The sequence below is a fragment of the Daejeonella lutea genome (genome assembly GCF_900168015.1).
In the GTDB taxonomy this organism is placed as follows: domain Bacteria; phylum Bacteroidota; class Bacteroidia; order Sphingobacteriales; family Sphingobacteriaceae; genus Daejeonella; species Daejeonella lutea.
In genome coordinates this window covers 230,687-288,357 of sequence record NZ_FUYR01000002.1, presented here as the reverse complement: position 1 = coordinate 288,357, position 57,671 = coordinate 230,687, and the positions used below count along the sequence as shown (strand labels likewise).

Annotated in this window: 51 protein-coding genes (1 of these 51 cut by a window edge); 25 read left to right on the top strand and 26 right to left on the bottom strand. The window is 42.1% G+C overall.

The window, feature by feature from the left end; translation table 11 throughout:
* Nucleotides 1-183: the end of a response regulator transcription factor gene (locus B5X60_RS10305; protein WP_079702612.1), read on the top strand. It extends 507 nt beyond the left edge of the window; 183 of the gene's 690 nt are visible here — the last part of the coding sequence; its start codon lies beyond the left edge, outside the window; its stop codon occupies nucleotides 181-183.
* 72 nt (nucleotides 184-255) lie between these two features.
* Here B5X60_RS10305 and B5X60_RS10300 read toward each other — a convergent pair whose 3' ends face one another.
* The 6 genes from B5X60_RS10300 to B5X60_RS10275 all read right to left on the bottom strand — a co-directional run bounded on the left by B5X60_RS10300 (nucleotide 256) and on the right by B5X60_RS10275 (nucleotide 6,585).
* Complete coding sequence (locus tag B5X60_RS10300) at nucleotides 256-816, bottom strand: hypothetical protein (RefSeq protein WP_079702611.1); 561 nt, start codon at nucleotides 814-816, stop codon at nucleotides 256-258.
* Between the two features lie 157 nt (nucleotides 817-973).
* Nucleotides 974-1,633, bottom strand: coding sequence for an MOSC domain-containing protein (locus B5X60_RS10295; RefSeq protein ID WP_079702610.1), 660 nt, complete (start codon nucleotides 1,631-1,633; stop codon nucleotides 974-976).
* On the bottom strand, nucleotides 1,630-2,508 hold the full coding sequence (locus tag B5X60_RS10290; RefSeq protein WP_079702609.1) for a UbiA prenyltransferase family protein: 879 nt from the start codon (nucleotides 2,506-2,508) through the stop codon (nucleotides 1,630-1,632). The genes B5X60_RS10295 and B5X60_RS10290 overlap by 4 nt, the downstream gene beginning before the upstream one ends.
* 20 nt (nucleotides 2,509-2,528) lie before the next feature.
* Complete coding sequence (locus B5X60_RS10285) at nucleotides 2,529-3,791, bottom strand: metallophosphoesterase (protein WP_079702608.1); 1,263 nt, start codon at nucleotides 3,789-3,791, stop codon at nucleotides 2,529-2,531.
* A 177-nt stretch (nucleotides 3,792-3,968) separates the two neighbouring features.
* Entirely contained in the window at nucleotides 3,969-5,480 is a 1,512-nt protein-coding gene (locus tag B5X60_RS10280; RefSeq protein ID WP_079702607.1) for a sigma 54-interacting transcriptional regulator, read from the bottom strand.
* 4 nt (nucleotides 5,481-5,484) lie between these two features.
* A complete protein-coding gene (locus B5X60_RS10275; RefSeq protein WP_079702606.1) occupies nucleotides 5,485-6,585 on the bottom strand; it encodes a vWA domain-containing protein in 1,101 nt (366 codons plus the stop codon).
* Between the two features lie 180 nt (nucleotides 6,586-6,765).
* On the opposite strand from B5X60_RS10275, the gene B5X60_RS10270 reads away from it, so the two are divergent.
* On the top strand, nucleotides 6,766-7,194 hold the full coding sequence (locus B5X60_RS10270; protein WP_079702605.1) for a YybH family protein: 429 nt from the start codon (nucleotides 6,766-6,768) through the stop codon (nucleotides 7,192-7,194).
* Between the two features lie 25 nt (nucleotides 7,195-7,219).
* Here B5X60_RS10270 and B5X60_RS10265 read toward each other — a convergent pair whose 3' ends face one another.
* From B5X60_RS10265 to B5X60_RS10245, 5 genes are all read right to left on the bottom strand, one after another.
* On the bottom strand, nucleotides 7,220-8,101 hold the full coding sequence (locus B5X60_RS10265; protein ID WP_079702604.1) for a cupin-like domain-containing protein: 882 nt from the start codon (nucleotides 8,099-8,101) through the stop codon (nucleotides 7,220-7,222).
* A 93-nt stretch (nucleotides 8,102-8,194) separates the two neighbouring features.
* Nucleotides 8,195-8,986, bottom strand: a complete 792-nt coding sequence (locus tag B5X60_RS10260) for an SDR family oxidoreductase (RefSeq protein ID WP_079702603.1) — start codon at nucleotides 8,984-8,986, stop codon at nucleotides 8,195-8,197.
* An 11-nt stretch (nucleotides 8,987-8,997) separates the two neighbouring features.
* A complete protein-coding gene (hemW, locus tag B5X60_RS10255; protein WP_079702602.1) occupies nucleotides 8,998-10,131 on the bottom strand; it encodes a radical SAM family heme chaperone HemW in 1,134 nt (377 codons plus the stop codon).
* A gap of 196 nt (nucleotides 10,132-10,327) precedes the next feature.
* Complete coding sequence (locus B5X60_RS10250; RefSeq protein ID WP_079702601.1) at nucleotides 10,328-11,281, bottom strand: EamA family transporter; 954 nt, start codon at nucleotides 11,279-11,281, stop codon at nucleotides 10,328-10,330.
* Entirely contained in the window at nucleotides 11,281-11,757 is a 477-nt protein-coding gene (locus tag B5X60_RS10245) for an Lrp/AsnC family transcriptional regulator (RefSeq protein WP_079702600.1), read from the bottom strand. Before B5X60_RS10245 ends, B5X60_RS10250 begins: the two co-directional genes overlap by 1 nt.
* Before the next feature lie 262 nt (nucleotides 11,758-12,019).
* On the opposite strand from B5X60_RS10245, the gene B5X60_RS10240 reads away from it, so the two are divergent.
* The 6 genes from B5X60_RS10240 to porN all read left to right on the top strand — a co-directional run bounded on the left by B5X60_RS10240 (nucleotide 12,020) and on the right by porN (nucleotide 18,779).
* Nucleotides 12,020-13,009, top strand: a complete 990-nt coding sequence (locus tag B5X60_RS10240; RefSeq protein WP_079702599.1) for a DUF4271 domain-containing protein — start codon at nucleotides 12,020-12,022, stop codon at nucleotides 13,007-13,009.
* A 12-nt stretch (nucleotides 13,010-13,021) separates the two neighbouring features.
* Complete coding sequence (locus tag B5X60_RS10235) at nucleotides 13,022-13,792, top strand: uroporphyrinogen-III synthase (RefSeq protein WP_079702598.1); 771 nt, start codon at nucleotides 13,022-13,024, stop codon at nucleotides 13,790-13,792.
* A 383-nt stretch (nucleotides 13,793-14,175) separates the two neighbouring features.
* Complete coding sequence (porK, locus tag B5X60_RS10230; RefSeq protein ID WP_079702597.1) at nucleotides 14,176-15,495, top strand: T9SS ring complex lipoprotein PorK/GldK; 1,320 nt, start codon at nucleotides 14,176-14,178, stop codon at nucleotides 15,493-15,495.
* A gap of 35 nt (nucleotides 15,496-15,530) precedes the next feature.
* A complete protein-coding gene (gene porL, locus B5X60_RS10225) occupies nucleotides 15,531-16,331 on the top strand; it encodes a type IX secretion system motor protein PorL/GldL (RefSeq protein ID WP_079702596.1) in 801 nt (266 codons plus the stop codon).
* 45 nt (nucleotides 16,332-16,376) lie between these two features.
* The gene (gene porM / locus B5X60_RS10220) at nucleotides 16,377-17,906 is read left to right on the top strand and encodes a type IX secretion system motor protein PorM/GldM (protein WP_079702595.1); all 1,530 of its coding nucleotides are present in this window, start codon (nucleotides 16,377-16,379) and stop codon (nucleotides 17,904-17,906) included.
* Nucleotides 17,907-17,912: 6 nt separating this feature from the next.
* On the top strand, nucleotides 17,913-18,779 hold the full coding sequence (porN, locus tag B5X60_RS10215) for a type IX secretion system ring subunit PorN/GldN (RefSeq protein WP_079702594.1): 867 nt from the start codon (nucleotides 17,913-17,915) through the stop codon (nucleotides 18,777-18,779).
* Between the two features lie 51 nt (nucleotides 18,780-18,830).
* On the opposite strand, the gene uvrC is transcribed toward porN, so the two are convergent.
* The 3 genes from uvrC to porW all read right to left on the bottom strand — a co-directional run bounded on the left by uvrC (nucleotide 18,831) and on the right by porW (nucleotide 25,783).
* Entirely contained in the window at nucleotides 18,831-20,645 is a 1,815-nt protein-coding gene (gene uvrC / locus B5X60_RS10210) for an excinuclease ABC subunit UvrC (protein ID WP_079702593.1), read from the bottom strand.
* 171 nt (nucleotides 20,646-20,816) lie between these two features.
* Nucleotides 20,817-23,051, bottom strand: coding sequence for a transglycosylase domain-containing protein (locus B5X60_RS10205; protein ID WP_079703237.1), 2,235 nt, complete (start codon nucleotides 23,049-23,051; stop codon nucleotides 20,817-20,819).
* 11 nt (nucleotides 23,052-23,062) lie between these two features.
* Nucleotides 23,063-25,783, bottom strand: coding sequence for a tetratricopeptide repeat protein (gene porW, locus B5X60_RS10200; protein ID WP_456073011.1), 2,721 nt, complete (start codon nucleotides 25,781-25,783; stop codon nucleotides 23,063-23,065).
* A 251-nt stretch (nucleotides 25,784-26,034) separates the two neighbouring features.
* Between porW and B5X60_RS10195 the strand changes: the two genes are divergently transcribed.
* The 8 genes from B5X60_RS10195 (at nucleotide 26,035) to B5X60_RS10155 (ending at nucleotide 32,311) form a co-directional block, all read left to right on the top strand.
* Nucleotides 26,035-26,286, top strand: coding sequence for an AtpZ/AtpI family protein (locus B5X60_RS10195; protein ID WP_079702591.1), 252 nt, complete (start codon nucleotides 26,035-26,037; stop codon nucleotides 26,284-26,286).
* A gap of 400 nt (nucleotides 26,287-26,686) precedes the next feature.
* A complete protein-coding gene (gene atpB / locus B5X60_RS10185; protein WP_079702589.1) occupies nucleotides 26,687-27,829 on the top strand; it encodes a F0F1 ATP synthase subunit A in 1,143 nt (380 codons plus the stop codon).
* 46 nt (nucleotides 27,830-27,875) lie between these two features.
* Nucleotides 27,876-28,094, top strand: coding sequence for an ATP synthase F0 subunit C (gene atpE, locus B5X60_RS10180; protein ID WP_079703236.1), 219 nt, complete (start codon nucleotides 27,876-27,878; stop codon nucleotides 28,092-28,094).
* Between the two features lie 74 nt (nucleotides 28,095-28,168).
* Entirely contained in the window at nucleotides 28,169-28,681 is a 513-nt protein-coding gene (locus B5X60_RS10175) for a F0F1 ATP synthase subunit B (protein WP_079702588.1), read from the top strand.
* Nucleotides 28,682-28,774: 93 nt separating this feature from the next.
* Nucleotides 28,775-29,314, top strand: a complete 540-nt coding sequence (gene atpH, locus B5X60_RS10170) for an ATP synthase F1 subunit delta (protein ID WP_079702587.1) — start codon at nucleotides 28,775-28,777, stop codon at nucleotides 29,312-29,314.
* A gap of 87 nt (nucleotides 29,315-29,401) precedes the next feature.
* Nucleotides 29,402-30,976 (top strand): F0F1 ATP synthase subunit alpha, encoded by a 1,575-nt coding sequence (gene atpA / locus B5X60_RS10165; protein WP_079702586.1) that lies wholly within the window; start codon nucleotides 29,402-29,404, stop codon nucleotides 30,974-30,976.
* Nucleotides 30,977-31,159: 183 nt separating this feature from the next.
* Nucleotides 31,160-32,041 carry an ATP synthase F1 subunit gamma gene (atpG, locus tag B5X60_RS10160; protein WP_079702585.1) on the top strand — a complete coding sequence of 294 codons (882 nt, stop codon included), beginning with the start codon at nucleotides 31,160-31,162 and terminating at the stop codon, nucleotides 32,039-32,041.
* A gap of 63 nt (nucleotides 32,042-32,104) precedes the next feature.
* Complete coding sequence (locus B5X60_RS10155) at nucleotides 32,105-32,311, top strand: hypothetical protein (RefSeq protein WP_079702584.1); 207 nt, start codon at nucleotides 32,105-32,107, stop codon at nucleotides 32,309-32,311.
* Nucleotides 32,312-32,377: 66 nt separating this feature from the next.
* Here B5X60_RS10155 and B5X60_RS10150 read toward each other — a convergent pair whose 3' ends face one another.
* Both B5X60_RS10150 and gldB read right to left on the bottom strand, forming a co-directional pair.
* Complete coding sequence (locus B5X60_RS10150) at nucleotides 32,378-33,160, bottom strand: patatin-like phospholipase family protein (RefSeq protein ID WP_079702583.1); 783 nt, start codon at nucleotides 33,158-33,160, stop codon at nucleotides 32,378-32,380.
* A gap of 64 nt (nucleotides 33,161-33,224) precedes the next feature.
* A complete protein-coding gene (gene gldB / locus B5X60_RS10145; protein ID WP_079702582.1) occupies nucleotides 33,225-34,262 on the bottom strand; it encodes a gliding motility lipoprotein GldB in 1,038 nt (345 codons plus the stop codon).
* 38 nt (nucleotides 34,263-34,300) lie between these two features.
* Here gldB and B5X60_RS10140 point away from each other — a divergent pair, with 38 nt between their 5' ends.
* Nucleotides 34,301-35,941 carry an NAD+ synthase gene (locus B5X60_RS10140; protein WP_079702581.1) on the top strand — a complete coding sequence of 547 codons (1,641 nt, stop codon included), beginning with the start codon at nucleotides 34,301-34,303 and terminating at the stop codon, nucleotides 35,939-35,941.
* 221 nt (nucleotides 35,942-36,162) lie between these two features.
* Here B5X60_RS10140 and lnt read toward each other — a convergent pair whose 3' ends face one another.
* The 3 genes from lnt to rsmI all read right to left on the bottom strand — a co-directional run bounded on the left by lnt (nucleotide 36,163) and on the right by rsmI (nucleotide 39,314).
* Nucleotides 36,163-37,845, bottom strand: a complete 1,683-nt coding sequence (lnt, locus tag B5X60_RS10135; protein ID WP_079702580.1) for an apolipoprotein N-acyltransferase — start codon at nucleotides 37,843-37,845, stop codon at nucleotides 36,163-36,165.
* A 1-nt stretch (nucleotide 37,846) separates the two neighbouring features.
* Nucleotides 37,847-38,485: a PH domain-containing protein gene (locus B5X60_RS10130; RefSeq protein WP_079702579.1), complete on the bottom strand. Its 639-nt coding sequence runs from the start codon at nucleotides 38,483-38,485 to the stop codon at nucleotides 37,847-37,849.
* Nucleotides 38,486-38,642: 157 nt separating this feature from the next.
* The gene (rsmI, locus tag B5X60_RS10125) at nucleotides 38,643-39,314 is read right to left on the bottom strand and encodes a 16S rRNA (cytidine(1402)-2'-O)-methyltransferase (RefSeq protein ID WP_079702578.1); all 672 of its coding nucleotides are present in this window, start codon (nucleotides 39,312-39,314) and stop codon (nucleotides 38,643-38,645) included.
* Between the two features lie 92 nt (nucleotides 39,315-39,406).
* Between rsmI and serS the strand changes: the two genes are divergently transcribed.
* Entirely contained in the window at nucleotides 39,407-40,678 is a 1,272-nt protein-coding gene (gene serS / locus B5X60_RS10120) for a serine--tRNA ligase (RefSeq protein WP_079702577.1), read from the top strand.
* 174 nt (nucleotides 40,679-40,852) lie between these two features.
* The gene (locus B5X60_RS10115; RefSeq protein ID WP_079702576.1) at nucleotides 40,853-41,251 is read left to right on the top strand and encodes a response regulator transcription factor; all 399 of its coding nucleotides are present in this window, start codon (nucleotides 40,853-40,855) and stop codon (nucleotides 41,249-41,251) included.
* On the opposite strand, the gene B5X60_RS10110 is transcribed toward B5X60_RS10115, so the two are convergent.
* The 6 genes from B5X60_RS10110 to ileS form a co-directional block, all read right to left on the bottom strand.
* A complete protein-coding gene (locus tag B5X60_RS10110; RefSeq protein WP_079702575.1) occupies nucleotides 41,226-41,687 on the bottom strand; it encodes a DUF4112 domain-containing protein in 462 nt (153 codons plus the stop codon). The two genes, B5X60_RS10115 and B5X60_RS10110, sit on opposite strands and share 26 nt — an antisense overlap.
* An 80-nt stretch (nucleotides 41,688-41,767) precedes the next feature.
* Nucleotides 41,768-42,823 carry a hypothetical protein gene (locus B5X60_RS10105; protein WP_079702574.1) on the bottom strand — a complete coding sequence of 352 codons (1,056 nt, stop codon included), beginning with the start codon at nucleotides 42,821-42,823 and terminating at the stop codon, nucleotides 41,768-41,770.
* A gap of 226 nt (nucleotides 42,824-43,049) precedes the next feature.
* Nucleotides 43,050-43,751, bottom strand: coding sequence for an SIMPL domain-containing protein (locus B5X60_RS10100; RefSeq protein ID WP_079703235.1), 702 nt, complete (start codon nucleotides 43,749-43,751; stop codon nucleotides 43,050-43,052).
* Between the two features lie 434 nt (nucleotides 43,752-44,185).
* A complete protein-coding gene (locus tag B5X60_RS10095) occupies nucleotides 44,186-44,836 on the bottom strand; it encodes a lipoprotein signal peptidase (protein ID WP_079702573.1) in 651 nt (216 codons plus the stop codon).
* Nucleotides 44,837-45,220 carry a TraR/DksA family transcriptional regulator gene (locus B5X60_RS10090; RefSeq protein WP_079702572.1) on the bottom strand — a complete coding sequence of 128 codons (384 nt, stop codon included), beginning with the start codon at nucleotides 45,218-45,220 and terminating at the stop codon, nucleotides 44,837-44,839.
* Nucleotides 45,221-45,222: 2 nt separating this feature from the next.
* Nucleotides 45,223-48,630: an isoleucine--tRNA ligase gene (gene ileS / locus B5X60_RS10085; RefSeq protein ID WP_079702571.1), complete on the bottom strand. Its 3,408-nt coding sequence runs from the start codon at nucleotides 48,628-48,630 to the stop codon at nucleotides 45,223-45,225.
* A gap of 146 nt (nucleotides 48,631-48,776) precedes the next feature.
* Between ileS and B5X60_RS10080 the strand changes: the two genes are divergently transcribed.
* Nucleotides 48,777-49,022, top strand: a complete 246-nt coding sequence (locus B5X60_RS10080) for a hypothetical protein (RefSeq protein ID WP_079702570.1) — start codon at nucleotides 48,777-48,779, stop codon at nucleotides 49,020-49,022.
* Nucleotides 49,023-49,356: 334 nt separating this feature from the next.
* Here the strand turns inward: B5X60_RS10080 and B5X60_RS10075 are convergent, their stop codons facing one another.
* Complete coding sequence (locus B5X60_RS10075; RefSeq protein ID WP_245803504.1) at nucleotides 49,357-51,693, bottom strand: efflux RND transporter permease subunit; 2,337 nt, start codon at nucleotides 51,691-51,693, stop codon at nucleotides 49,357-49,359.
* Nucleotides 51,694-51,921: 228 nt separating this feature from the next.
* Here B5X60_RS10075 and B5X60_RS10070 point away from each other — a divergent pair, with 228 nt between their 5' ends.
* The 5 genes from B5X60_RS10070 to B5X60_RS10050 all read left to right on the top strand — a co-directional run bounded on the left by B5X60_RS10070 (nucleotide 51,922) and on the right by B5X60_RS10050 (nucleotide 57,344).
* Nucleotides 51,922-52,278, top strand: coding sequence for a diacylglycerol kinase family protein (locus B5X60_RS10070; RefSeq protein WP_079702569.1), 357 nt, complete (start codon nucleotides 51,922-51,924; stop codon nucleotides 52,276-52,278).
* On the top strand, nucleotides 52,268-52,993 hold the full coding sequence (recO, locus tag B5X60_RS10065) for a DNA repair protein RecO (protein WP_079702568.1): 726 nt from the start codon (nucleotides 52,268-52,270) through the stop codon (nucleotides 52,991-52,993). Before B5X60_RS10070 ends, recO begins: the two co-directional genes overlap by 11 nt.
* Nucleotides 52,994-53,305: 312 nt before the next feature.
* Complete coding sequence (locus B5X60_RS10060) at nucleotides 53,306-54,076, top strand: M15 family metallopeptidase (protein ID WP_079702567.1); 771 nt, start codon at nucleotides 53,306-53,308, stop codon at nucleotides 54,074-54,076.
* Nucleotides 54,077-54,476: 400 nt separating this feature from the next.
* Nucleotides 54,477-56,183, top strand: a complete 1,707-nt coding sequence (locus B5X60_RS10055; RefSeq protein ID WP_170878431.1) for a PAS domain-containing protein — start codon at nucleotides 54,477-54,479, stop codon at nucleotides 56,181-56,183.
* A gap of 165 nt (nucleotides 56,184-56,348) precedes the next feature.
* The gene (locus tag B5X60_RS10050) at nucleotides 56,349-57,344 is read left to right on the top strand and encodes a carbohydrate-binding family 9-like protein (protein WP_221406235.1); all 996 of its coding nucleotides are present in this window, start codon (nucleotides 56,349-56,351) and stop codon (nucleotides 57,342-57,344) included.
* Nucleotides 57,345-57,671: the final 327 nt, after the last annotated feature.

The window sequence follows — 57,671 nt, the reverse complement described above, 5'->3', positions numbered from 1 at the left end:
GCTAATACTGTAATTAACCGTGATGAGTTGATGATGGTAGTTTGGGGCTACAACTCAGATGTTAATACCCGTACCTTAGATATGCATATCGTACGTCTGCGCAAGAAAATTGAGAATAATCCAGACCGGCCACACTTTATGCAAACGGTAAGGGGAGTTGGTTATAAGTTTGTAGCAGAGTAAGTTATACCTTGTACATTATACGTTTTACGCCTGGGCGGTTATCACAGCGTTTAGTTACTGATAACTTACCACTCAAAAATAAATATCCACGTAATCCGTAGTCGTACCATCACAACTCAGCATATTCTGCAACCTCCAATATTTTCTTGTGCCTGTAGCTTTGAATATTTGTGTTCCTTTTTTAACACAAGGCTCTCCTAAATTTGAATGTACATTGTGTTCGATTATACCGTCAAATTCCAGCTCACGATCATTTAGGGGCTTGATCTTTCCTTCTAACCGAAGATAGACTCCTTCTTTTCCGTTTTGCCTTCCCTTGATAGTATACCAGCCATTTTCTGCTGCAGTAATCATTGCTGATCCCGGAGCGTCCCAACTTATCCAATGAAGTGTCAAAAGGTGTTTTCCGGCTATACCTGGAGCAGGACTTACCGGGACAACTTCAGGTGTTTTTTGAATGGTATCACCTTCGAAGGTTCGTTCAGATTTATCAATTATAGCCTTCAGACTATCGTTCTCTTTTTTTAACTCAAAATTTTCTTGCCTTAAACGCTGATCAGCTGTGTCGCCTGTTTTGGGTTTGCATGAACCAGCAAATAATAGTGCTATAAATATAATTGCGTATGACCTCATAAAATATCTCGTACAAAGACAATACCAAAGGAGTTGCCCATTATGTGTTTTACACCGAGGCGAACAGTATGTCCAAGAGATAAGTTGGTCAGACGTTTGTGCAGCGTGTAGTAACTTAAAACGTAAGACCCCTGCCTGCCGTAAAGGCTGGTAAGACCTACAACTTCGCGAGTTTCTTCTCAAACATCTCGTGCCAATCCGTGCTAAGTTCTTTTAGATTAACAAGCCTTTCGATCCAGGCTTTGTTTTTAGGATCATGGTAACGAACATAGTTTACATCCATCACTGAGATTTTTTCCGGATGGGAGCTAAGGTGTATCAGTTTATCAGTTTTTCTAACGACCCCGGGTTTAATCGTCCTGAGATAATAACCGGTAAAACCGGTTTTTTGGAGAAGCACCGGAAATTGCTTGTAGTTGTATCGGATCCCGATAACGAAACACGGCCCACGTGGCTCCGATACTTCAACAATAGCATCACCCAGCTGATAACGATCTCCAATAAATACATTTTCCTCAAGACCATACTCACCCGTTAAGGTCAGGTTTTCACCAAATGCAGCCGGCCCAAGTTTAAATCCCAGCTCATTCTGCCACTTTGAGAAATGGTCTGAATTATAACAGCAAATAGCTTTATCATTTCCGCCGTGATGTTTCTTATCCTGAACCATATCTCCGGCAAAAGACGTCATTCCCAGCTCAATACTTTCAGATTCTATTGGAATCTTGCAATAAGCCGTTTTAACCGATTGATGATCGGCAACTATAGTGTCAGCTTTACCGAGAACGTTTAATGAAATAATTGAAATATCCTTCATAGAGGCAAATAATTGCAAAGTAATAACATCACGAACTGAACAATCATTGTTCCATCAAGGTAAAAGAAATAATAGTATTCATTTCTCTGCCAGGTAGATTTGAAGATCAGCCAGCCAGACAAAATTATAGTGAGCATCAGCCCAAGAAAATTGCCATCGATATTTTGGGTGAAGAGAAAGAGTAAAATCAGATAAATTACCAGAAGGCCTTGGCAGATGAGTAAAGCTTTCCTCTCACCAAGGATGACGGGTATAGTTTTAAGCTCATTGGTTTTATCCTGGAATAGATCACGGATGTCAAAAGGCACGGTGATAGCAGCTATAAATAAAAATCTTTTTGCGATCAGAATAATACTGTCGTTCATGCTTACTGAGGCTTCAATGGTGCTTTCCAGCTCCAGGATAGGAAGAAGGACACAACTCAATGACCAAACAGCCGCAATAAGAAACAATTTGACCCCTGGAATATTGCGGAGCCCAAAATGCTTGTCGTTAATACTGAATATTGGTAAACTATAAGCTACTGAAATCAGTGCAAGGGACACCAGTAGAATTCTTGATGATGCATTAAGGAAAAAGACCAGCGGCAGTATCGAAAAAACTGCGATCATCGTAATCGTGATCATCAAACGATAGTGTGAGAAGATCCATCGAACCCTTCTGAACGGCGATTTTTCTGGTTTTTCTGGCTTTGATAATAGAATGCTGAAGTTGTAAAGAGCTAATGTGGAACAAAAAAGCAATCCTAAAACGTGACTTTCCGGCTTGGTTCCAAGGAGCTGGTAGGTCACCAGGCCTTGTGCTACAGCACATAATGCAATAAATATATTGCTGAATAACAAACAATCAAGCGCCTGCCTAAGGTATTTGTTCATAATTGGAACCGCCGGTCTGCTTATGCAGGGGTCCGGCGTAATTCAAATATCGTAATTTCAGGTAATATTCCAACGCGGCCCGGATATCCCAAAAAGCCGTATCCCACATTAACATAAAGTTGTTGGTTTTGCTCCTGGTAATGGCCAGCCCATTCTTTATAAACATACTGTGCAGGGCTCCATTGGAAGTTTTCGGTTATTAGTCCAAATTGCATTCCATGAGTATGGCCACTGAACATCGCATCGATTTGAGGATATTCGGGCAAAACCTGAGCACGCCAATGGGAGGGGTCATGAGAAAGGAGAAGTTTTACAGGCAAATCGTCAGTGTCTTTGATGGCAAGATCCAACCTCCCATATTTAGCGAAGCGGCCGGCTCCCCAGTTTTCTATACCGAGAATGCCGATCTCTTCAGTGCCAATCTTAAGTCGCTTATTTTCGTTCAGCAGCAGGTTCCACCCCATGTTTTTGTGGCTAAGTTTCACATCTGCAAGACTTTTCGCCTTTGCCTGAGATGGCCCAGGACCAAAATGGTAATCTCCGTAATCATGATTCCCCAGGACCGAAAAAACACCAAGGGGCGCTTTTACTTTGGAAAAGATGTCCTGATAATCCCTCATCTCTGACGCTACATTATTCACCAGGTCCCCAGTGAAAAATATCATGTCTGGTTTTTCTTTTAATAACATTTCCACTCCACCTAAAACGGCTTTACGGTCATAGAAACTACCGGAATGTATATCTGAGATCTGACCTAAAGTGATACCTTCAAAAGCGGATGGTAGATTGGGGAAATATAGAACCTTTCGCTTCACGCGATAATCGTAGGCACTGGACACCATCCCATAGGTGAAAGAAGCCAACGGAAGGGCAGCCACTAAGGTGCCGGCTTTGATCAAAAATTCGGAACGTGGAATGCTGTCAGTTCCGGAGGAAGTTTTCTTTGAAGACTTTGGTTTACCATTCACCTTCCTCTTTATCCAAACGATACCTCTTCGGATATCATCAGCAAGAACAAAAGGGAGAATGAAAATCTTGGAGATAAATGTCATAAAGAACAACACCAGGATTACGGTCCGCACCATAAACTTGATATTGAAGAAAATCCCAATGAATACTCCAATAATTAACAACAATGAATAGCCCCACCAGATGTATCGAAATGTCAGTAGATTATTATCTTTCCATTTCCAGCTTACTGAGCGAACGGCCCTGTAAATGTAAATGTCAATTATAATCAGCAGGATTGTGATGATGATCAATCCTAGAATACGGTTACCCATTTTTTACTGTCTGTGTTATTAAAGGAGAAGCTCCTTAGGCTGCGCCTGGGAAATCAGTAATCAGTGGCTGGGCCAGGTAATCAGTGATTAGTTTAAGCGGTCTTATCCTGTTGGTACGTTGGCACTGATAACCTGCCTGCCGGCAGGCAGGCTGATTACCAATATTGATAAACTTCCTCAATACCTTCCATTATCTTCATTATAATCCTCATCTTCATCCTCATCAAATTCTGTACTGAACAGACTGTTGAACATGTCCGCAAATGCATACCCTTTGTCCAGGAAGGATTTATTCACAAGCGAAAATTCAGCTAAGCCATGCAACAAAAATTCCATTAGGAGAAGTTGTTGATTTTCATTCAGACTCGGATGGAACTGTTTTATTACAGTCTTTAGTCCAGGTACTGAAATAAGTGCCGCCTTGTACTGGGCGAGTGACAGATCATCTACAAGGTTGATGGTATTACCAGAGCTAAACCAATTGGTTATGTCTGAATATGGATTGACTGCTTTTGACTTCTTTAATTTTTCAGGATCCGGGAAGTACGTGATCATTAAGGTTCTTATTGCCTTTCCTAATAAGATGTTGGCAACCTTGGTCGGGCCTTCTAGTTCACCCTCGTAAACAAGCTCTATTTTCCCAGTGATTGCCGGAATAACTCCGAGAAAGTCGGAAATCCGTACAAAAGTCTGCTCTTCCTCATTGAGCAGCATTCTGCGTTCTGCATTGCTAATTAAGTTCTCATAAGCGGAGATAGTCAGACGAGCCGAAACACCCGATTTCTTATCAATATATTCGGAATCACGGGCCTCAAATGCAATCTGCTCAACAAGTGTTTTTACCAATCCATCAGCCTCTATTTTCGCGCGTTGAGAATCAGTCAGGCGTGCTTCCTGCTGGGTGATTTTCCTGGAAATATCTACAGATTTGGGATAGTGCGTAAGTATCTGACTTTCTATCCGGTCTTTAAGCGGGGTGACAATGGCACCACGGTTTGTATAGTCTTCCGGGTTGGCTGTAAACACAAACTGAAGATCTAAGGGAAGGCGAAGCTTAAAGCCACGAATTTGAATATCCTTTTCTTGCAGAATATTAAACAAGGCCACCTGGATTCTTGCCTGCAGATCGGGAAGCTCATTGATTACGAAAATACCACGATGCGCCCGCGGGATCAATCCGAAATGTATTACACGTTCATCCGAATAGGTAAGTTTTAGAGTAGCTGCTTTTATAGGGTCAACATCACCGATCAGATCGGCAACGGTTACATCGGGTGTTGCCAGTTTTTCTGTATATCTGTCCGACCGATGAAGCCATGAGACAGGTGTATGGTCACCTTTTGTATTTATGATGTCATGCCCGAACCAGGAAATTGGATTCAGAGGATCCTCGAATAGTTCTGAACCCTCAATATATGGAACGTACTCATCGAGCAAATTAATCATCAGCCGCGCGATACGTGTCTTCGCCTGCCCGCGAAGGCCCAGCAAAAGGATGTTATGCTGCGATAGAATAGCTGTATGCAGATCCGGGATAACGGTATCCTCATAACCGATGATGCCCTCCATCACAGCATTCTTGTTTTTCAACTGTTTAATCAGGTTCTCGCGCAGCTCTTGTTTAACTGAGCGCGATACATATCCTGATGCTTTCAGGTCTTTTAATGTCTTTATTTGCAGTTTATCCATCGTCTTATCTAACCGTTCGTCTTCTGTTTTTAATGTAATCTTCAAAAATATATTCACCCAAACCTTTCAGGGAGCTATAAAAAGCTTTTCCTCCGTTGATCTCAGTAAATTGCCGTACAAACTGCTGTAAATACGGATCTTTCGCTATCATGAAGGTTGTGATAGGAATACCAAGCCTCTTACACTGGGCCGCCATATTCAATGTCTTGTTTACAACTTTTCGGTCGAGGCCGATACTGTTCTTATAATATTTTGTGCCTTCTTTTAAACAAGTTGGTTTACCGTCGGTGATCATAAAGATCTGCTTGTTGTGCGTCTTCCGACGGCGAAGCAAATCTACTGCCAGCTCCAGCCCGGCGTATGTGTTAGTATGGTATGGACCAACTTGTAAGTACGGTAGTTCCTTAATTGTAATCGGCCATGCATCATTCCCAAAAACTACTATATCCAGAGTGTCCTTAGGATATTTTGTCCGGATCAGTTCTGCCAGGGCCATGGCTACTTTCTTTGCCGGTGTTATTCTGTCCTCCCCATACAATATCATAGAGTGGGAAATATCTATCATGAGGACCGTCGAGGTGATCGTTTTGTAATCTTTCTCCTCTACTTCCAGGTCGCGCTCGGTCATTGAAAAATCGCCAATACCATGATTGATCTGGGCATTATGGATTGATGCGGTCATATCTATCTGGTCGAGGCTGTCGCCAAATTGATATTCCCTGCGGTCAGCATTCTTTTCCTCCCCTAAGCCTGAGATGTTTGTGTTGTGGCTACCCTTACCCGACTTCTTTAGCTTACCGAATATCTCTTCCAGAGCTGACTGCCTGATGGTCTGTTCGGTTTTTGAAGTTATAACAAAGCCCCCCGGGTTCTGGTTATCATCGCCGAGATATCCTTTTTTCTTGAGATCGTCGATGAAATCACCCATGCCATATTCATCGGTCGTTAGTTTGTATTGTTTATCGAGCTCGTTCATCCAGGCAATTGCTTCGTTGGCATCACCTGAAGTGTAATTAAGAAGCTCCAGAAATAATTTCAATAGCTCTTCAAAACCACCCTTCGGTAGCTCATTTGGTATAAACTTTGAAAATGAATGTCCCCGCATAGTACTGCCCTTCCTGATAATTACGAAGAATCGAAGATAAAGGTTTGAACAAGCAAAAATGTTACTCTGGTGTCAAATAAATGGAAGTAAGCGATCAGCCTTAAGTATTGAAGCAAGCTATCACACATTATTCCAAATGCTAGGCTGCTGCCTTTTGTTTTATAATGCTATTTTTAATTTATGAAGAAACTGTTTTGCTTTTTATTAGTGATTATCGCTCTCTCGTCATGTGCAGTTAAGAATAAATCCGCCCATACTAATATTCTTAAACTTCTCGAAGATCAGCGCCAAGCCTGGAATAAAGGTGATATAGAAGGTTACATGCAGGGCTATGTTCAATCGGACTCCCTTGTTTTTGTTGGCAAAAGCGGCCCGAAGTATGGCTGGCAAACTACTTTGGATAATTATAAAAAAGGATATCCAGACAAAGCCGCTATGGGGTTCTTGACCTTTGATATTAAAAAGGTTAAGCTTATAGGCTCAAATCATGCCTTTGTATTAGGAGGCTGGCATTTGAAGCGGGAAAAGGATGCACCGCAAGGCTACTTTACTCTGTTAATGGAAAAGGTCGATGGTAAGTGGAAGGTTGTAGCCGATCACTCTAGCTAAAATACAGCTCCAATAACTGGCAACCTTACTTTGGTTCTCCCTTAGCGAGTGCTTTTTCTGCCCACTTTACTGCCAGTTTCTCCCTGTATTTTGCATAGGGCGCTTTCAATGCCATTTTGAGAAGACTGTCTACTCCACCGGCTGTTACCACACTGAATAAGCTCTCAGCTTTTTGTACCCATGATTCGTCCCATGCACGTAAGCTCAGAGAGAAAGACCCGTCCAGATACTTCATCCAATGCCACATCGCTCTTGGCATAAATAGGGTGTCGCCATGTTCCAGGAAAAGTTCGTAGCCTTCCACCCCTTTTAATGCTGGAAACTTTTCAAAATCAGGGTTCAATACATCATAATCTTCAAGTGCATAGGTCGCATTTGGAATGCAATACAGACGCCGTTTCCATTTATAATCAAACAGGATGATCTGCTTGCGCCCGCCAAAATGCGTGTGGAACAAATGGGGCATATCTATATCATAATGAAGGAAAGTCACAGAGTTTGATCCTCCAAAAAACATAGCAGGCATGCTTTCGATAAAACCACCCATCAATTCTTTGGGCAACTCAATATCTTTCAGAAGTTCTGGCCTGTGCTTGAATATATTAAATAGAAAAATACGCAGTTCGGTTGGCTCTGTTTTAATCAGGTCGAGGTAGTCGCCCATCTTCATTCTCGCTGCAGCGGAGTTCACTGGCTTGGAAGGATCGGCTTTAGAGTTATCATATAATGGAACTTCGAGATCGCCGGCAATACTTTTAAAATAGTCTATATTCCATTTTTCATAGGCAGGCCAGCTTTTCGTGAGGCCTTTAATAACTAGTGGCTTGCGGGGTAACAGATAATTCTGCCTGAAATCTTCCGGAGAAATGTTTTCAACAGTATCAACTGGTTTTAATATAAAGCTCATAATCGCTTCGATGAGGGTAATACTTGGCGAAAATATAACAAAGGCTATTTATGCGCAAGAAATCCAGACACAGGAATGTAAAAATTGGAAGCATTAGGTGACCTTCGCATTACGGATAATTTTAGAAAACAGTGCGGGAAAGAATCTCTTTAACAGAACTCCGTACTTCTCCTTCCCACCGATGTAAACCTCTTGTTGCCCGGTATTAATCGCCTTAACAATCTCTTCAGCACATTCAGAGGCAGACATGCCATTGGCCTGGGCATCATCCATGGTATTCTGTTTTGACCCATCTGCAGTCAAGGCATTATAGGTGACATTTGTTTTGATAAACCCCGGACAGACTATTGTGATCTTTATTTCAGGGTCGATTTCTGTCCTCAACGAATCGAAGTATCCATGTAAGGCATGCTTAGAGGCAGAGTAAGCCGAACGGAACTTCGTTCCGAATTTGCCTACCAGGCTGCTGATAATAACTATTTGACCTGAGTTTCGTGAGATCATCCCCGGCAGAAGTGCTTGTGTAAGAACAATAGCTCCCCAGAAATTAATATCCATAATGCTTTGTGCAACCTTGATATTTGTTTCAATCGCCAGTGAACGCTGACTTACTCCGCCGGAATGGATAATCATATCAATACGACCGTATATAGCCTCCGCCAAAACCGCTTTATCCGCGAGATCATGGGTTCGTTCGAGATCAAGCGGTAGGACGTGAATATCCATCGGATTGCCTTTGCACTTGGTCTTCACTCTGTAAAGAGCCTCACTGTTGCGTGAAGATATTATCAGCTTCGCGCCAAGCTGATTCATTTTATAAGCAAGTGCTTCACCAATACCACTGGAAGCACCAGTGATCCAAATAACTTTATTATTGAAATTCATATCGCCTAGTGCTATAAAAGTTCTACAAAAAGTTCGGAAGCGATGTGATCAGCAAACAACTTACCTTGCTTGCTTAAAGTTACGGTTTGATTAGTGAGTATAGCCCATTCTTTATCGAGAAATGGTTCAAGGCTGTTGCGGATTTGCAGACTATAATCACTGTGGTATCGTTGGCTAACAAAGGAGAGATCAATTCCTTTGCTCGTTCTCAGCGCAGTCATAATATATTCATTGATCCGGTTTTCAGTTGTAAGATGCTCAATCTCGAACGGCACTTTATTCTGCTCCATTGACTGGATGTATTTCATATTGTCGGCCACATTCCATTGCCTGCTATCGCCGTTGAACGAGTGTGCGGAAGGGCCAATACCCATATAGTTCACTCCTTCCCAATAATTTGAATTATGTTTTGAACGACTGCCAGGCTTAGCGAAGTTGGAAATCTCATAATGTTCGAAATCCGCCCCCTGGAGCTCGTCCATAAGAATCTCAAACTGCCTGGCGCTTTGCCCTTCGTCCATAGCTTTTTGTTTTCCTTTCTGGATGAAGGAGGCCAGTGCAGTTGCTGGCTCAACTGTCATCGAATAGGAAGAAATATGCGGTATCTGCAGGTCAATCAGCTCACGGATGTTGAACATCCATTTCTCGTCTGACAAGAGCGGGTAACCGTAGATCAGATCGGCAGTGATATTCTCAAAACCGGCGTCCTGCACCCGTTTTATCGAACTTAGTCCTTCTGAAGCATTATGCGCGCGGTTCATCCATTTCAGATCCTCCTCAAAGAAAGACTGAATTCCAATGCTGAAACGATTAACTGGGGTTTGGCGAAATTCCTTCACTTTTTGAGGGATTAGGTCGTCCGGGTTGGCTTCAAGGGTAATTTCTGCAGACGCTGATACTTCGTAATTTTCAGTAATAGTATGTATAAGCATACTCAGGTCGTCCACGCTTAGAACCGAGGGTGTGCCGCCGCCAAAGTATATTGTCTCGATTAGCTCATTCCCCAAATAAGGCTTTCTTAGGATCAACTCGCTTCGTAAAGCCTTAACCATCTGATCCTTGTATGCAGGCGATGTGCTAAAGTGAAAATCGCAATAATGGCAAGCTTTTTTACAGAAAGGGATGTGAAGGTAAATTCCAGCCATGTTCCAAAATTACGGTATCTGAATTAATAAATAAGCAGCCGTCTTGTCCCTGATCCTCGATGCTGCATTTGCCGTTCATTTGCCGTTCATTTGCCGTTGATCTGCTTGTTAAATATAGGCCGATAATTAGGGAAAGATTTCCTTCGCACATCTCGTGAATCTGTTTGAAAAATTACTTCAGCAGGTCAACAGAAATCTAAGCCGCCTTACTCATTGCCGCCAGCTTTTCGCGCCTGTATTTAGCCATGTTGATAAGCAATACGCTGCCGAGAATGGTAACGAGTCCCAGAATTTGAATAAGGGTTATTTTTTCATTTGCGAAAATTAGAGCCAGGAGCACAGCAACAACCGGATTGACGTATGCATAAGTACTTACCTGCATAGCCGGACGCACTTTCAATAGCCATACATAGGCACTAAAGCCGGCGATTGAGCCCAGGAAAACCAGGTAAAAAACAGAGAGCCATGCTCCGGTAGAAACGGCACTAAAGTCAAAACCGTTGATTTCACCGCGGACTAGCATACCGGGTAGAAAAGCAATCCCCGCAGCCATCATTTGCCAGGAGGTGTTTACCATCGTCGAACCTTGAGATGATTTATATTTAGAATACAGTGACCCCCCGGCCCAGGCGATGGAGGCCAGGATCAATAAAGCCATTGTGCCAATGCCAACCCCTCCGCTTCCTTTGATGGATGCCGATACCTGTTCACTGAAAAGCATCAGCACACCGGCTAGTCCGATAATCATGCCCAGGATAATTGACCGGCTTCGGAAATTTTCTGCCCATTTTGGCTGGTCTAGCAGCACGAACCACAATGGCGCTGATGATACTGTTATTGATGCAAGTCCGCTGGGGACACTTTGCTCTACCCAAATGATAATACCGTTTCCGAAAAATAAAAGTAAAACTCCGCTGATGATCGCATGCTTAATATTTGGGATTCCAAACAGCTTTTCGCCCTTGATGATACACCATGCCGTAAGACAAATGCCTGCCATAAGGAACCGCATTGCTCCAAGCATGAACGGTGGAAATTCTGCTACCGCCTTTTCGATGAAGAAGTAGGTTGATCCCCAAACAATATAGACGATAGCAAAGGCAATGATCACCATGATTGGCGACGCAGATTTGGTGGTAGAAGCGGTCATTATTTTGTGATTACAAGTTGTTGCTGTTCCTTTACCGTTTCCAGGACAATGGTTGTACGGGTGGATAAAATATTCGGAATCTTACTCAAAGAGTTACGCATCAGATACATCAGTGAGGCAGAATCACTTGTTCGAATTTTAACCAGATAGCAATCTTCACCTGCAACATGATGCACTTCCTGCACTTCAGGAACCTCGGCGAGCAGTTTTGCTGTATCATTGCAACCCATACCATCTGCAGACTTGATGAAAACAAACGCCAGCAAACTCTGATGTAATGCCAAAGGGTTCAGCCGGGTAGTGTACTGGAGAATCACCTCTTTTTGTTCCAGTTTTTTTACTCTTTCAAGAACGCCCGACGGAGCCATTTCAAGTTCACGCGCAATGTCTGCATTGGAAATACGTGCATTATCCTGCATTAGGCGCAGTATGCTCAAATCGGTCTGGTCAAGATGTAATTCCTTTGGGTTTGTCATTCTCCAAAGGTAATAAAATAATGAATAATATTCAACGCAAGATAATTAAATTAGATTATTATTCTAAAATAAAAGACATGTAGCGAATTAATGGCATTAATCCTTGCTTGATTCTTCATCATTACTACTCATTACATGGTTTTGTGAAATTTTATTTCAGGAAGCTTGCTGTCCTGATTTTAGTTTGTTGTTTGAACTATGCTAGGATACCAGCTAAAAAATGCAGAAATTTGCACCACAATAATCCTCTGAAATAAAGCTTTTGGGAAAGTTAAAACGGCTACACGGAGTTCTGCTCGTGTTATTTCTGCTTAATTCGACGGCTTGGGCACAAAACGATACCACAAGTACATTTATAAGGACGCCGCGGGTATACCGGCCGGTCTACAGGGATTCTGCCTTTCTTGCAAGAAGACAATTCATCCGTGATTCGATAAAGAATGTGCAAGACTCATTGGCGATTGTATGGATCAAAAAGCCTGATGTTAATCGTCCAAACCGCTTTATCGACAGTCTTATTAAATTATACAAGGTCGAAAATCTCGATTTTTCAGGCTGGGCCGCAAAATTCCCCAGAAAGGTTAATCGGTATGATGAGGGTACCCCGAGACCGACCGGTGAAAGGTGGATCATGGGTGTGGTGTTGTTCCTTGTCCTATTTTTTGCGGTTATAAAATTCTTTTTTTCGAAAGAGCTAGGCTCGATCGTGCAATCCTTCTACAGTAATCAAATACTCGGGCAAATTAATAAAGAAGATAATCTCTTTAGTTCCTGGCCCTTCATATTCCTTTATTTGTTGTTCGGCCTGATCGTTGGTTTATACTTATATCTAGCTAGTAAATATTTGCAGTTGTCTTACCCGGTAGAGGGTTTCGAGTTGTTTATCCTACTCTCTGCATTGGTTATAGGTTTGTTTACCGTGAAAATCATAGTATTAAGATTGCTGGGTTTTCTATTTGACATCAGCCGTTTGGTGAGAGAGTATGTGTCCATATTATATTTAAGCTATTTCAACAGTGCTTTAATTTTTCTGCCTCTGGTAATCGCGTTCAGTCTCACGCCGAGCCGGTATGCAGGAATCTTTGGATATGCCGGAATAGTTATGTTGGTGCTAATTTTCATTCTCCAATTCCTCCGGGCTGGAACCAATATTTTATCTAACTATAGGTTTCCAAAAGTTTATTTAATTATTTACCTTTGTGCCCTCGAATTTTGCCCATTGATTATTCTTTTTAAAGCACTTAGGTTTTAAGTTTCAATAAATATGCAAGTACCATCAAATGCGAAACACAGAAAAGTCAAAAGTATTCTGGTTACGCTGCCTAAACCTGAATCAGAAAAATCCCCCTATTTCGATCTTGCAAAAAAGTATAATCTAAAAATTGATTTCCGATCATTTATTCATGTTGAAGGTGTTGCTGCGAAAGATTTTCGTAAGGAGAAAATCAACCTCGCCGATTTCACTGCGGTAATATTCACCAGTAAAAATGCTGTTGATCATTTCTTCAGGATAAGTGAAGAAATGAGGTTTGATGTTCCAGCTGACATGAAATATTTCTGTATATCTGAAACCATAGCGTTGTATCTTCAAAAATACATTCAATACCGCAAGCGTAAGATATTCTTCGGCAAGCAAACCGCCGCTGATCTTGCTGACGTGCTAAAGAAACATGCCACCGAGAAATTTCTCTATCCATGTTCTGATGTTGCCGCCGAGGAAACTCAGAAATTTCTTCATGACAACGGATACGACTTTAAGCCTGCAATCTTGTTTCATACCGTTTGCAGCGATCTCTCAGATCTTGCAGAAGTCTTTTATGATGTAATTGCGTTTTTTAGTCCCAGCAGTATTCACTCCTTATATATCAATTTCCCTGACTTTCAGCAAAATAATACCCGTATTGCTGCCTTTGGAGCGAGTACTCACAAAGCTGCGCTGGAGCATGAGCTTGTGCTTGATATACCAGCGCCAACCCCGCAGGCTCCCAGCATGACCATGGCAATAGAACAATACATTAAGCAAGCCAACAAATAGCAAAGCCCTTTTTTTTCGTACATAGTAAGAACGTGAATAAAGTTATTGGGTGATTAATATTTTCAGCAACCTTTATATCTCAAAAACCGTATCAAAGAAATATTTTAGGTAGAACAAAATACGTGATGTATTTTAGCGTTCTATATCGTCTAAAACTGCCGAAGTTCGTACTTTTATGCGTGAGAATGAGGCGGTTAAGGGCTGAGGAATTAGTTTGTGTATCTTTATTGTGTACTTTTTTATTATATTCGGGTTAATTTTTCCCTGTGAAAATTGTGAACCTGGTTGGATGTAAAACTGGTGCACACGGTCTCACGCTTACGGGATTGTTGTGATATATGAGCGTGCGGGCACAATTACCAATAAAAACAATTAGATAAAAAATGAGAAAATTATACTTTATCGCTCTTGCAGCACTGGCGGTTTTAGGCACGGGCTGTGGTAAAGGTGGGGGTGGCGGTGAGCTGGTTGGGGTTTCAAGCAAAAAGTTTAAAAACAACGAAGTTCCTTACGGGATGGTGTATATTCCTGCCGGGACTTTCATTATGGGCCAAACTGACCAGGACGTAACCTACGCTCAAATTTCACAAAATAAGCAAGTAACAGTTCAGGCCTTTTACATGGATGAAACCGAAATCACCAATAGTGAATATCGTCAATTCGTGAATTGGGTTCGGGACTCAATTGCTATCACAACGTACTTATCAGACGATCCTCAATATTTCATACAACCTAAGAAGCAGGACCCAAATGATGCCGGCAAGAAATTCATCAACTGGAAGAAGGTTGGTAATGGCAGTGCACTTTGGGGAGGAAAAGGAAAAGCAAGTGCAAATGCCGCTAAGTTACAGGCGATGTACTATCAGGGTGAAGACCGGGTTTTTGACCGTAATGAGCTTGACGTTCGGCTTTTGAAGTACAATTTTGCAATCATGAGATTGCGTGAAGCTTCGAACAGCAGATTTAATAAGGATGCCAAGAGGTCTGACTTTATTCTTAGAGATACTGTAGGGATTTATCCCGATACACTTGTTTGGTTATCTGACTTTGCTTACGCGCAGAATGAGCCAATGGTTAAGGGATATTTTTCACACCCGGCATTTGCAAATTATCCAGTCGTTGGTGTTAACTGGAGACAAGCCCGGGCATTTACAGTTTGGCGCACACGTTTTAACGAATCATACAAAGAAAGTCGCCGTTTGCCTAAGAGAGCAGACTACGAATTGCCTACTGAAGCCGAATTTGAATACGCAGCACGAGGCGGTCGTGTGGGTACCAGTTACCCATGGGGCGGACCATACATCCGGAACGCTAAAGGTTGTCTGATGGCGAACTTTAAGCCAGGCCGTGGTAACTATATTGATGATGGGGGACCTTTCACTGTAAATGTCAAATCTTATTATCCGAACGACTACGGTTTGTATAACATGGCTGGTAATGTTTCAGAATGGACGTCCTCAGCTTTTGATGAATCAGCTTCTACTTTCACTCATGATATGAACCCAACTTTTAGCTACGAAGCACGCCCGGAAGATCCCGAAGTGTTAAAACGTAAAGTGGTTCGTGGTGGATCGTGGAAAGATATCGGTTACTTCCTGCAAAATTCTGCCCGCCAATTTGAATTCCAGGACACCTCAAAATCTTATGTCGGTTTCCGTTGCATTACAAAATATCAGGGACGCGACATTAAAGACAAAATCTAAAAAAATAACTTCTATTTATAATTCGTATATCCGTTATGGCTCAAAAGAAAAAATTCAAATTTGGTATTAACACTCTGATATCATGGGGTGCTTCAGTTGTAATCGTCGGTCTGATGTTCAAAATCCTTCACTGGAAGGGTGGTGAGATGATGATTGCTGCCGGCTTGATTACAGAAGCATTGCTGTTTTTCGCATTAGGTTTCCAGGCAGAGACTACAGAAACTGACTGGACCAGGGTGTATCCAGAGCTTGATCCGGATTACAAGGGAGAGCTTCCAACATCGTCCTCATTTCAGACGTCTTCATCACCGAATTCTACTGCCGCGTTGGACAAGATGTTGTCGGATGCAAAGATCGGACCTGATCTGATTGAAAGCCTTGGTACAGGACTTCGTACATTTGGGGATAAAGTTTCCGCTATATCCAACGTCGCAGATTCTGCAAGTGCAACCAGCGAATTTACTGCTAAAGTAAAGACTGCTTCAGGTAGTTTTGATAATCTAAATTCTGCTTTCGATAAGGCAACTTCAAGCTTGAGAGAAATGGCAGATACTGGAATTGACTCTAAAGCGTACCACGATCAGGTTAATGCATTGGCTAAAAATATTTCGGCATTAAATGCTGTATATGAGTTGGAGCTTCAGGATTCCAGTGCTCATTTAAAATCAATGAATAAGTTCTATTCAAATCTTTCTCTAACCATGCAAAACTTCAATGAATCAATGGAAGATTCCAAGCAATTCAAGGAAGAAGTTGGGAAATTAGCCAAGAATTTGGCGTCACTGAATTCTATATATGGCAATATGTTGTCAGCTATGAATCAGCCACGCGGCTAATGCTTAATAAATAATTTTATTCGTACAATTTTTAACTAGAAATGCATGGCTGGAGGTAAAGAAACCCCAAGGCAGAAAATGATCGGAATACTGTACCTGGTGCTGCTCGGTTTGGTAGCATTGAATGTCAGTGATTCGATCTTAGAGGCTTTTAAAAACTTAACAGATAGTCTTAACACGTCGACTCAGAATGTTCAGAGTGGTGTTGAAGCGACATATGCCTCTTTTGAGGCAACCAAGTTAAAGGAAGAGCCTGCTAGAGCTAAGCCAATTTACGACAAGGCGAAACAAGCTAGCGGATACCTTAACGAACTCAATACTTATGTTGATGACCTTCAGAAACTTTTTCTTAAAGAAGGAGGTGGTATTAATGAAGCAACTGGTGACATCAGCGCTCGCGATAACCTGGATATTTCTCCTCGTTTGATGATAAATCAAGGGCGGGCTGCGGTGCTTAAGAAAAAAATAAACGATACCCGTACTAAATTGCTTGGGTTACTTGATGAAAAAGAACGTCAAGGTATTAACTTTTCCCTTCAGGCTGTTGATCCCCCGGATCGGGCTGGAGTTAACAGATCATGGGAGCAATCTAACTTTGGTGATGGTATTCCCTTAACTGCGGCCATTACTGCGCTAGCGAAGATCAAGGCCGATACTAAGAATGCAGAATCTGAGATTGTTAAAAGGATTCTTGGAAAGATGGATCAGGCTGTTGTGAACCTTGACCAATTTTCTGCAGTTGCAGTAGCACCTACTTCTTATCTGATTCAGGGACAGCCTTACACAGCAGAAGTATTTTTAACGGCATCTGATTCTAAATCAAGCCCTGATATTACTGTTGGTGGTTCACGACTTGCAATCAAAGATGGAAAAGGGACTTATACTGTTAATACAAGTAAGGAGGGAATTTTCAGCTGGTCTGGTGTAGTTCGTGTTAAGCAAACAGACGGCTCAATAAAAACCTATACTACCCCAATTCAAAAATATCAGGTAGCTCGTCCATCGGCGGTTGTTTCGCCCGATAAGATGAATGTGTTTTACATTGGCGTACCAAATCCTGTTTCTGTTTCAGCACCGGGAATTCCTAAGGAAAGTTTGGCGGTTTCCATGACAGGAGGAAGTATTTCCGGTTCTGCAGGCAAATATACCGTAACTGTAAATAGCCCGGGTTCTGCTACAGTGAACGTATCAGCCAATATTGGAGGTAAAACTCAAAATGTCGGAAGTACACAATTCCGTGTCAAAAGAATTCCTGACCCGATCGCAAAGTTCGCCGGGAAAACTGGCGGAGCATTAAGTTCAGTGGTCATCAAATCACAGAACTCTATATTTGCCATTCTTGAAAACTTTGATTTCGATGCAAAATTCCGTGTAACTCGCTTTAGCATGGTTATAGCTAAACCTCGTGCAGATGCGGTTGTTTTACAGGCTAATGGTGGTTCATTCAGTAGTCAGATGCAGGCAGCTGTTGCTGCGGTAACGCCGGGTACAAGGGTGATATTTGATGATATAGTTGCGGTAGGACCTGATGGAACTCAGCGAGCCATTCCTGGAATGGTATTTAAAGCAAATTAATTGGTTATGAAGAAGATAATTTTAGCTCTTATTCTTTTTGCCGGCAGTGTTCAGGCTTTTGCCCAGTTGCCGAATTTGAATAATGACACAGTGCCGCAGAGAGCTCAAAAACCACTTGATGGGTATTATGAGAAAAAGAACATTTTAAGTGCAAAGGTATCGCCATATGCTAGTCTTCGTGAGTCGGATGTAATGTTCAGCAAGCGTGTTTGGCGTGAAATTGACCTAAGGGAAAAGGTTAATATGATTTTTGCTTCGCCGAAGGCCAGGTTGATAACCATCTTAACAGATGCAATTGCGGAAGGTGAGCTTACTGCATACAGTGCAACTGCGACCAAGGATGATGTAAACGGAGATGAATTTTCATCAGTACTCACTCCTGAACAAGCAATGGGAACATTCGCTGATAGCGTGCTGGTACCGGTATTCGACACAGATGGTAATCAAACAGGAACAACTGTAAAGCCTGGCGAATTTAATCCTGACAGTATCATCAAGTTCAGAATAAAAGAGGATTGGATCTTTGATAAACAACGTTCAGTTTTTGAACCGAGGATTATCGGTATAGCACCGATGATTAAAATTCAGGCAGCAGGGCAATCATTCGATGAGCAGCCGGCATTCTGGATCTATTTCCCGGAAGCCCGTCACTTACTGGTAACGAAAGCTGTAATGAACAGAGACAACGATGCCACCGGGTTAAGTTATGACGATGTATTTATGAAGCGAATTTTCTCCAGTTACATTGTAAAAGAATCAAATCCTGAAGATCTGCGAATTAAAGATTATGCAATCGGTATCGATAAGCTACATGAATCGGATAGGGTAAAAAAGGAATTAATGAACTTCGAACACGACCTTTGGTCGTATTAGCGGTCTGACAACAGATTCTGAGTTCGAAACGATATAATATTAAGCCCCGGATTAGATCCGGGGCTTTTCGTTTTTGAAGTAATTCTTTAAGGCTGACAGTTGGCTTTTATTCACCACCTCGCTCAACTCTTCCTGGCTCGCTTCTTTAATCTTCTTTACAGACTTAAAATGCCGCAACAATTTGTCAGCAGTAGTCCGCCCGACACCCGGGATATTTTCCAATTCTGTAGCCAGTGTAGCTTTATTTCTTTTGCTTCTGTGGAACGTAATTCCAAAACGATGGGCTTCATCCCTGAGCTGCTGTATGATCTTCAGCGTCTCTGATTTTTTATCCAGATACATGGGATATTGATCACCGGGATAATAAATTTCTTCCAGCTTTTTGGCGATACCTATAATCGTTACCTGCGTTTCAATTCCAAGTGTTTTTAGACTTTTCATCGCTGAGGATAGCTGGCCCTTTCCTCCATCTATTACAATAAGCTGTGGAAGGGGCTGTTCTTCTTCCAGCATTCTTCGATATCTCCTAAAGACCGCTTCTTCCATCGTTGCAAAGTCATCAGGGCCTTCTACGGTTTTTACGTTGAAATGCCGGTAATCTTTTTTGGATGGCTTAGCATCTTTAAACACCACGATAGCGGAAACCGGAAACTTCCCCTGAAAGTTGGAATTATCGAAGCATTCGATATGCCGTGGTAGTTGGTTTAATCGTAGGTCTTTCATCATCTGGGTGAGAAGCCTGTCCGTTCGTAACTCCGGATTAAGCTTTTCATACTGTTCGAGTTTTTCACGTTTAAAGAACATCACATTCTTTTGCGAAAGATCCAGCAACTTCCTTTTCTCTCCAAGTTTTGGAACGTTAACACGCATCCCAGATTCGCTTAGGTCGAGGTCGAATGGAACTATGATTTCCCTGGATGTACTGTTGAATCGGGTTCTGAACTCAAAAATTGCGATTGTTAAGAGCTCTTCATCCGTCTCGTCCAATCGCTTTTTCATTTCCAGAGTTTGAGTCTGGATGACCGTTCCATTCATAACTTTCAGGTAGTTCACGAATGCATGTTTTTCATCTGTCGCGATGCTGAAAACATCAACATCTGTAATGGACGAGTTTACAATCGTGGATTTACTTTGATAGCGATCCAGAAGATCATACTTTCGCTTTAGACGGTGCGAAAGCTCGAAATTAAGTTCAGCAACAGAGGTGTCCAGCTGACCTTTTAGTCTTTTAATTACAGCACTTGTTTTCCCATTGAGAATATCTTTGATCTCAGATATGTTCTGGTCGTAATCGTCATCTGTCTGAAACGCCTGGCAGGGTCCTTTGCAATTTCCTATCTGATATTCCAGGCATACGCGGAATTTTCCTGCGAGTATGTTAGACTGGGTAAGGGGAAGATTACAGGTCCGCAAGGGATAGATTTCCTTAATCATTCCCAATATCGTATGCATCATGCTGATAGACGCATATGGGCCGAAGTAGGTAGAGCCATCCTTGATGATTTTCCGCGTCCAGAAGATTCTTGGAAATGGCTCATTTTTAATGATAATCCATGGGTAGGTCTTATCATCTTTAAGAAGAATGTTGTATTTAGGCTGATGCTTTTTTATCAGGCTATTCTCAAGCAGCCAGGCATCAATCTCGGTATCAACTATAGTGAACGTTACACGCCGGATTTTGCTTACAAGTACACGCGTTTTAGCGTTGATACGATAATTGTCTTTATTGAAATAGGAAGTAACCCGATTTTTTAAATTCTTCGCCTTACCGATATAAATCAATTCATCGCTTTCTGACCAGAATTGGTAGATCCCTGGTTTATGGGGGATATTTTTTATAGCCGCACGGTGATCAAACTTTTCCATTTATAGTAATAATCAGATTGCCTGCCTGCCGCAGGCAGGCTTCGTCGTACCTTCCTTACCGTCCGGTAGGGCGTTCACGCAAGGACAAGTTAAATGAAAATTTACGATTTCTGTTCTTTGCGAGCCGCCTGTCAATGCGAGCGAAGCGCGGCAATCCCTTCAGCTACACTTTTAAAATCCAAGCTTCTTGTCTAGTTCAGTCTCTACAGATTGTTGTTTAGAATATGCTCCACAATCCAAAGTTGTAGTTACACCTCCTTTTGGAAGAGGGAAATCACCTTTGGTATACCTGAGGGTTTGGTCGGCATAAACTTTCTGCATATATATACCGAAAATCGGAAGCGCTGTATTTGCACCCTCCCCAAAGTCGGTTGAAGAAAAATGTATTGCTCTATCTTCAGCACCTGTCCAGACACCCGTTACCAGCTGTGGGGTGATACCCATAAACCATCCATCAGAGTTATTATTAGTAGTACCAGTTTTTCCTCCTATCGGGTTAGTTAATTTGTATTTCCACCCCAATCTTACACCAGTTCCTTCCCTTACAACAGCTTTTAACATATCGGTCATTACATAAGCTGTTTGCTCATCCAAGACCACTTTAATTCTCGGTTTACGCTCATAAATCACGTTACCATTTTTATCCTCGATGCGAAGCAGATAAATAGGTTCAGTCCATATTCCATGATTCACAAACACAGAGTACGCCCCAACCATATCATATACCGAGGCCTCGAAAGAACCAAGTGCAATGGACGGGACAGCGGGCACGTTTGGAACGCCCATATTTTTAGCAAGAGTTGAAACTGCCGTGGCACCGACTTGTTTCATCAGGAACATTGTTGAATTATTCTGAGAATGTGCGAGTGCCTTTTTCAAAGTTAGTGGCCCGGGCAGTGATCTGTATGCTCTTGGCGTATAAGAAGTGCCATCACCTGCATCAATACTCACCGGAAGATTATCAACCATAAAGCAAGGAGAGAACCCTCCGTTTCCAATTGCCACAGCGTATGTAAACGGTTTAGCTGTCGATCCAACCTGTCGTGTTCCGACTTTGACCTGATCATATTTAAAATGGTTGAAATCAATGCCTCCAACCCAAGCTCTCACGTAACCCGTTTGAGGTTCCATTGACATCACTGCATTGCGCAGTAATAATTTATAATACTTGATGGAGTCGATGGGCTTCATCATGGTATCGATTTCTCCCCGCCAGCTGAAAATAGTCATCTTGGCTGGTGTCCTGAAATCTTCAAGAATCTCTTCTTCAGTTTTTCCTTCATCCTTCAGAGCTTTATACCGGTCAGATCGTTTCATTCCCTGGTCGATCAGTCCTTTAGCCTCTTTAAAATTAAAAGGATCGCGTCCTTTCCAAGAGTTCTTAAAGCTCACCTGCAGGGTTTTCATGTATTCTTTCTGTGCTTCCTCAGCATAATGCTGCATGCGTGAATTCAGCGTGGTATATATTTTCAAACCATCCCGGTCAAGGTCATAAGGTGTATTGTCTGCTTTGTAAATACTATTTTCTTCGAGTGTTTGCTGAACATCTTTTTTCAGTACTGCGCGAAAATATGCAGCTGAGCCGTCTGCATGATCCGTAGGATTAAAGGCAAGCCCCAATGGCAACTGCTTAAGTTTTTCAGAATCTTCGTCACTGATGTAGCTGGCTTTATTCATATTCTCAAGTACTGTGTTCCGGCGGGCCAGTGCACGTTCCGGATTCCGATGTGGATTATAATAGGATGGCCCTTTAAGCATCCCTATCAATATTGCAGCCTGGTGAGGTTTTAACTTGTCGGGCGTGGTGCTGAAATAGGTTCTTGCAGCAGACTTGATACCATATGTATTATAAGATCCAAAGTCGACTGTGTTCAGATACATGGTCAGAATTTCTTCCTTGGTATACTGACGTTCCAGTTTTACTGCGACGATGAGCTCCTGTGATTTTTGGATCAGCCGTTTAAGAAAGCTTTTGGATCTTCCTTCCTCAGAAAACATATTTAGTGCGAGCTGTTGTGTTATCGTGCTTGCTCCTTGTCGTTTCCCGATAAGGTTGTAGAATATAATGGTAAATGTACGTTTGAAGTCAATTCCGGAGTGGTTGTAAAAACGTATATCCTCCGTGGCAATTAAAGCATTGATCACATTTGGTGAAATCTCATCATATCGCACATTCGACCTGTTTTGTACGTAATATGTTCCAAGCACTACATTATCGTCAGAAATAACTTCCGATGCCTGATTGCTTTTGGGATTTTCAAGGGTGCGAAGATCTGGAAGGCTGCCAAATAGTCCAAGTCCAATACTGAAGATCAAAATAGCTCCAAATGCAATTATTCCGATGATCCATTTCCAGAATCGGATAGTGTAGCGATTTATGTCTTGCTGGGTTAATTGGGATTTCATGTTTGGGCTCATTAGTAGGTGCTTTTGTAAAACTCAACATATTGGTCGAGAGTTGCCCTATCAGTAATCTTATCCAGGTTTTGCTGGTTTATATAAAATGTGCTGTATTTGGCTGCTGGAATTTTCATTATTTCTTTCATCATCGGATTTATGCTATTGTAGTAGTCCTGAGCAGCTCCCCGGCCTTCAAACGGACCTACAAATATAAGCTGGTTTTGCTTATTCACATTTTTTAACTGATGTTTAAGTCCTGCTCGTGGTAAGTTGATCCTGTTAAATTGGCCAATTCCAAACCGCGAAGAGCTTAGGTTAACTACCGGATCGAAAACATTAATAACGAAATAAAATAGGGCAGACTCTTCTTTTACAAAAAGAGAATTTACTTCCGCAGGAACAGAAACTGGCGCCTTTCTATTTTCTGTGACAGTGACCGGTTTGACTTCCGGACTTCTGGTCGAAATTACAGTTGCCACAGGTTCGTTTACTGGTTCCTGAACAAAACGGTCTCCGTTTGGATCATTGTCTATCAATACGACTAAACGTTCACTCAATAACGCCCTGTTTGCATTGATGAATTCCAGGTGTTCTTTCACCAGCGGGACAATTATCTTGTCGTCCGGATATGCGGTTATCAGTTCTTTAAATGCAGTTTCCAACTGCGGAAGTCTCTGGGTACGGCCGATAGCAAGGGCGCGTAAGTAATCTAACTGAGCTGGCATCGGTCTGCCTGTGAATGACTGACCATACTTGTCAACTTGTGAAAGTACCTGATCATATTTTTTGACAGAATAAAGGTCATAAGCTTCATTATAGAACTTATTGTAAGCTATTTCCTGCTCATCGGACCTTTGATTGTACTGTGGATCCAAAATGATCTTCGCGAATGGGGAATCAGGAAAATCATTGAGCAGTAGTTGTTTAAATTCTTCCGCACGTTTCGGATTCACAGTTAAGTTAAGGCGATATAAGTTATAATATATGGCAAGCTTATTCGGGTTCTCCGGAAAACGGCTAAGCAGTTTTTCATAGGTATTTACAGCCTCGGCGGTATCCAGCGACACTTCGCGGTAATAATTTGCTATATCAAAGTATGCAGAAGCAATCTTTTGGTCTGAAGCCAGTTTCTGTTCGGGAGTCAGGGGCATGCCTTCAATGAAGGTACGCCTTATCGTTTCAATATTAGATGCGGTAGGGTCAGGAACTGACTGCTGAAAAGGATTAGCAATGGCTTGATCCGGTGATATAGTTGAGCTGATATCACTTGCCGATTTTTGACTTCGCCTCCAGTTATCTTCAAGCTTTCTATTACCCCATCGCTTTTTAAAATCTAATAAGCCCTGTTTTAATGCGATAGAGTTATTAAAGTAGAATTTGCCTTCCTTCACGCTGTTTGCAAGAGCTTGTGTCGGCCCAGGCAGACTTGAACTGGCAAACGCTTCTGCCGATTTCAGCGCTTTTAACGTTTGCTCCCTAACCAGTGCACCAATGCGTAAATCTCTATCGGCTTCAGGCAGACTTGCGAGCATTTGTAGTGTATCCTGCTGTGAAATTGTCGTAAGTCTGTCGGCTAATAATTCTATGTTCGCTGCTTTAGTATTTATTAGCGCATAATCCGGATACGTCTTTGGCAATGCAGCCAGGGTGCTGTCGTAATAGGCTTTAGATCGTATAAAATCAGATTGATCGAAATAAATTTGAGCAAGCTTTTGATAAGACAGGCCTTTTTGAATGAGATTTTTTGTGCTATTTTTTACAGAAAGGTTATAATTCTCAATCGCTTTTTCCATGTCATTTTCTGCAGCATAACTGTTGCCTATTTGAAAATAGATCTGGTCGACAAAGTCTTTGTTTTTATCGTCTTTTAGGAGCGACCTAAGTTGCTGTGATCTGCTTACTTTATTTCCGTTTTGCTCGTCGCGAATACTAATTCTATTGAGATTCGCATTAAAAGCCATATCAAATGGAGCATTACTCTTGACAACTTCGGTATAATTGTCATATGCTGCTTCAGGCTTTTTTGTTATTTGTTGTAGTTGGGCTACTAGATAGGTCCACCGAATCTTGTGCTGGCGGTTCCGGGCATTTTTAATTGCCTGCTCAAGCATGTTTATCGCCTCTTCATCCTGGTTGGCATATAAATGAAGCTGTGCCTTGGTCGCATATATATCGCCCACAGATTCTTTTTCCGTTTTGATATATTTAAGTGCCGTATCCAAGGTTGCCTCAGCCTCCTCAAATCGCTCAGATTCTATCAGTGACCGGGCTTTCCACGCTAAGGCCGCCTGCCTCAACTCTTTCTCTTCAGGATAAGAGTTATAAACATAAGTGAAAAATTCCGATGCATTGTAGAAGTTCGCTTTGAGATGATTTGCTTTCGCGATCAGGAAATAGGCATCATCAACATAATTACTCAGCGACTTTTCATTAGCAATAACATTAGCCTTAAGGATTGCCTGGTCAAGGTTTTTGATTTCTCCTTGTGCTGTTGCTTCTTTCGGTTCTTTGTATACAGATATGAGCCTTTCATAATCATCGGTCGTGATTAGTTCAATGTTACGCTCGCTATCGTCGACCAGCAGATTCGCATTATACATGATATTATAATGCGCAGTTAGATTCTGCATTCCACGGCTTGCAACAGTCTGTTTTTGAGAATCGCATGCAGAGAACCCTAAACAAATAATGCAAAAATATAATAGGCTGAAAAAGCTAAGTGGATTGTTTGATCTCAATTGATTAATGCTTGACTTTTATAAAACAAAATCTACGCAAAGATATTTTATTCATGCTGGAATTTCCCATGTAAATATAATGTTTCGCTACAAAGAAACCGTCAATTGATCCCGAAGGCGGTCACATGTTTATAGAAAACAAGCATATCCCATATCGAATATTGTCTCAATGTTATTTCTATAACATACCACCCTCATGAGGACCTTAGAAGCAAGATATTATTGATAATTTTGCGCTCTTAAGAATTGCAATGGAAAACCACCAAGAGAAATCAGAAAGCCCCCAGGAAGAAGGTTTGGCGGATGAGAAAAAAGCGCTGAGCGGTTACGCAAAGTATACGGGCGTGGCGTTTCAAATGATGGCGATCATTGGAGCTTTCGCATTCATCGGATATAAAATCGATCAATATTATGCTCATAAAACTCAATGGGTAACGGCGATTGCCTGTGTTATTGGAGTTTGTTTTTCTATCTATCAAACCATAAGGTCGCTGAAGTCATGAGTATTACCAGATTCCTTATCTATTTTGTTCTTTTCAATATATTACTGGCAATACCACCCTTTGTAATTCATCATCACTTTAAGGAACTTGATCTATTGATTCCCCGATTTGATAAGATGTTCATAGTGTTCAGCATTATAACCTTTGTAATCTATTTATTCGCCTCCTGGAGAATGAGCGTAAGCGTAAAATCATCCGGGCAAGCCCTTCTTGCCAGCATCGCAGTAAAGCTGCTTTTGTACATGGTAATAGCCTTTGTTTACATCAGTCAAAACACTGTGAATCCGGCTAAATTTATGATCTGTTTTTTTTATCTATATTTCTTTCATACAGTGTTTGAAATATATTGTTTGTTGTGTAACTTGCGCAACCAAAAAATTAAGTAAATTCCTTATAATAAATGGATTTGAGCCATATTTTCAATTCAAAAAAATTCTTCAGCAAATCATTTTGTGCGGTTTTATTTTCATTGCTGAGCTTTACGGCCTTTTCACAAGAGCATACTTCTGCAGACACGGCGCACGCTGAAACTTCGGTTGCGCATGCTGAAGGCGAGGAAAAAGAAGAAGATATTTCTCAGATGATCCTGCATCACATTGCTGACTCTCATGAGTGGCATTTCTTTGGTGATGTTTCTGTCCCATTGCCCGTTATATTGTATACGGAAAATGGCCTGGTGACATTCCTTTCGAATAAGTTTGGGCATAACGACCACGGTACAGAGGTTATTAACGCAGACGGTGTCAATCTTGTAAATTACCACGGAAAATATTATTATCCTTCAGCAGTTAAAGGCGCGGATGGGACTTACATTACTCACGACTCGAAAGGAGATATCTTAAATACCAAACCTCTTGATATTTCAATTACCAAAAACGTAGTATCCTTATTGATATCGGTGATTGTTCTTCTTGTAGTATTTATTGGAATAGCTAACGCATACAAGAAACGTGAAGGTAAAGCTCCAAAAGGCTTGCAATCTATTCTTGAGCCTATTATTCTTTTTGTTCGTGATGATATTGCGAAACCTCAATTAGGTTACAGATATAAAGGCTTTATGCCTTATTTATTGACAGTGTTCTTTTTCGTGTGGTTAAACAACCTGATGGGATTGATTCCTTTCTTTCCTGGTGGTGCTAACCTTACCGGTAATATTGCGGTAACGATGATGCTTGCCCTTTGTACATTTGTCCTTACTACTATAAATGGTAATAAGAATTACTGGGGTCACGTCTTCACTCCGCACGTTCCATGGTGGTTGTATCCATTGATGATCCCTGTCGAAATCATCGGTTTATTCACCAAGCCTATTGCTTTGATGATACGTTTGTTTGCAAACATTACGGCAGGGCACATCTTGATCCTGAGTTTAATCTCGTTGATCTTTATTATTAAGAGCGTTCTGGTTGCTGGTGTAGCAATTCCGTTTGTACTATTTATCAGTGTAATTGAGCTGGTAGTAGGGTTTATTCAGGCATTTATTTTCACAATTCTGTCAGCCTTGTTTATCGGGATGGCTGTCGAAGAGCATGCTGAGCACTAATATGAATTTATTTTTTGTTTAATATATATTTAAAAATCAGATTATGATCGTTGGAAGTATCGCTGGTATTGGTGCAGGTTTAGCTGCTATCGGAGCTGGCATTGGTATCGGAAGCATTGGTGGTAAAGCTATGGAAGGTATGGCTCGCCAACCGGAAGCAGCATCTAAAATTCAAACAGCTATGTTGATCGCAGCGGCATTCGTTGAGGCGGTTGCTCTATTTGCTGTAGTTGTTGCGTTCTTAGGAACCGGACAAGTAAACTAATTAAAATAAGGCTTGTGCGATTGGCACCGGCCTTATTTTATTATTTTGATTGATTTATTAAATAATATACGATAATGACATTACTGGCATTAAATCCCCTGGTATCACCGGATCCGGGATTATTCATCTGGTCGACAGTAGCCTTTTTAATACTGTTCTTCCTTTTGAGCAAATTCGCATGGAAGCCCATCGTTCAGGCTCTTGATGAGCGGGAGCGTTCAATTGAAGATGCTTTGTCAAAAGCTGAAATGGCTAAAGCTGAAATGGCTAAGCTTATCAGTGAAAATGAAGATCTTTTAAGAGAAGCACGTTTGGAGCGTGACAATATCTTAAAGGAAGCTAAAGAAATTAAAGATCAGATCATCAATGATGCTAAGGACTCAGCGAAAACTGAAGGTGCTAAGCTTATTGAGAAAGCAAAAGACGAGATAAATAATCAAAAGCTTGCCGCAATGGCTGAGATCAAAAACCAGGTTTCAACCTTGTCTCTTGATATTGCTGAAAAAGTGTTGCGTAAGCAATTTGAAGATCAGGATAAACAACAGGCATTAGTTAACGACCTTCTAAAAGAGGTTAAACTTAATTGAGTTGAGAATGGAGAGTTGAGAGTTGAGAATGGAAGTGGGTTTAACGATTGGAAGGCCTCACAACTAACAACTAACAACTAACAACTAAAATATATGTCAGAAATACAAGTTGCAACGCGTTACGCAAAATCTTTAATTGACCTGGCTGGCGAGCAAAACGCTGTCGAGACAATAAAAAAAGATATTGAGCTGTTTCTTGAAACCTGCAGAGCGAATCCGGAGCTACAGGCGATATTAAAAAATCCTATCATTAGTCTCGATAAGAAGGCTAATATTCTGGACGGCTTATTCTCCGGTAAAGTGCATGAAATGATCCTTTCCTTTTTCAAGATCGTGATCAGAAAAGGGCGGTCTGAAATATTATTTGCCACTGCAAAAGAGTTTATCAGCCAGTATAATATTCTTAAAAATGTAGTTAAAGCAACTGTTACTTCAGCGTCTCCTTTGAGCCAGGAAAATATCAAGCAGATTGAGGATGTGGTTAAGCAGTCTACTAAAGGAGAAGTTATCCTTACATCGATCGTAGATCCTAAGCTTATTGGTGGATTTATCCTGAAAGTTGGCGATAAACAATTTGATACTAGTATCTCAAGCAAGCTCAATAAACTGAGAAAAGAGTTTACACAAAATTAATAGCCCCAGCCCTTTACGGGGATTTTTAAACTTCCTAATGGGGACAGGAAGTATAGATTAACAACATTAAAAACAAAAAATACTACTATGGTAGAGGTAAGACCAGATGAAGTTTCGGCGATTTTAAGACAACAATTGTCGGGCTTTAAGTCGGAAGCCGAACTCGAAGAGGTTGGTACCGTGTTACAAGTGGGTGACGGTATTGCCCGCGTATACGGTTTAACAAAAGTTCAATCAGGCGAGCTTGTTGAATTTGATAACGGTTTACAGGGTATCGTTTTGAACCTTGAGGAAGACAATGTGGGTGTTGTATTACTTGGAGCTTTCGATGAGATCAAAGAAGGTGACACTGTAAAAAGGACAAACAAGATTGCTTCTATCAAAGTTGGTGAAGGTATGCTTGGCCGCGTTGTTAACACACTTGGCCAACCACTCGATGGTAAAGGTCCCATTCTTGGTGAAACATACGAAATGCCACTGGAGCGTAAGGCGCCAGGGGTAATTTACAGACAGCCGGTTACCGAGCCCCTTCAAACTGGTATCAAAGCTATTGATGCGATGATTCCTATCGGTCGTGGACAACGTGAGCTTGTTATCGGTGACCGTCAGACTGGAAAAACAGCTGTTTGTATCGATACCATTATTAATCAAAAGGAATTCTACGAAGCAGGTCAGCCTGTTTTCTGTATATATGTTGCAATCGGGCAGAAAAACTCTACTGTTGCTCAAATCCTTAAAGTTCTGGAAGAAAATGGTGCATTGCCATATACTGTAATTGTTGCCGCTTCGGCATCTGATCCGGCTCCAATGCAGTTCTACGCTCCGTTTGCTGGTGCTGCTATCGGTGAGTTCTTCCGTGATACTGGTAAACCAGCGCTGATTGTTTATGATGATTTATCTAAACAAGCGGTGTCATACCGTGAGGTTTCTTTGCTTCTTCGTCGTCCTCCGGGCCGTGAGGCGTATCCAGGTGACGTATTCTATCTGCACAGCCGTTTGCTGGAGCGTGCAGCTAAGATCAACTCGAACGATGAGATTGCAAAATCTATGAATGATCTTCCTGAATCGATCAAACATATCGTTAAAGGTGGTGGTTCATTAACCGCATTGCCGATTATCGAAACACAAGCGGGTGACGTTTCTGCATACATCCCAACAAACGTAATTTCAATTACGGATGGTCAGATCTTCCTTGAGTCAAATTTATTCAACGCAGGTGTTCGTCCGGCGATTAACGTAGGTATCTCGGTATCACGTGTGGGTGGTAACGCTCAGATCAAGTCGATGAAGAAAGTTGCAGGTACATTAAAGCTTGATCAGGCACAATACCGTGAACTTGAGGCTTTCTCAAAGTTCGGTTCTGACCTTGATGCAGCTACTAAATCAGTACTTGACAAAGGTGCCCGTAACGTGGAGTTGTTAAAGCAAGCACAGTTCTCTCCTGAAACGGTTGAGAAACAAGTTGCAATTCTTTATGTAGGTACAAAGAACTTAATGCGTAATGTTCCGGTAAACAAGGTTAAAGCTTTTGAAGCAGAATTTATTCAGCAGTTAGAGCAACGTTATCCAGAAGTTTTACAAGGACTGAAAGCAGGAAAACTTGACGACAGCATTACAGGTGCACTGGAAACTGTAGCAAAAGAATTAGGAGATAAATACTAAGGAGTTGAAGTTGAAAGTTGAGAGTTGAAAGTGTTAGGAAACGGTATCTTGTCACTTGCAACTTTTACCTTAAGACCCATAACTTAAAAATAGAATAAAGAAGAGTTATAAGTTTTGAGTAGTAAGTTTTAGATCAGTTTTTAAAACTTTCCACTTTCCACTTTCCACTCTTAACTGAAGAAAATGGCTAATTTAAAAGAAGTACGAAACCGGATCGCATCAGTTACCTCAACGCAGCAGATCACTAAAGCCATGAAAATGGTTTCAGCGGCGAAGTTGAAAAGGGCAACAAGTGCTATTATCCAGTTAAGGCCTTACGCTAATAAGATGAGAGACATCTTGGCTAACCTTTCAGCTAGCCTCGAAGAATCTAATTCTCCTTTTATTCAGGAACGTGAGCCAAATAAAGTATTGATCGTTACAGTATCGTCAAATCGTGGTTTAGCAGGGGCGTTTAATATGAACGTCATTAAGACTGCAAATAACCTGATCTCTGAAAAGTACTCAGAGCAATACCGTAAAGGCAATGTTCACATTGTGGCGATCGGAAAAAAGGTTCAGGATTTCTACGAAAAACGCAAGTACAACGTTATTGGAAATAACAATGACTTGTATAGCGAGCTGACTTTCGAAAACGCATCTAAAATAACTGATGCCATCATGGTTGGCTTTGCAAAGGGTGAGTTCGATCGCGTTGAACTAGTATACAATCAGTTCAGAAACGCCGCCGTGCAGATTCTTACTACTGAGCAGTTACTGCCTGTTCCTAAAGCTCAGGCTGTGGCCGATACGGCAACGCAAACCGATTATATCCTTGAGCCTTCACAGGAAGAAATCGTTGAGCAATTAATTCCTAAATCTATCAAAACACAGGTTTACAAAGCTATACTGGATTCACATGCATCAGAGCATGGTGCGCGTATGACAGCCATGGATAAGGCTACTGAAAATGCTGGGGACCTTTTAAAAGCCTTAAAGCTTTCATATAACCAGGCAAGACAAGCAGCAATTACGACCGAGCTTACCGAAATTGTGAGTGGGGCAGCAGCGTTGTCAAACGGATAATAAAAGATTGAATTGTATACTGTAAATTAGATTAGTAATTTCGTAGATCTCAAACACAGAAAAATGGAAGAAACATATAAAAACAAACGCACCGAAGAATCAAATGATCCGGCACATTATAATCTTATTGTTATCGGGATTGTAATTGGAATGATTGGTGTGTTACTGCGCTTTACCGGAAGCTGGATGTTTATCGATGCAATTTCCAACATTCTGTTTGTTGTTGGTATTATCCTTTGCTTGAAGGCTGTATTGAGAATTCTGAAATAGATTAGATTTAAAAGATATGGAGCTCATAACAGTTTGTTATGGGCTTTTTTATTTTGAGACCGATTTTCACTTGGTCTGAAACTGCGATATTAACGATTGCAATTTTTCATCAGAATTTAGCTTCTTTAAAGCCTCATTATAAGACAGCCAATAGATTTCTTCGGTTTTTTGTACGTCAAACACACTAGTAGCACCCATCCCTTCGGGTTCAATAAGCACATCCAGGAATTGGCATTTATTTTCCATATCCGAGTTGATTGACATGATTGCCGCGCGCTGAAATAATTTACGGAAATTGGCAATGGTTTTCACAACAGGCAGATGATTACATGATGAACCTATAATAAAATCACAATCTTTTCTGATCGGCTCTATTGGAAAGTTGTCCAGCACACCTCCATCCACGTACATATTCCCTTCAATAATCACGGGCTTGAATACTCCAGGAATTGAACACGACGCAAGCACTACATCAATCAGTTTACCCGATGAGAAATACCGCAACTTTCCTTCGCTGAAGTTCGTGGCAGCAATAACAAGGGGGATTTTTAAGCCTTCAAAGGAATCGTGGGGGAGATGTTCTAAAAACAACGACCTGGTCTGGTCAAGTGACAATAGGCCAGGATGGGTAAATGCTGGTCTCAGAAACTTATATAATTTTGTTTTCAGGAAGATTTGTAAGATATCATAAGGCAACATCCCCTGAGCATAAAGCGAGCCGACGATTGAGCCCGCACTGGTGCCGCTAATCTTGCAGAACTTGATACCCGCTTCGGTGAGTGCCTGCAGAACACCAAGATGAGCTATCCCACGTATTCCACCTCCGGAAAGAACCAGACCGACTTTCATATTTTTATAATTAATTAGGGAGCTCTCTGCCCAGCACTTAAAACTTTTAACTTACAACGTACTACTACATCTTAGGTTTGTATTTTGATGCAGTTAATATTTTTTGCGGGTCTTTTTCCTGGATCAGTTGTGGTAAAGTCACATCAGGATTCTTTTCCATATACTTCCGTACTATTTGCCATCCCGTCCAAACCGCCAGTTTAGGTGCTGACTCAGAGTTTTCTCCCAGGCCCGGGGTAAAAGGGGCCTCTGCAAGATATTTTTGAATTTTCATGTAATCTGAATTGTACAGCAATTCATTTTCGAGAAGATAAGCCCAGATCCCACCTTCATTCTCCTGACACCATGCCAGCTGAGCACCGGTATATCCTATTTTGAGAGTATCTGCAACTTCAGGCATGAAAGAGTCCATCGCGTAAAGCACTTTCCCGTTATAAATCATTTTTGCAAGTAAGCTCCTGTCCTGATCTTGTTCCGGGTAGAGCTCTTCACGGGTAAAAGCTTCGATAACCCGAGGCGTAATGTTTTCGGGCGTAAAACGACGGGCAATATAATGAGGAATACTTTGCCTTAAAGCCGGATAAAATCTATCACCCTCCTTACCTAAGAACATGTCAAGCCCAATTCCCACATAATCATTACCAATCGGAGTTTGTACTGCAAAGCCTGAAATGAAACTAATTACACGGGGAATTTTCTGCTTCGGATAGTAATACCGGACATGCTTAAAGGCTTCCATCAATTCTGCTTCTGTTTTTCCCAAATCAGGAAAAGCTCGGTCTACGGAAGATTTTAGCTCTAAATAATCCGGATTTTGTAATACTGTAACAAGCGAATTCAAATAAGAAGAGCCGGCATTAGGAGCCCCAACTCCTAACATTTCGCCCATGTAGTCGTCGTAAAACCAGGTGTACTTCTTTCTTAAGCCCTCCGCCTTTTTTTCCAGTTCGGTTTCAGTAGAGCTGAGAGCTCCGATCTCCTTATCAAATCGCTCGATGGAAAGTTTCAATTTTATTTCAGACACATCGGGTCCTTTTTTGTTATTACAGGACACTGCGGCAAAGCAAGTGAGAAAAAACAAGTAAATTTGAAGGTTCCTCATGGGTACAGATATCCGCTAAATTAAACACAAATTATTATATGAAGATTGCGTTAGCACAGTTAAATTATATAATCGGAGATTTTAATTTTAATACACAAAAGATCATTTCCACAGTTCATGAGGCAAAACGCAAAGGAGCCGATCTTGTAGTGTTTGCAGAATTGTGCGTCTGCGGATATCCGCCAAGGGACTTCCTGGAATTTTCAGAATTTATAGAACTTTGCGAAAACGCAGCCCAGCAGATTGCTAAAGAATGTCAGGATATTGCGTGTATAATCGGCCTTCCAACTAGAAATCCTAAAATACAGGGCAAGGACCTTTTCAACTCGGCTTATTTTATCGAACAAGGGTCAGTTAAGGCTGTGGTGAACAAAGCCCTTCTCCCAAATTACGATGTTTTTGATGAATACCGGTATTTCGAGCCCGCCGTTGACTTCAAGTGCGTTGAGTTCATGGGTTATAAAATTGCACTGACCGTATGCGAAGACTTGTGGAATATCAACGATAACCCGATGTATGTTACCTGCCCGATGGATGTTCTTTCGCTAGAAAAGCCTGACCTGATGATCAACATCGCAGCTTCTCCATTTGCCTATAATCATGATGAGGAAAGGGTGTTGATCCTGGGTGATAACTGCAGGAAATATCAACTTCCTCTATTCTATGTGAACCAGGTTGGTGCGCAGACAGAGATAATATTTGACGGTGGATCCCTTGTATTTGGTAAGGAGGGGCAACTGCTCGATGAGATGACCTATTTTACCGAAGAATTAAAGATTTATGAATTCGATAAGGGGCAGGTGAAGGGTTTGAAACCTATTGTTCATGACCCGCAAAGTGACATTGCTCAAATCCATGATGCCATAATCCTTGGTATTAAAGATTATTTTCAGAAATCCGGCTTTACAAAGGCTGTACTAGGCTTATCCGGCGGAATTGATTCAGCGTTGGTTTGTGCACTTGCCGCGGAAGCTCTTGGTGCCGAAAATATAATGGCAGTGTTGATGCCGTCTGAATATTCATCAGATCATTCTATTCAGGATGCGCTTGACCTGGTAATGAACCTGGGGTGTAAGCATGAGGTGATAGCTATAAAAGAGGCAACTGCTGCTTTTCAGAACATGATGAAACCGGTATTCAAAGATCTTCCATTTAGTGTGGCTGAAGAAAACATGCAGGCAAGAAGCAGGGCAATCGTTTTAATGGCAATGTCGAATAAGTTTGGGTATATCTTACTCAATACTTCCAATAAGAGCGAGTGTTCAGTGGGCTATGGCACCCTTTACGGAGACATGGCCGGAGCCATCGGGGTATTAGGTGATATTTATAAGACTCAGGTTTACAAACTCGCTAACTATATTAATCGTGAACGTGATATTATTCCTCAAAACAGCATTATTAAGCCGCCATCTGCCGAATTACGACCGGGTCAGAAAGATTCTGATTCATTGCCGGAATATGACGTGCTGGATGCGATTTTATTTCAGTATATCGAACTCAAACAAAGCTCAGCTTCAATTATTAACATGGGTTTCGACGAAGCACTGGTGAGGAAAGTACTCAAAATGGTTAATGTCGCAGAATTCAAAAGGAATCAGGCTCCGCCAATATTAAGAGTATCGCCAAAAGCTTTTGGGATGGGAAGACGGATGCCCATAGTTGGGAAATATCTTAGTTAGTTGGCAGTTGCCAGTGGTTAAATGCCAGTTGACAGTACAGTTTACAAACTAAGCTAACCTTACGGTAAGTTAGTATAACAACCAACATCCAATTATCACCCCTTCGTCACCAATCTGTAACAAAACTGTATGTTACAACAGTTAATCTGATAATTTGCGTTACTTTATAGAGATGATTATCAGGACTTGATCAAAGGTCTTGTTCTTAAGGTATCCCGGGTTCATGCCGGGAGTTTAGTTTGGTTTAGTTTTAGTTTAGTAGAATCCGTTCCTGATCCAGGGACGGATTTTTTATTTCTTTTACCGGCAAAAATGGAGAAGAGCATGAATATCCCGAATAGGCCGCTTCCTGCCGAACCAGCGATCGCAACGTAATCCCCATGTTTTACATAGAAAGTGAGATCTTCATTCAGGTTTATGTCCGCTTTTAAAGCAGCAGGCACCCACCATTTAGTTTGCTGGGTAATGTCCCCACGTTGGTTTATGAATGCCGATATACCTGTGTTTGCTGAACGTGCTACCCATCTCCTCGTCTCAATAGCACGAAGTTTTGCATATTGAAGATGTTGGTCTTTTCCGGAGGTATTACCCCACCAGCCATCGTTTGTAATGATGGCGATAAACTGCGCGTCCTTCTTAACGTATTTGCCAACGTACTCACCCCAGATTGATTCATAGCAAATAACAGGCGCTGCACCTATTCCACTCTGCGAATAGAAAACTGATGGTTCATCTTGTTTTCCGTAACTCCCTGCCGACCCGCCAAATGCAGCGAAAGCCGGTTTTAAGAAGCCCATAGAATTTGAAAAGGGAGTTTGCTCTACACCAGGTACCAACTTGGACTTATGATAGAATTGAACCCTTGGCGAATTCTCGATCAGAACAGCAGCATTAAAAACGTCATAATAGTTCCGCTGAAGCTCGTTAAATCTTGCTGTTTCCGTTTTCTGGCTGTCATACATCGTAAAGCTCTCGATTCCAGACAGCACATTTCCGTTTTTATATTTACTAAGAAAAGCCTGAATTGCAATAAAGTTGGGTTCCATCCTGATATTCTTCTCCTCAGTATCCTGCGATATAGCTGTCTCCGGCCAGATAAAATATTCGGTGTTAGACTGGCCAAGAGAATCTGACAAATGAATCATTCTGGCAATTTGAGCAGAAGTGTTAAGGCTGCCAAATTTTTCATAGGGGTCAATATTAGGCTGAACAACAACTATGTTGGCGGGGTTAGATTTTTCGGTGTATCCAAAGTACATTATTAGTGAAATAACAATTGGAGTAAGTATCATTCCTGCCGAAAGGAACTTCAGCTTCAGTTTTCCGGGATCGCCGGGCCTTAATGCCTGGTACAATTCAAAGATCAATATATTAGATAGCAGCACCCATAGAGTACCTCCATATACCCCCGTAAACTCATACCATTGAATCAAATAGTGGGATTGGGCAAAGCCGTTGCCTAAATTCATCCAGGGAAATGCAAGATCCCAGGTCTGATGTAAATATTCGTAGCCTATCCAGAAGCAGATCAGGCCTGTATAGCTTATGAATTTTGTAGTTACCAATCTCAGCCTGTAATAGAGCCAGAAGGCAATTGTCATCAATAATGACCCTAAACCAAATGGAATGATGGCAACAAACAGTGCCATCCAGGTGGGCATTACTGCGGTGAGGGAATTGATAACCCAATAGATGCTCGCGGTGTTCCAAACGACGAAGCATAAAAATGCAGTTCTGAATATCAGCCTTCCTTTCCGGGTGCTTTCTAAAGTGAGAATGTTCTCCACAGCAAGAAGTATCGGCACCAATGCAATCAGTAGAATGATCGCGGTAAATGGGATGGGCGGCCATGCGAGCCACAAAAGAAATGCACTGCCCAGTGCTAACAAGTAGTTTTGCTTCACGTCAGAGTTGAGATAAGATATCTGCCTTTTTTCTTTCGTATTCTTCAGACGTGATCAATTGTTTTTCGAACAGAGTTTTTAACTTTTTAAGTTTTAACGTCACCTCATCCTCTGGTTCCTCCATTGAAACAGGAGCTTGAGCTTGCATAAACGGTTTTTCTTCCTCCTCAATTTCTACATATGAAGTGTAATCTTCAGAGGCATTTGAATTCCCCAGATGAGTTCTGCGATCATCACTTTCCTGAGTTGTCGAAATGCTTTTATTCTTTTCCAGCTGCTCGTTAGAAAATTGATAAAGTTTGCGCGCTTGAACTTTAGGGATATAGTCGATGGCGACATTCTCGCCTCTCTGAGGTACAGTAATAAACTTAGAGCCGAAGAATTCTTCTTTAAAAGAGACTTCTTTGATATCTTCCCATGGAAACGTAATGAAGTTAGTTGTTAACCCCAGATTTTCAGGAATACAGAATATGATCCGCTTGTTCGTTATCGCGATACAGTCAGGAATTAATGTGACCGCCGGCTTCTTTTGAATAGCAAGGTAAACTACCACCTCACCAGAAGTAAGCATGTCGCGTAGTTTCCCCAAAATCTTCTCAGCGGTTTTAGGATCCTGGTCGTCAGTTAAGTATTGTTCCATTTTTATTTTTTTAATGTGGCTTCACCATTTTTTTTACCCCAGAGGTCACGAAGTTTTACGCAGAGAGCGCAGAGGCGTGTTGCCACTCTGCGTTCTCTGCGTCTACTCTGCGCACTTTGCGGTTAATTTTAACATACTGCCGAAGGCAGTATTGATTTTATTTCCCCGCAACGCAAATCACTATTTCTCCCTTTAACGTATGCGTCTCGAAATGTATTTTAATCTCCGCTAAAGTTCCTCTTACAGTTTCTTCAAACATCTTTGTAAGCTCGCGTGACACAGAAGCTTGCCTTTCTGCTCCAAAATATTGGCCAAACTCTTCCAGGGTCTTAAGAAGGCGGTGTGGAGATTCATAAAATATCATGGTCCGTTCCTCATTTGCAAGTTCTTTCATGCGTGTTTGTCTTCCTTTCTTTACAGGTAGAAAACCTTCAAAGGTAAACCGGTCGGCAGCCAGGCCTGAATTAACTAATGCTGGAACAAATGCTGTTGCACCCGGAAGACATTCCAGCGGGAGCTCATTTTTTATCGTTTCTCTAACAAGTAGAAAGCCAGGATCAGAAATTGCCGGAGTTCCCGCATCGGAAATCAGGGCAATCTGTTTACCTTCTTTTAGAAAGCGAATAATTTCCGTAACCGATTTATGTTCGTTGTGCTGGTGATGGGAGAAAACTTTCTTATCAATGCCAAAATGCTTGAGCAAGGGGGCACTGGTTCGAGTATCCTCTGCAAGGATCAGATCCACCTCTTTAAGAATACGAATAGCCCTGAAGCTCATATCCTCAAGATTGCCGATCGGCGTTGGTACCAGGTAGAGTTTACCGCTCATATTTAGAAGTATGAGTTCAAGTTCGTTCAGGAATTAGTCCAAAACAGCCATCAAACTCCAAACTGTTTATATCTTTGCTTAAAATTATAAAGATGCTGCAAGTTAGTTATATCCGTGAAAATAGAGATGAAGTTTTAAATCGTTTAACCGTCAGGAATTTCAAACAACCTGAGTTGGTTGATCAGATCATACAGCTTGATGATGATCGTCGTCAAACTCAAACGCTTTTGGATTCTATTTCGGCGGAAGCGAATGCTGCAGCTAAGAAAATAGGCGATTTGATGCGCCAGGGTTTAAAGGAAGAGGCTGAAGGGCTCAAGCAGCAAACCAACACTTTCAAAGAGCAAACGAAGACTCTTGGAGATAAGTTAACAGCCATTGAACTACTTCTCCAAAACGAACTGGTACTTCTTCCGAATCTCCCGCACACTTCCGTCCCTAAAGGTGCAGGCCCCGACGAAAATGTAGTTGCATTAGAGCATGGTGTGGTGCCGCAATTGCCCGAAACTGCTTTGCCGCATTGGGAGCTTGCTGCCAAATATGATATTATAGATTTCGAGCTTGGAAATAAGATTGCAGGAGCAGGATTTCCTGTTTATAAGGGTAAAGGGGCCAAGTTGCAGCGTGCACTTATTAATTTTTTCCTGGATAATGCTGAAACCGCCGGTTACAGGGAAATGCAGCCACCAATTGTGGTAAATGAAGCTTCCGGATTTGGTACCGGACAGCTCCCCGACAAGGAAGGCCAAATGTATCATATCGGCATCGATAATCTGTATCTCATTCCAACAGCTGAAGTTCCGGTTACTAACCTCTATCGGGATGTAATTGTAAGGGAAGAGGAGCTGCCTATCAAAAATTGTGCTTACACCCCATGTTTCCGTCGTGAAGCTGGATCTTACGGAGCACACGTTCGTGGACTAAACCGTTTGCACCAATTCGATAAAGTTGAGATCGTGCAGGTTGTGCATCCTGATACATCATATAATGTTCTTGAAGAAATGAGCAGTTATGTTCAATCTTTGTTACAAAAGCTCGAGCTGCCTTACCGAGTGCTCAGCCTATGTGGTGGGGATATGGGTTTTACCTCTGCCAAAACATATGATATGGAGGTATGGTGTGCAGCCCAGGCTCGCTGGCTGGAAGTTTCATCGGTTTCTAACTTTGAAACATATCAGAGTAACAGGCTAAAACTCCGGTTTAAAGGTAAGGAGGGAAAGCCTCAGCTAGCCCATACATTGAATGGTAGTGCACTCGCTTTGCCGCGTATTGTTGCTTCATTACTGGAAAATAATCAAACTGAAAAGGGCATCCGTATCCCGGAAGCCTTAGTGAAATACACTGGGTTTGAATATATAGACTAGTTGTAATTTAAAAGGCGAATCCTTAAAATTTCAAGTATTATCAGTTCATTTTTTGATCTTCTTTTGTTAGTCCGGCAGGCAATTGTTACGTAAAACGTACAACCTATAACTCTTCTGCCGCAACAAAATACCGTTTTAGGCGTATTATTAATACGTTCTACCAATACGTGTGCTATGGAAAATCGAATTTTAGTGCTGGATGATGATCCCGGAATTTTAGAAGTAATTGATCTTTCCCTGACTTATTGCGGATTCCAGGTACGACCGATGCTATCGGGCGACAACGTCTTCAGGATGATTGATGACTTTGAACCTAATCTGATTATTCTCGATTATTTATTAAGAGGAAAGAATGGTGGTGAGATTTGTCAGGATTTAAAAAATGACCCTGCAAAAAAAGATATTCCGGTAATTATGCTTTCGGCTCACCTGGAAGCTGCGAGTAAGAAATCAGAATTTGGCTGCGATTCTTTTCTTGCGAAGCCATTCGATCTGGACTTATTGGTTAATGAGATCAAAATGTTTATTAACCCAGACCCTATTATCTTTACAACATCCCAGCAAGCCAACTAATCGTCGCCCACAGCACATACACAATCAGGGCAAAAGACAAAATCAGAGTTATAATTATCCACGCGATAATGCCTTTGCCACTGCCCTGGTGTTTGCCTTCTTCGTAATGCTCCTTTAACAGCTTGATATTTCTGCTATTGGATTTGTAAGCAAAGTCGAATATGTTACCAAGAATTGGGATTGCACCAATTGTCGAGTCCAGAATAATGTTCAGCGTCATCAATAAAAGTACTTTTCTGCTCACTCCATGTTTTGCCATGGTTAAGAGAAGGGCTGTGGAGACTGCAAAGCCACCTAAATCACCAGCTATCGGGATAAAATTCATTATTGGGTCAAGTCCAAAGCGGAAATTAGTTCCCGGAATTTTGAATTGCTCGTCCATTAGGTGCGAAACCCGCTCCACCCATTTTAGCCTGGTACTTAATGCTTTTTCCATCGTATAACAATGATATCAAAGCATGTGCCGTTTTCCTTGCTTTTTATTTCTGAGCTAAGCAAGGAAATATATGGTCTTTGCTAATTCCCTCTCTTGCCAACAACCTGGGCTAAGCACTCAAAAACCAGCTGTCCCATAGTCTCACAGCTTTTGAATACTGGATTCTTGTAATGCTCTGATAACTCTCTGCGGAGCTGCTCTACCTTTTCCGGATGGGAAATAGTATCAATATTCATGATCTTAAAAAGATCTTCAAGCCGGTAGTATCCGGAGCGAAAGCGATTTGCAATAAGCGTGCGCTCTTCCTCCTGATATTGGCGCATAGTGGTTTCATCCATATGCTTCATGCCCAATTGGACAAGATTCACATTTTCCTTGAAATAATGCGGCAGGTACATCTTGAGCCTGCCCTCATAGGATTGCTGATCGAAATCAATGGCTCTTAGTCGATATTGATTGCCTTCTATATCGGGAGTGATGTCGACTACGAAATTATACGAGCGCATATCACCCAGCAGCCGCACAAAACAGCGTTCATTAAACTTAACGAACTCTTTGCATATTCTTATCTGGTTAAACTTAAGCGTGTCCAAACGGTGTGCGATGAACTCGTCGCCGGGCAAACCGGGGATATGCTCTTCAATTAGCGTATTACCATCAGTCATGTAGATGATCCGGTTGGGGGATAGCACATGTTCTAGTTCAAGTCCGTAAACACGTGAGGCATCTGCTATTTTGATGTAGAAATGATCATAGTTATCATTCAGCCGGTTTATAATCCTGATGCGGAAGGGTCGGGTGTTTGCAAATGTACAGTAGTCGATGCGCGCGACAGAAAGATGTTCCATGACGCCGGTATCACCATCCGTGTTCATCAGCGCGTAGATATAGGTTAGATTGGGGAAAAGTTCCTTCATCTCACTTTCATCATAATATACGGTGTGCCATAAAGTGTCCCGTCCCTCTTTATCCCTCAACGGAGTGGAAAGATTGAATCGCAAGAGGTCAGAATACTGAACCGGGAGCTTCACTTCGCGGTCGTACTTCAGGAGATACTCCCTCAGTTCCGGTCGGATGGAGTAGAGTGTCTTCTTCTTAGAAGGGACGTCGTTTCGGGGTTCCTGGAGGGTGTCCATGCGGGTTAAGTGATCAGTAATCAGTAATCAGTAATCGGTAATCAGTAATCATTAATCAGTAATCAGTGATCAGTGATCAGTGATCAGTGATCAGTGATCAGTAATCAATCTGAACGCCCAAGATAGGGGTTATTAATTATAAAAGCCTCTCCGTGCGGAAAGGCTTTTATATTGTTTTAAGAGCGTTAGTCTCCGACACCAGACTTCTGACATCTGACCTCTTTTTCTACTTAATCTCAAACACAGCCCTCATCTGGTACGTCAGCTTAATTTTCTTAAAATCAATGTCAGGCATAGGGGCTGCTGCGTCCATCGCTTCAGCTTTCATCATGGTATTTGCACGATATATGGGCTGTGGGTAATATTCATTGTTTATTTCCTGTATATCCAGCGGACTTCCAACAGAGCTGCCAATTGAAGTGAGTAGATAGGTGGCTTTATCTTTGGCTGCCTGCAGCGCCTTAATCTTTAGATCTCTTTTCAAGGTCTCAATCTTTGAGTAATCATAGCTTTCAATATTGCTATATTCTATTCCTTTAGGATCTACTGCGCTCATGATCTGGTTGAACTTGCTCAGATCCGTAACCTTAATACGATATTGTTTTCGCGCTAGAAATTCAGGACTTTTTTTCTTTTCCCACCAGGTAGTGTAACTTGAAATATTGTTAATGGTGAAGTTTTCTTGCGGTATCCCTGCGGCAAGGACAGCAGTCTGCAGCTGTCTCTCAAGCTCTTCAATTTCTACCTTCTTCTTATTGGCAGAATCCTTGAAATATTCTTTTAGAGACATGCCAATGTAAAGGATGTCCGGCGTCACTTCTGCCTCGGCAGTTCCCTGCACTTCTATCTTTTTTCGGGTATCAATATTCTGCGAATATGCAGTCAGACTAAAAATGCTGACCAGGGCTGCGGCTATTATGGTTTTCATGTTATTCATCATTTCTATATTATTTAAACTTTCTATTGGGATGTAAAATTCGTGCCAATTCCACAATTAATAATTTGTAAAAGGGTTAATTTGTCTATTGGTCAATCGGTTAGAGTGAGCAATAGAAAACTATTAACCGGTGTTATACGCCAATTATAATGTGAGTTGGCATTACCTTAACAAGACGAGAAAAAGGAGAGAAATGTGACACCATTTAATGGGTGGAACCTTATTAATTTTTGAATAATAGCTATTTCAATAGTACCGATACCCTCATAAACTGAAAAAGGCAGTTCGTTAAAACTGCCTTTCCGTTATGCTGATCCTGTTCGCATGCTACGTATCGTTGAATGCCCCGCTAGGTTCGCGATGAGAAATCTTGATGGTGGATGTACCTTGGACATCCTTATTCTTTGCTCTTTACTCAGTTTATTCTATTCTTCGATCATCTCGCTATGAGTATAGATCTCTTCCTTTTTCTCTTCCTTAAAATATCTTTTTTGATAAATAAGTATCATTACAACGCCTATTGAAATCGCAGAATCGGCGACATTAAACACCGGGCGAAAGAAAATGAACTCATCACCACCCCAGAATGGGAACCAGGCAGGATACGTGCCTTGTAATATAGGAAGGTAGAACATGTCTACAACCTTGCCATGAAATAAACCTGCATAACCGCCTCCGGCTGGCAAGAACTTGGCAGCTTCATAGTACGTGCTTTCGCCAAACAGCAATCCGTAAAATGTTGAATCGATAATATTTCCCATTGCCCCTGCAAAGATCAGGGCCAGGTTCATAATCAATCCGCGATGGTATTTCTTTTTGATCAGGTATACAACGCCGTACCCTATGCCGCAGACTGCGGCGATACGAAACAGCGTTAATGCAAGCTTGCCAGCTTCACCGCCAAACTCCATTCCGAATGCCATCCCATTGTTTTCGGTGAAATGGATCATGGCATAGTCGCCAATAATTTTGAATTCCTGCCCTAGGGACATATTTAGCTTAATCCAGAATTTTAATATCTGGTCTACAAGCAGAATTATTACTATCGCAAGAAAAGGCTTAAAGTAAGCTTTCATTTAGGCCTGCTTCAGTTTCGCTTCCATACTAAGCGTTGCATGTGGTACTGCACGTAAACGCTCCTTAGGGATAAGCTTTCCGGTTTCACGGCAAACGCCATACGTTTTGTTCTCAATGCGCACCAAAGCACTTTCCAGGTTGTCAATAAACTTCTTCTGGCGTGCAGCAAGTTGATTTATAGACTCTTTCTCCAAAGTTGCTGATCCATCCTCCAGGGTTTTATAAGTCCCGGCGGTATCATCAGTTCCATTCATATTCGGGCTGCTTAACGATTGAGTTAAAGCACTTAATTCTTCTTTTGAACTGCGTAATTTCTCTAATATAAGTTCTTTAAACTCAACTAATTCTGCGTCAGAATATCTAGTTTTTTCGTTCTTCTCCATGTCTATACTTTATTTATTAATATCATTAATTCATTCTCATCAATACCCACAACCTCACCTTTATCCAGTTCATCCACAAGCTTTAAGGAGTCTGCTAAAATTTCGGCGCAAATATAAGCTAAATTATTTTTTACGGCCTCCGAAATATAGGGGTGGTCTTTTATCACAACTTCGATCTTGTCTGTTACTTCAAATCCCACATCTTTTCTCATATTCTGGATGCGGTTCACAAGCTCCCTTGATATTCCTTCCTGCTTAAGTTCACTGGTAAGTGTAACATCTAAGGCCACAGTTAGTTTTCCAAGATTTGCAACCTGCCATCCCGGAACATCTTCTGCTACAATTTCTACGTCCTCAATATCTATCGAATATTCGGTACCAGATATTTTAAAGGATCCATCAAGCTCAAATTTGCTGATTTCCGGCTGTGTAAGATTGCTTAACATAGCGGCAACAACCTTCATATCTTTGCCAACTTTTGGCCCAAGTGCTTTAAAGTTCGGCTTGATTTTCTTGCTGATGAAACCGGTGGTGTCTGTGATATACTCGATGTCCTTAATATTAGTTTCAGAAAGAATCAGGTCTTTAACACGCTCAACTTTTGCTTTGAAGTTTTTATCCAGCAATGGAATCAGGATTTTGCTCAATGGCTGGCGGACATTTATGTTCACCTTTTTGCGCAATGAAAGCACCAGCGATGAAACATCCTGAGCTATACTCATGCGCTCCTCAAGCGCCTGATCAACATGGGCCTCATCATATGCCGGGAAGTCTGACAAGTGCACAGATTCTGCAGTTTCTTTCCCCGTAACTTTATTCAGGTCGTTGAACAGCCTGTCGCTAAAGAAAGGAGCTACTGGTGCCATAAGTTTGGCAATAGTATTCAGACAATTGTACAATGTCTGGTAAGCTGAAATTTTATCCTCTGTGTAATCCCCTTTCCAGAAACGGCGGCGGCACAGGCGAACATACCAGTTACTCAGATTCTCATCCACGAAATTCTGTATTGCACGCGTGGCCCGGGTAGGCTCGAAATCAGCATAGTGTTTATCGACTTCAAGTGTCAAAGAATTGAGTAGTGAGATTATCCACCGGTCAATTTCAGGGCGGTTCTCTATATCCTCTTCTTTGTAACTGAACTTGTCAATGTTGGCATACAAAGCAAAAAATGCATAGGTATTGTGAAGCGTTCCGAAGAATTTCCGTCGGACCTCATCAATTCCTTCGATATTGAATTTCAGATTATCCCAGGGTGAGGCATTACTGATCATGTACCAGCGGGTTGCATCAGCGCCATACTGGTTTATCGTTTCAAACGGATCAGTTGCATTACCCAAACGTTTCGACATTTTATTGCCGTTCTTGTCTAATACAAGTCCGTTTGATACCACATTTTTGAACGAAACACTGTCATTCAGCATCACTGCGATGGCATGCAGGGTAAAAAACCAGCCCCGTGTCTGGTCAACACCTTCGGCGATAAAATCTGCAGGATAAATCGATCCCGCTTCTTTGCCATCACCTGAGTGATTATTCCAGTATTCTATAAATTCTTTCGGAGTGATTTCACCTTTCTTGCCTGCCTCAGTTGGTGGTAAACCCCATTGAGCATACGGCATTGCACCCGAGTCAAACCAAACGTCAATCAGGTCGAGCTCGCGGAACATCTTTTTGCCTTTCGGCGATACCAGCACTACGTCATCCACGTATGGACGGTGCATATCAGTAATCTCAAATGAAGCATCCATAAAACCCGCTTCAACAGATTTTGCGATACCGGCCCGGAGCTCGGAGATCGATCCAATACATAATTCTTCGTCGCCATCCTCGGTTCTCCAAATTGGAAGGGGTGTGCCCCAATACCGCGAGCGTGAAAGATTCCAGTCGACCAAATTCTCCAGCCAGTTGCCAAAGCGGCCTGTACCTGTCGATTCTGGTTTCCAGTTAATGGTTTTATTCAGCTCCACCAGGCGTTCTTTAACTGCGGTTGTTTTTATGAACCAGCTATCAAGTGGATAGTAAAGAACAGGTTTATCAGTCCTCCAGCAATGCGGGTAACTGTGCTCATACTTCTTAACGTCAAAAGCCTTGTTATCTTCTTTTAATTTTATCGCGATGAGTACATCTGTAGGCTTGAAATCCGGATCATTACGCTCCTCATCGCTGTAATATTCCTCTTTCACATAGCGGCCGGCAAAGTCAGTTACCTCATCTACAAAAGCACCGTGTTTATCTACCAGTGGAAGTTCATTGCCCTTGTCATCAGTGATCATTACCGAAGGCACATTGTTTTCACGCGCGGCCCTGAAATCGTCTGCCCCAAAAACTGAAGCGGTATGAACTATCCCTGTACCATCTTCCGTAGTCACGAAATCAGCAGGAATTACCCGGAACGCATTTTTCTCGAGGTTATCATTCGTTACGTAAGGCATCAGCTGATGGTATTTCAAGCCTACCAGGTCGGCACCTTTAAATTCAGCTGCAATTTTCCATGGGATAAGTTTGTCGCCGGCTTTGTAATCCCCGAAAGGAAGGCCTTTAGCTTCTTCCTTAAAATATTTTGAAACCAGATCGCGGGCTAAAACCACGCTAACCGGTTTAAACGTATACTGATTGAAAGTCTTGACTTTCACATAGTCGATTGAAGAGCCTACCGCTAGAGCACAATTTGAAGGGAGTGTCCATGGCGTAGTAGTCCAGGCAATGATTGCTGTATCCTCTTCCTGTTCTTCGAAAAGTACCGGCGTCAATTTATGTGCCTGTTCCTTCTTCACACGAAACTCAGCAACTATGGAAGTATCCTTCAGCATTTTGTAGGTGCCCGGCTGATTCAGCTCATGTGAACTTAGTCCGGTTCCGGCCGCAGGTGAATATGGTTGTACAGTGTAGCCCTTATACAAAAGCCCCTTTTGATGAAACTGCTTAAGTATCCACCACAAGGTTTCTATATATTCATTCTCGTAGGTAACATAGGGGTTGTTAAGGTCGACCCAATAGCCCATCTTTTCCGTCAGGTCATTCCATACATCCGTGTATTTCATAACCTCCGTACGGCATGCTTCATTATAAGCTTCGACGGTAATTGTTTTACCGATGTCGTCTTTGGTAATTCCGAGTTTCTTTTCAACCGCCAGTTCTATAGGAAGACCATGGGTATCCCATCCGCCCTTGCGCTTTACGCGATATCCCTTCAGCGTTTTATAACGGCAAAAGATATCTTTAATTGAACGCGACATGACGTGATGTATCCCCGGCATGCCGTTCGCCGAAGGAGGTCCTTCATAGAAAATATAAGATTTCGAAGCAGGTCTGTTTGAAATACTTTTTTCAAATATTCGGTTGCTTTTCCAATATTCTAATATCTCCTTGCCGGTTTTCGAAAGATCAAGCTGCTTATATTCTTTGTACATCAGTATTTTAACCCCAAATTTAAGGATGCAAAGTTAAGGATTTTAAGGGTGAAAAACCAGTTTTCGCCATTTAAATCGACAGCAGGATGACGCTTCAGATCAAACCATAAAGCAGATTAACTGTATATTTGGTAGATATAAAAATTATGATGAATAAATACATGCGCCGCGGCATCTGGCTGATCCTTATAGGAGTGGCTTTCGTGATGTTGGGATATTACCTGATGGAAGAAGATAAATTTAAATATGGCTGGTCGATGATTATCGGTACAATCGCTTTTGGCGTCGGATTCCTAAACATCATTTATAGTCTGATACGTAAAATGGACCGTAAAGCTATCCTAGAAGACAGGGCAGGGGAGTCGAATGAGACTGTTACTGAGAAGAAGTAATCGGGTAATCGATGATCAGCCTGCCTGCTGAAGATAGGTGATCGGTAATTAGTAATCAGTGATCAGTGATCAGTAGTTAGTAATCAGTAATCGGTAATCAGTAATCGGTAATCAGTAATCAGTAATCAGTAATCAGTAATCGGTAATCAGTAATCAGTAATCAGTAGTTAGTAATCAGTAATTAAGAAGGACCGTCAAGTTAGGAATTATCTGAATAAAGTACGGCTCAACCGTCAACCGTCCACTGTCCACCGTCAACCGTTCACCGTCAACCCTCAACCGTCAACCGTCCACTCTCCACTCTCCACTCTCCACTTTCAACTTCCAACCCAACTTACATATCCCAAGTCTCTTCCTTCGCCTTCGCCGTTCTCTTCAATTTCCTTTTATCGAGCAATACCAGCAGCGCCGGCAGCAGCGTCAGGTTGGATACCAGGGCGATGATCAGGGTGATTGAAAGCAGCAGCCCTAAGATCATAGTACCTCCGAATGTCGATGCGGTGAAGATGCCGAAGCCAAAAAATAATACCAGCGCAATATAGGTCATACTTACACCGGTTTCCCGGATTGTATCTGAAATAACCTGAGCCGGTGTGAGGTTCGTAGACTGTAATTCCTGCTGGTAACGAGTGAGGAAGTATATCGTCTGGTCGGACGCCAAACCGAAGGCGATCGTAAATATTAATATCGTCGACGGCTTGAGCGGGATGTTGAAAAAGCCCATCAACCCTGCAGTGATAATCAGTGGAATAATATTGGGAAGCAGGGAAATAAACATGATCCGCAAATCTTTGAACTGGGCAAGCCGGAGCAATGAGATTAGTACAATAGCGAGTATTATACTTTCCATTAAATGCGTCAGCATATAATCCGTACCCTTCGAGAAGATGATGCTTGATCCCGTAAGCAGCACATTAAAACGTTCGGGATTAAGAATGGAATCGATTCTTGGTTTCAGTTCTTCCAGCAACGCATTCATCCGTTTAGAACCAACGTCAGCCATCTGGAAACTCACCCGGGCCACCTGCTTATTGCTGTCAACAAAACCATTAAGCATATTGCTGTTGCCGCCGGAATTGCCAAGGTAGCTGAGCACGAAGTTCTTCTCCATGTCGTTCGGGATGCGGTAGAATTGCGGATCCCCGTTGTAAAATGCCTGCGAGGCATATTTCAAGGCTTTATTCAGCGAAACAGATCGTGAGAATTCAGGATACGCCGAGATCATATCTTCAACCTTGTCAACTTTCTTAATCGTAGACAAATTCAATATCCCATTCTTCTTTTTCGTATCAATACTTAACTCCAGGGGAAGAATGCCCTCAAAGTTTTTCTCAAAGAATTTCAGGTCGCGATTAATAGGCGAGTTCTGGGGCAGATCGTCCACCACATATCCGTTTACATTGATCTGCATGACGCCGATCAGCGATACGACAGTAATTAGTGCCGTAACAATATATATGAGTTTGCTTCTGTCATGTACCAGAACATCGGTCTTTGCAAGCAGCCTGTGAAGCAGATCCTTATCGTGTTCTTCCTGTGGCTTAAGCTTTGGAGCTGGCAGATAGCTGAAGATGATTGGAATAAGGCAAAGACAAATGAACCATGTGATCATGACATTGATTGCAGCAACCAGGCCGAATTCAACAAGCAATGCACTGCCGGTGAAGTAAAGAACACCGAATCCAATGGCCGCCGTAATGTTTGCGATCAGTGTGGTTTCGGAGATCCTTAAGATCGTGACGTGCAGTGCTTTCGCTTTGTCACCATGTTTTCTTAGCTCGTTGTGATATTTATTGAGCAGCAGGATACTGTTCGGGATACCAATGATCACAATCAGCGGCGGTATCAGACCGGTTAGCATCGTGATCTCATAACCAAACATCACCAGTGTCCCCAGGCTCCAAATTACGCCGGCAATCACCAGAAGAATTGGAAAAAGAACGGGATAAAATCTTCTGAAAAATATAAACAGGATAATTGCCGCTACCAGGATAGAAAGCCCGAGGAAGAGTACAAATTCGCGCGAAACAAGCTGGCTGACAGCCGTCCGGATAAAAGGAAGTCCTGAGTAATGAACCTCAATATTATTCTTTTTACTGAACGCATCAGCCTTTGCACGAATTGTTTTGATGATAGGTGCACGGCGGCTGGAGTTCAATATCTTGTGATCAAAGTTGATCGCCATTAATGTGGCGTGGCTTTCTTTATTGTAAAGCAGTCCTTCGTAAAACGGCAGGTTATAGATTTGAGTTTTCAGGCTGTCCATTGCAGCATCACTCCCAAGTGGCTGCGGGCTTAACTGTTTTAGCACGAACCTTTGATTGGTGGTATCTTTTTCAAGATTGAACAGGTTCCCGATAGTCAGTACGTTTTTAATCCCCTGCAATTTACCCAGCTCGTTGCCGAGTTGCTGCCAGTCGTTGAACTGATCTTTTTTCATAAGATCCGGTGAGCTGACACCCAAAACCATCATATTTCCGTCTTCGCCAAACTTACTTTTAAAGTTGTTGTACTTGATGAAAGCCGAATCTGTCATCGGTAATATTTTGCTCCCTGTGTAGGAAAGCTTTACAAAACTTGCTTTCCATGCCATAAAGGCGGTTAGTACGAAGAAAAACAATAAGATTAAAATGCGGTTGGATAGTATGAACTTAGAAAAGTTATTCCACATGTTTTGGGGATTAGATGACCGCAAAAGTACGAAAATTCTTAATTTGGACGGGAGTAAAAGAGCCAGGAATCAAGAACCAAGAATCGAGACTCCCACAAAGCGTAACAACGCGATCTAAATATCATTCAGCAAAAACTGTAAAAAGAAAGAATCTATAAAGAATCAAGAGCCGGGGACAGGTAGAATAAGAGCCACCCCATAATCCCTAATCCCTAACACCCGATCCTAATGAGCAAATTTATCAAAGGCTTTTACTTCGCATGGCAGGGAATCGCATACTCTTTCCGTACCCAGCTCAACTTCAAGGTAGAAGTGTTTTCTGCACTGTGTGTTATCGCTGTGTCGTACTATCTGGGTCTTAGCACTGCGGAGTGGCTGTGGATAGCATTGGCCATAACGCTGGTGCTGGTGAGCGAACTCGCAAATACTGCGATCGAAACTCTTGTTGATTTGGTTTCTCCTGATTATAACCCTAAAGCCGGTATCGTGAAGGATATCAGCGCTGCAGTAGTGCTGCTAACAGGTTTGTTTGCTTTAGTAACGGGTATTTTGATTCTTCTTCCAAAAATTCTCCATGCTCTATAAAACCCGAGGTATTGTTTTTAAGGTGACTGACTACTCCGAAACAAGTGTGGTGGTCCAGATCTTTACGGAAAAATTTGGCTTGCAATCCTACCTCATCAATGGAGTTAAGAAGCCGAAAGCGAAGATCAGACTAAATAGCCTGCAACCTCTCCACCTGCTGGAGATGATTGTTTATCATAAAACTACGGGAACTATCCAGCGGGTCTCAGAACTCAGGCATCAACCGGTATTCCAGAGCATACCCTATGATATTATTAAGAGCTCGATCACCATGTTCCTTAACGAGGTTCTCTATAAATCGCTCCGTCAGCATGAACCCGACGAAATTCTTTTTGAATTCCTCTTTCATGCTATAGAGATCCTCGACAGCCTAAACGCTGGTCTGGCTAATTTTCACTTATACTTTTTATTGCGCTTAACGCGATTCCTTGGGTTTTACCCCGATAAAACTCTCGCATCTCCAAGCGCATGGTTCGACCTTAAAGACGGCCATTACTCCAAAACCCAGCCGCCGCATTCTTATATCATCGAACCACCCCTCACAGCAATCTGGATCAATATCCTCAACTGTAATTTTGATAATCTTCAAAGCCTGCAGATCTCCCCAGCTGAACGTAAAGCCCTCCTTGAAAAAATCCTGACCTACTACCAACTGCATGTCGAAGGGTTTGGGCAAGTGAAAGCGCATGAAGTGTTGGAGGAAGTACTGGGTTAGGTTGACGGTTGACGGTTGACAGTTGAGAGTTGAGAGTTGAGAGTTGAGAGTTGACAGTTGAAAGTTGAAAGTTGAAAGTTGACAGTTGACAGTTGACAGTTGAAAGTTGAAAGTTGAAAGTTGAAAGTTGAAAGTTGAAAGTTGAAAGTTGAAATTGGGGCGGGCAAGGTAACCAATGAAGGGGATATAAGAAGGATGTGTATGATTGACGTACAACGAATTAATCCAACGTAAAATTCTCATTGTCATGACTCCAAAGCAGCAATCATTTCTATATTTATAATCACATTATCCAAGCAACATCCTTCAGCAATGAAAAAACTCATTACCCTGATCCTTTGTACCGTGTCAATCATGACTAATCAGCTGGCATCCGCGGAAAAAATTCCAGCGAACGCAAAAAAGCTGATCAAACATTACAAAGAACGCATCTCAGGGTTTGAGGATAACCACATCGTTTTTACCGACGGAACCCGCATGAAATGGGATGATGGTATCAAAAACAAGTCGTACCAGCAATTACTGGATGAGCCTGACCTGGAAGACATGTTTCACGATACGTACCGCAAGCGTACAGCCAAGATACCTTTACCGGTAAACTATGATCCGGGACGAATTCGTGTGGAGCCCTTTTTCATGAAGTTGTATGGCGAATCGCCCGATAAAGTGCGGGAAAATCTACGCGAGATTGTTTGGTGCCCTAAGCTGGTCGGGCAAAAGATAAAGGTGAGTACCTTGTTTGGTGCTGACAAGCAATTTGAAAAGATTTCCAAAGAACTTGATGAGTATCCTGAATTCGCACCCTATGTAGCAAAGATCGCCGGTACCTTCAACTGGCGCAAAATTGCAGGCACCGACCGGCTAAGCATGCATAGTTTCGGCATGACTATGGACATCAACACCAAGTTTACCCACTACTGGCAATGGGACTGCAAATGCAAAAATGAGGATGCAGTTCTTGGATACAACAATAACATTCCGCTAAAACTTGTGAAGATCTTTGAAAAACATGGTTTCGTTTGGGGCGGTAAATGGTACCATTATGATACGATGCATTTTGAGTATCGACCGGAACTGATGTAGGAAGAAGAATCAAGTATCAAGTATCAAGTATCAAGACTGGTGGTTGGTAATCAGACGGTCTAAGCAATATTAACGGCTACACAACCAATTATCCAAGGTTCCATTTTTTTGTCAAGAGCCCCAGGTCTTGGTTCTTGGCTCTTGGTTCTTGGCTCTTGATTCTTGGCTCCTGATGCTTTTCAAGCTTTTTACCAATATCATACCTGGGCATAATTTCCCGCTCCAAGCCCCAGGTCTTGGTTCTTGGCTCTTGATTCTTGGCTCCATCCTGCTCATTTCTCACATCTCACATCTCACATCTCATTTCTCACATCTCATTTCTCGCATCTCGCATCTCCTAGCTCATATCTCATCCCAATTTAGTATTATTGTATACCTACGAAAGCATAACATTTACATTATGGATGAAAACAGTCCATGGTTTGAAAGCCTCTTTTTAAATAATCCTATACCAAGGTTCATTTTCAACAGTCAAACTTTGAAAATTGAACGGGTGAATCCAGCCGCTACTGAACTATATGGATATACCGAGGAGGAATTCCTTACCAAGACCCTCTACGATCTCCGTTCGATCGATGGATATCAGGAACTAAGTGATGTCACGTCCGGGCTTAGTCACGGAGATATTTACAGCGGTGATGTCAGGCATCTTACAAAAGACGGCCGCGAGATTTGGGTACAGATTTCTGCACATCCAATAGAATATAATGGATCACCATCCCGGGTGGTGCAGGCTTTGGATATCACGGAAAAGAAAGATCACGAAGATAAAATCAACCAGATTCAGCGGCGCTGTGAAGCCCTGATCGAACATTCCCAGGATATTATCACAGTTACCGATATCGAAGATAGAGTAGTATATGCAAGTCCGGCTTTTCTGAAGGCCACCGGGTATACCTCCGAAGAAGTGGTAAATGCACCCGGTACCCGCTTTATTCACCCGGACGATTTTAAGCTGCTCCCGGCAATTCACAAAGAACTCCTGGCCAATCCCGGCAAGGCCCTGCCCATGGTAAATCGCATCAGGCGCAAGGATGGGGTATTTGTGAGGGTCGAAGGAACGATTGCCAACCTATTCCATGAAGACGCGGTACAAGGCATTGTGGCTAATTACCATGAAATTACTCAACGCCTGGAAGACCAGGAGAAGATCAAAAAGTCAGAGGCAATTCTAAGAGCGGTATTCGACAGCGCCATTGAAGGTTTTGTGATAACCGATCTAAATCTGAACATCCAAACATTTAATAATGTAGCCCGTGACCACATTTTTTCCGGCACTAAAAGAAGCGAGCTGGTAAGCGGTGCAAATTTGCTGGATTACGTCAGTCCCGACCGGATCGATTTCTTCAGGGGAATCATACCTCGTGTAGTTTCAGGAGAAAGCCTCGAGTACAAAACCATGGATCAGCATGACGGGAAACGCTGGATCAATTACTGCCTGTATCCCGTCCAGAATGCAAGCAGGGAAATAATAGGGATTTGCATTGCAGGCAAGGATGTTACCGAAAAAATTGTTTTTGAAGAACAGTTGAAATTGAGCGAGCAGCGTTATAAAGCGCTTGTTAAGGAGGGATCGGATCTTATTAACATCATTGATTTTGATGGCAATTATAAATTAATTTCTTCGGCGGCAAAGTCTATTCTCGACACAGCGGTAATCGGGGAGAATGCATTCCAGTTTGTCCATGAAGATGACCGCGAAAAATTGAGACAGGAATTTGACTTGCTGCGTAAGGTAAAGCGCGTAAAATCAAGCCCATACCGGTTCAGGGTTGGTAAAGACAAATATATTTGGATGGAAACCGTCGGGACAAACCTCATGGATGAACCATCAGTAGAAGGCATTGTGATAAATTCTCATGAAATAACTGATACCATCAACCACATCAAAGCAATTGAGGAAAGGAACAAGCGTCTGGAAGAAATTGCCTGGATCCATGCGCATCTCGTCAGGGCCCCCCTGGCCAGCATCCTCGGGATTATCGAAATCTTGCGTACTTCTGAATCAGAGTTCAAGGAGTTGATGCCTTATCTCGAACAGTCAGCGGTGCAGCTTGATAAAGTGATCGGGGAGATCACAACAAAGGCTAACGACCTTTCGACTTAGTGGTGAGTTGAAAGCCTGCCTGCCGGCAGGCAGGTTGAAAGTGGGCAAACGTAAACAAGTTGACAGTTGACAGTTGACAGTTGACAATGACAAGCGTACCCACCGACTGATCAGTTGTTTCTTAAATTGCGGGATAATGTATATTTTTCGGTAGATATTCCCGGCATGAGAAATAATAAACGATTAGTCAATCTGGCAGTACTTGCTACAGGTTTAATATTATTGTACCACACCAGTTTAGGTAACAGGATGGAGAAGGCCATTCGCACATCAGGCAAAGGTCACACTGGCGTCCTGGACGAGGCTGTGGTAAACAGTAGCAAACCATTTATTCATGCCGACACAACGAAGTGGCAGTTCCCCTGCGATGAGAAGTCAATAAAAAAATATACCGCCCGGCATATTTCAAAAGCACCAGTCATCGACGGAAAGCTGGATGAAGAAGTCTGGCAGAAGATTGAGCGCTCGCCCCGTTTTGTAGACCTGATCTCAGGAGGCGAGACACTTTACGATACCCGCGCCGCCGTTTGCTGGGATGATCAGAATCTTTACATCGCATTTTGGATGGAAGAGCCTTTTACACAAGGAACTTTTAAAAACCATAATGATCTGATCTACCGTGAGAACGACGCCGAAGTATTTATCGCACTAAAAGACGCCTATTATGAATTTGAGATCAATGCCTTAAATACCAGATACGAAGCCTTTTTTATGTGGAAAGACGCTTATGAGAAAAATGGATTTGGCGCTATCCCTAATTTAAGTCTTGCAAATCCGCTAGTCCGAAATTTCAATGGCGTAGGACTCAAGAACCACCCTCGTGGTTTGCGCTATGGCTCGTGGGACTTTAAATTCCCGGGTATGCAAAGCGGGGTGTTTGTCGACGGTACCTTAAACGATCACAAGGACCGCGACCGGAAATGGACCGTAGAGCTGGCATTTCCCTGGAAAGGAATGGAGTGGCTGGCCAAAGGCGATCAGCGTCCGATCCCTCCAAAAAATAATGACGTGTGGCGTATCGACTTCACCCGCTTCAACCCCTATAAAGAAGCTGCACCTGCAAAAGATTCCGGCGGCTGGGCATGGAGCTCGCATGGCGTCTGGGATTCCCACGTCCCTGAATGTTTTCCAAAGATTACTTTTTCGAGAAAGGGGATATGAGGTCGGAGCTTTGAAGTCGGAAGTCTGAAGCACCCTCCACTTTCAACTCTCCACTTTCCACTGTCAACTCTCCACTGTCAACCGTCAACCGTCAACTGTCAACCTTCAACTCTCAACCTTCAACTCTCAACTCCCCACTTTCAACTCTCCACTGTCAACTCTCCACTGTCAACCGTCAACCGTCAACTGTCAACTCTCCACTCTCCACTCTCAACTCTCAACTAATTTGAGTATCCCCTTCCCCAAATGGGGAATTCTATCCCAATAATTTTTCTGGCATTCCCCATAAAAACGTCGTTTTAGGCTATTTCTGGCGTGTTTTCCGTT

Coding starts and splice junctions, on each gene's coding strand:
- B5X60_RS10300 (WP_079702611.1), bottom strand. CDS start 816: ATGAGGTCATACGCAATTATATTTATAGCACTATTATTTGCTGGTTCA.
- B5X60_RS10295 (WP_079702610.1), bottom strand. CDS start 1,633: ATGAAGGATATTTCAATTATTTCATTAAACGTTCTCGGTAAAGCTGAC.
- B5X60_RS10290 (WP_079702609.1), bottom strand. CDS start 2,508: ATGAACAAATACCTTAGGCAGGCGCTTGATTGTTTGTTATTCAGCAAT.
- B5X60_RS10285 (WP_079702608.1), bottom strand. CDS start 3,791: ATGGGTAACCGTATTCTAGGATTGATCATCATCACAATCCTGCTGATT.
- B5X60_RS10280 (WP_079702607.1), bottom strand. CDS start 5,480: ATGGATAAACTGCAAATAAAGACATTAAAAGACCTGAAAGCATCAGGA.
- B5X60_RS10275 (WP_079702606.1), bottom strand. CDS start 6,585: ATGCGGGGACATTCATTTTCAAAGTTTATACCAAATGAGCTACCGAAG.
- B5X60_RS10270 (WP_079702605.1), top strand. CDS start 6,766: ATGAAGAAACTGTTTTGCTTTTTATTAGTGATTATCGCTCTCTCGTCA.
- B5X60_RS10265 (WP_079702604.1), bottom strand. CDS start 8,101: ATGAGCTTTATATTAAAACCAGTTGATACTGTTGAAAACATTTCTCCG.
- B5X60_RS10260 (WP_079702603.1), bottom strand. CDS start 8,986: ATGAATTTCAATAATAAAGTTATTTGGATCACTGGTGCTTCCAGTGGT.
- hemW (WP_079702602.1), bottom strand. CDS start 10,131: ATGGCTGGAATTTACCTTCACATCCCTTTCTGTAAAAAAGCTTGCCAT.
- B5X60_RS10250 (WP_079702601.1), bottom strand. CDS start 11,281: ATGACCGCTTCTACCACCAAATCTGCGTCGCCAATCATGGTGATCATT.
- B5X60_RS10245 (WP_079702600.1), bottom strand. CDS start 11,757: ATGACAAACCCAAAGGAATTACATCTTGACCAGACCGATTTGAGCATA.
- B5X60_RS10235 (WP_079702598.1), top strand. CDS start 13,022: ATGCAAGTACCATCAAATGCGAAACACAGAAAAGTCAAAAGTATTCTG.
- porK (WP_079702597.1), top strand. CDS start 14,176: ATGAGAAAATTATACTTTATCGCTCTTGCAGCACTGGCGGTTTTAGGC.
- porL (WP_079702596.1), top strand. CDS start 15,531: ATGGCTCAAAAGAAAAAATTCAAATTTGGTATTAACACTCTGATATCA.
- porM (WP_079702595.1), top strand. CDS start 16,377: ATGGCTGGAGGTAAAGAAACCCCAAGGCAGAAAATGATCGGAATACTG.
- porN (WP_079702594.1), top strand. CDS start 17,913: ATGAAGAAGATAATTTTAGCTCTTATTCTTTTTGCCGGCAGTGTTCAG.
- uvrC (WP_079702593.1), bottom strand. CDS start 20,645: ATGGAAAAGTTTGATCACCGTGCGGCTATAAAAAATATCCCCCATAAA.
- B5X60_RS10205 (WP_079703237.1), bottom strand. CDS start 23,051: ATGAAATCCCAATTAACCCAGCAAGACATAAATCGCTACACTATCCGA.
- B5X60_RS10195 (WP_079702591.1), top strand. CDS start 26,035: ATGGAAAACCACCAAGAGAAATCAGAAAGCCCCCAGGAAGAAGGTTTG.
- atpB (WP_079702589.1), top strand. CDS start 26,687: ATGGATTTGAGCCATATTTTCAATTCAAAAAAATTCTTCAGCAAATCA.
- B5X60_RS10175 (WP_079702588.1), top strand. CDS start 28,169: ATGACATTACTGGCATTAAATCCCCTGGTATCACCGGATCCGGGATTA.
- atpH (WP_079702587.1), top strand. CDS start 28,775: ATGTCAGAAATACAAGTTGCAACGCGTTACGCAAAATCTTTAATTGAC.
- atpA (WP_079702586.1), top strand. CDS start 29,402: ATGGTAGAGGTAAGACCAGATGAAGTTTCGGCGATTTTAAGACAACAA.
- atpG (WP_079702585.1), top strand. CDS start 31,160: ATGGCTAATTTAAAAGAAGTACGAAACCGGATCGCATCAGTTACCTCA.
- B5X60_RS10155 (WP_079702584.1), top strand. CDS start 32,105: ATGGAAGAAACATATAAAAACAAACGCACCGAAGAATCAAATGATCCG.
- B5X60_RS10150 (WP_079702583.1), bottom strand. CDS start 33,160: ATGAAAGTCGGTCTGGTTCTTTCCGGAGGTGGAATACGTGGGATAGCT.
- gldB (WP_079702582.1), bottom strand. CDS start 34,262: ATGAGGAACCTTCAAATTTACTTGTTTTTTCTCACTTGCTTTGCCGCA.
- B5X60_RS10140 (WP_079702581.1), top strand. CDS start 34,301: ATGAAGATTGCGTTAGCACAGTTAAATTATATAATCGGAGATTTTAAT.
- B5X60_RS10130 (WP_079702579.1), bottom strand. CDS start 38,485: ATGGAACAATACTTAACTGACGACCAGGATCCTAAAACCGCTGAGAAG.
- rsmI (WP_079702578.1), bottom strand. CDS start 39,314: ATGAGCGGTAAACTCTACCTGGTACCAACGCCGATCGGCAATCTTGAG.
- serS (WP_079702577.1), top strand. CDS start 39,407: ATGCTGCAAGTTAGTTATATCCGTGAAAATAGAGATGAAGTTTTAAAT.
- B5X60_RS10115 (WP_079702576.1), top strand. CDS start 40,853: ATGGAAAATCGAATTTTAGTGCTGGATGATGATCCCGGAATTTTAGAA.
- B5X60_RS10110 (WP_079702575.1), bottom strand. CDS start 41,687: ATGGAAAAAGCATTAAGTACCAGGCTAAAATGGGTGGAGCGGGTTTCG.
- B5X60_RS10105 (WP_079702574.1), bottom strand. CDS start 42,823: ATGGACACCCTCCAGGAACCCCGAAACGACGTCCCTTCTAAGAAGAAG.
- B5X60_RS10100 (WP_079703235.1), bottom strand. CDS start 43,751: ATGAAAACCATAATAGCCGCAGCCCTGGTCAGCATTTTTAGTCTGACT.
- B5X60_RS10095 (WP_079702573.1), bottom strand. CDS start 44,836: ATGAAAGCTTACTTTAAGCCTTTTCTTGCGATAGTAATAATTCTGCTT.
- B5X60_RS10090 (WP_079702572.1), bottom strand. CDS start 45,220: ATGGAGAAGAACGAAAAAACTAGATATTCTGACGCAGAATTAGTTGAG.
- ileS (WP_079702571.1), bottom strand. CDS start 48,630: ATGTACAAAGAATATAAGCAGCTTGATCTTTCGAAAACCGGCAAGGAG.
- B5X60_RS10080 (WP_079702570.1), top strand. CDS start 48,777: ATGATGAATAAATACATGCGCCGCGGCATCTGGCTGATCCTTATAGGA.
- B5X60_RS10075 (WP_245803504.1), bottom strand. CDS start 51,693: ATGTGGAATAACTTTTCTAAGTTCATACTATCCAACCGCATTTTAATC.
- B5X60_RS10070 (WP_079702569.1), top strand. CDS start 51,922: ATGAGCAAATTTATCAAAGGCTTTTACTTCGCATGGCAGGGAATCGCA.
- recO (WP_079702568.1), top strand. CDS start 52,268: ATGCTCTATAAAACCCGAGGTATTGTTTTTAAGGTGACTGACTACTCC.
- B5X60_RS10060 (WP_079702567.1), top strand. CDS start 53,306: ATGAAAAAACTCATTACCCTGATCCTTTGTACCGTGTCAATCATGACT.
- B5X60_RS10055 (WP_170878431.1), top strand. CDS start 54,477: ATGGATGAAAACAGTCCATGGTTTGAAAGCCTCTTTTTAAATAATCCT.
- B5X60_RS10050 (WP_221406235.1), top strand. CDS start 56,349: ATGAGAAATAATAAACGATTAGTCAATCTGGCAGTACTTGCTACAGGT.